51 protein-coding genes (1 of these 51 running past the window's edge) are annotated in these 57,671 nt (G+C 46.0%); 28 read left to right on the forward strand and 23 right to left on the reverse strand.

The features are described from left to right. Positions 1-102: 102 nt before the first annotated feature. Both ACRBG0_RS11590 and ACRBG0_RS11595 read right to left on the reverse strand, forming a co-directional pair. Positions 103-999, reverse strand: coding sequence for a nucleotidyltransferase family protein (locus tag ACRBG0_RS11590; protein WP_431487050.1), 897 nt, complete (start codon positions 997-999; stop codon positions 103-105). 62 nt (positions 1,000-1,061) lie between these two features. After that, positions 1,062-1,355: a TIGR03643 family protein gene (locus ACRBG0_RS11595; RefSeq protein ID WP_431487051.1), complete on the reverse strand. Its 294-nt coding sequence runs from the start codon at positions 1,353-1,355 to the stop codon at positions 1,062-1,064. Between the two features lie 80 nt (positions 1,356-1,435). Here ACRBG0_RS11595 and ACRBG0_RS11600 point away from each other — a divergent pair, with 80 nt between their 5' ends. The 3 genes from ACRBG0_RS11600 (at position 1,436) to ACRBG0_RS11610 (ending at position 3,850) form a co-directional block, all read left to right on the forward strand. Next, positions 1,436-1,957, forward strand: coding sequence for a ferritin (locus ACRBG0_RS11600; RefSeq protein ID WP_431487052.1), 522 nt, complete (start codon positions 1,436-1,438; stop codon positions 1,955-1,957). Next, a complete protein-coding gene (locus tag ACRBG0_RS11605) occupies positions 1,957-2,313 on the forward strand; it encodes a hypothetical protein (protein ID WP_431487053.1) in 357 nt (118 codons plus the stop codon). Before ACRBG0_RS11600 ends, ACRBG0_RS11605 begins: the two co-directional genes overlap by 1 nt. A gap of 76 nt (positions 2,314-2,389) precedes the next feature. Next, positions 2,390-3,850 (forward strand): hypothetical protein, encoded by a 1,461-nt coding sequence (locus tag ACRBG0_RS11610; RefSeq protein ID WP_431487054.1) that lies wholly within the window; start codon positions 2,390-2,392, stop codon positions 3,848-3,850. A 204-nt stretch (positions 3,851-4,054) separates the two neighbouring features. Here the strand turns inward: ACRBG0_RS11610 and ACRBG0_RS11615 are convergent, their stop codons facing one another. Beyond that, positions 4,055-5,689: an Ig-like domain-containing protein gene (locus ACRBG0_RS11615; protein WP_431487055.1), complete on the reverse strand. Its 1,635-nt coding sequence runs from the start codon at positions 5,687-5,689 to the stop codon at positions 4,055-4,057. 95 nt (positions 5,690-5,784) lie between these two features. Continuing rightward, positions 5,785-6,333, reverse strand: a complete 549-nt coding sequence (locus ACRBG0_RS11620; protein ID WP_431487056.1) for a hypothetical protein — start codon at positions 6,331-6,333, stop codon at positions 5,785-5,787. A gap of 199 nt (positions 6,334-6,532) precedes the next feature. Here ACRBG0_RS11620 and ACRBG0_RS11625 point away from each other — a divergent pair, with 199 nt between their 5' ends. Then, complete coding sequence (locus tag ACRBG0_RS11625; protein ID WP_431487057.1) at positions 6,533-6,916, forward strand: LysM peptidoglycan-binding domain-containing protein; 384 nt, start codon at positions 6,533-6,535, stop codon at positions 6,914-6,916. A gap of 102 nt (positions 6,917-7,018) precedes the next feature. Then, positions 7,019-7,360, forward strand: coding sequence for a MerR family transcriptional regulator (locus ACRBG0_RS11630; protein WP_020536824.1), 342 nt, complete (start codon positions 7,019-7,021; stop codon positions 7,358-7,360). An 88-nt stretch (positions 7,361-7,448) separates the two neighbouring features. Here the strand turns inward: ACRBG0_RS11630 and gatB are convergent, their stop codons facing one another. The 5 genes from gatB to ACRBG0_RS11655 form a co-directional block, all read right to left on the reverse strand. Further along, entirely contained in the window at positions 7,449-8,882 is a 1,434-nt protein-coding gene (gene gatB / locus ACRBG0_RS11635; protein WP_431487058.1) for an Asp-tRNA(Asn)/Glu-tRNA(Gln) amidotransferase subunit GatB, read from the reverse strand. A 103-nt stretch (positions 8,883-8,985) separates the two neighbouring features. Continuing rightward, positions 8,986-10,074, reverse strand: a complete 1,089-nt coding sequence (locus ACRBG0_RS11640; protein ID WP_431487059.1) for a DUF3667 domain-containing protein — start codon at positions 10,072-10,074, stop codon at positions 8,986-8,988. Continuing rightward, positions 10,064-11,068 carry an N-acetylmuramoyl-L-alanine amidase gene (locus ACRBG0_RS11645; protein WP_431487060.1) on the reverse strand — a complete coding sequence of 335 codons (1,005 nt, stop codon included), beginning with the start codon at positions 11,066-11,068 and terminating at the stop codon, positions 10,064-10,066. The genes ACRBG0_RS11640 and ACRBG0_RS11645 overlap by 11 nt, the downstream gene beginning before the upstream one ends. Positions 11,069-11,387: 319 nt before the next feature. Further along, positions 11,388-12,113 carry an inorganic pyrophosphatase gene (locus ACRBG0_RS11650; protein WP_431487061.1) on the reverse strand — a complete coding sequence of 242 codons (726 nt, stop codon included), beginning with the start codon at positions 12,111-12,113 and terminating at the stop codon, positions 11,388-11,390. Positions 12,114-12,655: 542 nt separating this feature from the next. Further along, positions 12,656-13,279, reverse strand: coding sequence for a HupE/UreJ family protein (locus tag ACRBG0_RS11655; RefSeq protein WP_431487062.1), 624 nt, complete (start codon positions 13,277-13,279; stop codon positions 12,656-12,658). Positions 13,280-13,654: 375 nt separating this feature from the next. Between ACRBG0_RS11655 and ACRBG0_RS11660 the strand changes: the two genes are divergently transcribed. The 5 genes from ACRBG0_RS11660 (at position 13,655) to ACRBG0_RS11680 (ending at position 18,943) form a co-directional block, all read left to right on the forward strand. After that, positions 13,655-14,824 (forward strand): cytochrome-c peroxidase, encoded by a 1,170-nt coding sequence (locus ACRBG0_RS11660; RefSeq protein ID WP_431487063.1) that lies wholly within the window; start codon positions 13,655-13,657, stop codon positions 14,822-14,824. Positions 14,825-14,926: 102 nt separating this feature from the next. Next, a complete protein-coding gene (locus ACRBG0_RS11665) occupies positions 14,927-15,526 on the forward strand; it encodes a riboflavin synthase (RefSeq protein WP_431487064.1) in 600 nt (199 codons plus the stop codon). A 336-nt stretch (positions 15,527-15,862) separates the two neighbouring features. Continuing rightward, positions 15,863-17,353 (forward strand): alpha,alpha-trehalase TreF, encoded by a 1,491-nt coding sequence (gene treF, locus ACRBG0_RS11670; RefSeq protein WP_431487065.1) that lies wholly within the window; start codon positions 15,863-15,865, stop codon positions 17,351-17,353. Between the two features lie 128 nt (positions 17,354-17,481). Then, the gene (locus ACRBG0_RS11675) at positions 17,482-18,420 is read left to right on the forward strand and encodes an aldose 1-epimerase (protein WP_431487066.1); all 939 of its coding nucleotides are present in this window, start codon (positions 17,482-17,484) and stop codon (positions 18,418-18,420) included. A 133-nt stretch (positions 18,421-18,553) separates the two neighbouring features. Then, complete coding sequence (locus tag ACRBG0_RS11680; protein WP_431487067.1) at positions 18,554-18,943, forward strand: YkgJ family cysteine cluster protein; 390 nt, start codon at positions 18,554-18,556, stop codon at positions 18,941-18,943. A gap of 21 nt (positions 18,944-18,964) precedes the next feature. Here the strand turns inward: ACRBG0_RS11680 and ACRBG0_RS11685 are convergent, their stop codons facing one another. The 3 genes from ACRBG0_RS11685 to ACRBG0_RS11695 all read right to left on the reverse strand — a co-directional run bounded on the left by ACRBG0_RS11685 (position 18,965) and on the right by ACRBG0_RS11695 (position 22,078). After that, entirely contained in the window at positions 18,965-19,480 is a 516-nt protein-coding gene (locus tag ACRBG0_RS11685) for an O-acetyl-ADP-ribose deacetylase (RefSeq protein ID WP_431487143.1), read from the reverse strand. Positions 19,481-19,490: 10 nt separating this feature from the next. After that, positions 19,491-21,158 (reverse strand): M1 family metallopeptidase, encoded by a 1,668-nt coding sequence (locus tag ACRBG0_RS11690; RefSeq protein WP_431487068.1) that lies wholly within the window; start codon positions 21,156-21,158, stop codon positions 19,491-19,493. Positions 21,159-21,439: 281 nt separating this feature from the next. After that, the gene (locus ACRBG0_RS11695) at positions 21,440-22,078 is read right to left on the reverse strand and encodes a hypothetical protein (protein ID WP_431487069.1); all 639 of its coding nucleotides are present in this window, start codon (positions 22,076-22,078) and stop codon (positions 21,440-21,442) included. Positions 22,079-22,447: 369 nt separating this feature from the next. Between ACRBG0_RS11695 and fabG the strand changes: the two genes are divergently transcribed. Further along, entirely contained in the window at positions 22,448-23,197 is a 750-nt protein-coding gene (gene fabG / locus ACRBG0_RS11700) for a 3-oxoacyl-[acyl-carrier-protein] reductase (protein ID WP_431487070.1), read from the forward strand. A 170-nt stretch (positions 23,198-23,367) separates the two neighbouring features. Here the strand turns inward: fabG and ACRBG0_RS11705 are convergent, their stop codons facing one another. The 6 genes from ACRBG0_RS11705 to ACRBG0_RS11730 form a co-directional block, all read right to left on the reverse strand. Continuing rightward, entirely contained in the window at positions 23,368-23,820 is a 453-nt protein-coding gene (locus ACRBG0_RS11705) for a hypothetical protein (RefSeq protein ID WP_431487071.1), read from the reverse strand. Between the two features lie 167 nt (positions 23,821-23,987). Continuing rightward, positions 23,988-25,457 (reverse strand): sensor histidine kinase, encoded by a 1,470-nt coding sequence (locus tag ACRBG0_RS11710; protein ID WP_431487072.1) that lies wholly within the window; start codon positions 25,455-25,457, stop codon positions 23,988-23,990. Between the two features lie 3 nt (positions 25,458-25,460). Next, entirely contained in the window at positions 25,461-26,162 is a 702-nt protein-coding gene (locus ACRBG0_RS11715; protein ID WP_431487073.1) for a response regulator transcription factor, read from the reverse strand. 66 nt (positions 26,163-26,228) lie between these two features. Next, the gene (locus ACRBG0_RS11720; protein ID WP_431487074.1) at positions 26,229-27,506 is read right to left on the reverse strand and encodes a sigma-54-dependent transcriptional regulator; all 1,278 of its coding nucleotides are present in this window, start codon (positions 27,504-27,506) and stop codon (positions 26,229-26,231) included. 235 nt (positions 27,507-27,741) lie between these two features. Continuing rightward, entirely contained in the window at positions 27,742-28,266 is a 525-nt protein-coding gene (locus ACRBG0_RS11725) for a flavodoxin family protein (protein ID WP_431487075.1), read from the reverse strand. Between the two features lie 75 nt (positions 28,267-28,341). Continuing rightward, the gene (locus ACRBG0_RS11730; protein ID WP_431487076.1) at positions 28,342-29,145 is read right to left on the reverse strand and encodes an enoyl-ACP reductase FabI; all 804 of its coding nucleotides are present in this window, start codon (positions 29,143-29,145) and stop codon (positions 28,342-28,344) included. Between the two features lie 239 nt (positions 29,146-29,384). On the opposite strand from ACRBG0_RS11730, the gene ACRBG0_RS11735 reads away from it, so the two are divergent. After that, a complete protein-coding gene (locus tag ACRBG0_RS11735; protein ID WP_431487077.1) occupies positions 29,385-31,673 on the forward strand; it encodes a glycoside hydrolase family 2 protein in 2,289 nt (762 codons plus the stop codon). A 103-nt stretch (positions 31,674-31,776) separates the two neighbouring features. Here ACRBG0_RS11735 and ACRBG0_RS11740 read toward each other — a convergent pair whose 3' ends face one another. After that, positions 31,777-32,157, reverse strand: coding sequence for an START-like domain-containing protein (locus ACRBG0_RS11740; RefSeq protein WP_431487078.1), 381 nt, complete (start codon positions 32,155-32,157; stop codon positions 31,777-31,779). A 426-nt stretch (positions 32,158-32,583) separates the two neighbouring features. Between ACRBG0_RS11740 and ACRBG0_RS11745 the strand changes: the two genes are divergently transcribed. Further along, on the forward strand, positions 32,584-33,453 hold the full coding sequence (locus tag ACRBG0_RS11745) for a sigma-70 family RNA polymerase sigma factor (RefSeq protein ID WP_020536853.1): 870 nt from the start codon (positions 32,584-32,586) through the stop codon (positions 33,451-33,453). Between the two features lie 98 nt (positions 33,454-33,551). Here the strand turns inward: ACRBG0_RS11745 and ACRBG0_RS11750 are convergent, their stop codons facing one another. Beyond that, the gene (locus ACRBG0_RS11750) at positions 33,552-34,829 is read right to left on the reverse strand and encodes a glucose-1-phosphate adenylyltransferase (RefSeq protein WP_431487079.1); all 1,278 of its coding nucleotides are present in this window, start codon (positions 34,827-34,829) and stop codon (positions 33,552-33,554) included. A gap of 231 nt (positions 34,830-35,060) precedes the next feature. Here ACRBG0_RS11750 and ACRBG0_RS11755 point away from each other — a divergent pair, with 231 nt between their 5' ends. The 13 genes from ACRBG0_RS11755 to ACRBG0_RS11815 all read left to right on the forward strand — a co-directional run bounded on the left by ACRBG0_RS11755 (position 35,061) and on the right by ACRBG0_RS11815 (position 50,681). Further along, complete coding sequence (locus ACRBG0_RS11755; RefSeq protein ID WP_431487080.1) at positions 35,061-36,017, forward strand: bifunctional helix-turn-helix transcriptional regulator/GNAT family N-acetyltransferase; 957 nt, start codon at positions 35,061-35,063, stop codon at positions 36,015-36,017. Between the two features lie 150 nt (positions 36,018-36,167). Next, positions 36,168-37,865, forward strand: a complete 1,698-nt coding sequence (locus ACRBG0_RS11760; RefSeq protein ID WP_431487081.1) for a DUF6909 family protein — start codon at positions 36,168-36,170, stop codon at positions 37,863-37,865. 16 nt (positions 37,866-37,881) lie between these two features. Then, positions 37,882-38,457 carry a GNAT family N-acetyltransferase gene (locus ACRBG0_RS11765; RefSeq protein ID WP_431487082.1) on the forward strand — a complete coding sequence of 192 codons (576 nt, stop codon included), beginning with the start codon at positions 37,882-37,884 and terminating at the stop codon, positions 38,455-38,457. A 162-nt stretch (positions 38,458-38,619) separates the two neighbouring features. Continuing rightward, on the forward strand, positions 38,620-39,000 hold the full coding sequence (locus ACRBG0_RS11770) for a hypothetical protein (RefSeq protein ID WP_431487083.1): 381 nt from the start codon (positions 38,620-38,622) through the stop codon (positions 38,998-39,000). A 449-nt stretch (positions 39,001-39,449) separates the two neighbouring features. Beyond that, on the forward strand, positions 39,450-40,385 hold the full coding sequence (locus ACRBG0_RS11775; RefSeq protein WP_431487084.1) for a hypothetical protein: 936 nt from the start codon (positions 39,450-39,452) through the stop codon (positions 40,383-40,385). 185 nt (positions 40,386-40,570) lie between these two features. Next, a complete protein-coding gene (locus ACRBG0_RS11780; RefSeq protein WP_431487085.1) occupies positions 40,571-40,966 on the forward strand; it encodes a hypothetical protein in 396 nt (131 codons plus the stop codon). A gap of 38 nt (positions 40,967-41,004) precedes the next feature. Beyond that, positions 41,005-41,745, forward strand: coding sequence for an MbnP family protein (locus ACRBG0_RS11785; protein WP_431487086.1), 741 nt, complete (start codon positions 41,005-41,007; stop codon positions 41,743-41,745). Positions 41,746-41,893: 148 nt separating this feature from the next. Beyond that, complete coding sequence (locus ACRBG0_RS11790; RefSeq protein WP_431487087.1) at positions 41,894-42,940, forward strand: cytochrome-c peroxidase; 1,047 nt, start codon at positions 41,894-41,896, stop codon at positions 42,938-42,940. Positions 42,941-43,058: 118 nt separating this feature from the next. Then, positions 43,059-43,598, forward strand: coding sequence for a transposase (locus tag ACRBG0_RS11795; RefSeq protein WP_431487088.1), 540 nt, complete (start codon positions 43,059-43,061; stop codon positions 43,596-43,598). 128 nt (positions 43,599-43,726) lie between these two features. Further along, positions 43,727-47,908: a hypothetical protein gene (locus ACRBG0_RS11800; RefSeq protein ID WP_431487089.1), complete on the forward strand. Its 4,182-nt coding sequence runs from the start codon at positions 43,727-43,729 to the stop codon at positions 47,906-47,908. A 586-nt stretch (positions 47,909-48,494) separates the two neighbouring features. Further along, a complete protein-coding gene (locus ACRBG0_RS11805) occupies positions 48,495-48,890 on the forward strand; it encodes a hypothetical protein (RefSeq protein WP_431487090.1) in 396 nt (131 codons plus the stop codon). Positions 48,891-49,165: 275 nt separating this feature from the next. Beyond that, on the forward strand, positions 49,166-49,687 hold the full coding sequence (locus tag ACRBG0_RS11810; protein ID WP_431487091.1) for a hypothetical protein: 522 nt from the start codon (positions 49,166-49,168) through the stop codon (positions 49,685-49,687). A 58-nt stretch (positions 49,688-49,745) separates the two neighbouring features. Then, positions 49,746-50,681: a hypothetical protein gene (locus tag ACRBG0_RS11815; RefSeq protein WP_431487092.1), complete on the forward strand. Its 936-nt coding sequence runs from the start codon at positions 49,746-49,748 to the stop codon at positions 50,679-50,681. Positions 50,682-50,690: 9 nt separating this feature from the next. On the opposite strand, the gene ACRBG0_RS11820 is transcribed toward ACRBG0_RS11815, so the two are convergent. The 3 genes from ACRBG0_RS11820 to ACRBG0_RS11830 all read right to left on the reverse strand — a co-directional run bounded on the left by ACRBG0_RS11820 (position 50,691) and on the right by ACRBG0_RS11830 (position 54,184). Continuing rightward, a complete protein-coding gene (locus ACRBG0_RS11820; protein ID WP_431487093.1) occupies positions 50,691-51,821 on the reverse strand; it encodes a fatty acid desaturase family protein in 1,131 nt (376 codons plus the stop codon). Positions 51,822-51,962: 141 nt separating this feature from the next. Continuing rightward, the gene (locus tag ACRBG0_RS11825; RefSeq protein ID WP_431487094.1) at positions 51,963-52,682 is read right to left on the reverse strand and encodes a LytR/AlgR family response regulator transcription factor; all 720 of its coding nucleotides are present in this window, start codon (positions 52,680-52,682) and stop codon (positions 51,963-51,965) included. Continuing rightward, positions 52,679-54,184, reverse strand: a complete 1,506-nt coding sequence (locus ACRBG0_RS11830; protein WP_431487095.1) for a sensor histidine kinase — start codon at positions 54,182-54,184, stop codon at positions 52,679-52,681. The genes ACRBG0_RS11825 and ACRBG0_RS11830 overlap by 4 nt, the downstream gene beginning before the upstream one ends. A 420-nt stretch (positions 54,185-54,604) precedes the next feature. On the opposite strand from ACRBG0_RS11830, the gene ACRBG0_RS11835 reads away from it, so the two are divergent. Together ACRBG0_RS11835 and ACRBG0_RS11840 are read left to right on the forward strand one after the other, a co-directional pair. After that, positions 54,605-55,495, forward strand: a complete 891-nt coding sequence (locus ACRBG0_RS11835) for an ABC transporter ATP-binding protein (protein ID WP_431487096.1) — start codon at positions 54,605-54,607, stop codon at positions 55,493-55,495. 152 nt (positions 55,496-55,647) lie between these two features. Further along, the coding region annotated (locus tag ACRBG0_RS11840) for an ABC transporter permease (RefSeq protein ID WP_431487097.1) crosses the window boundary (this coding region is incomplete at its 3' end): on the forward strand, positions 55,648-57,671 show 2,024 of its 2,153 nt. Its footprint extends 129 nt past the window's final position.

The following is a 57,671-nucleotide window of genomic DNA, read 5'->3' on the forward strand; positions in this document are numbered from 1 at the left end:
GGAGATGGCACGGCCCAAAATAAAAAAAGGGCTCCATAGATGATGGGGCCCTCTTTTTTTTGGAAGAATTTAGCTGGTTTAGCAACTAGCTAATCTGATTTTTTACCAAAGGTTTGTCGGGTACACGCCTCGTTCCAATAGCCCTTTGAAGGCTTCCACAACTTTGGGTTTGTCTTCTTGGTAGGTAACGCCATACCAGCGTTCATCACTGGTGAGGACGCTCATTTTTGCTTCACCTGCTTGAATGAGGGTGTCGATGACTTTGGGAATCAAGAATTCTGCGCGAGGTTGCCCTGCTGTTTCGGCTACGAATTCATGGAACATCTTCTCCGATTGCTCAAAAATGGCGGGATGGAAGCCAAAGAAGTTCATGCTTACGACGCTGTCGATACTGAGTTCGTGAGCTTGCTCTTCTTCCAGGTAAGAAACACTGTCGCCACGTTGGCCAATTTTCAAGCGTTCTTCGATCCCGTCAAGGTAGCCATCGGGAGTCGTTGTTGCAACACCCCGGTTGACGGTGCCATGGTCAGAAAGGGTATTGCGGAGGATGTAGCCCACCATAGCATGGAGCTGAGGGGTACATTCTTGCGTAAGGAAACGATGGATGGTTTTGAAAGCATCTACGCCATAATAGTCATCTGCATTGATAACGGCAAAAGGCTCGTTGACAGCTGTTTTGGCCACCAACATTGCGTGAGCAGTACCCCAGGGTTTTTCGCGATAGTCGATGTTGGTACCAGCAGGTACGAAGCTGTCCTTTTCCTGGAAGACGTAATCGACAGCAATTTTATCTTCAAATTTTCCGGCGAATTTGGCTTTAAAAGCATCCTCTATATCCCGGCGGATAATAAAAACCACTTTGCCAAAACCGGCCCTGATGGCGTCGTAGATAGAGTATTCAATGATGGGCTCTTCGTTTGGGCCAACACCGTCAATTTGTTTCAGGCCGCCGTAGCGACTGCCCATTCCGGCTGCAAGAATTACAAGAGTTGGTTGCATTGTGAAGTAGTGGTTTTTTGGTTGTAGCGCAAAGGTAAAAAAAACTCAATAAGCTGTAATTGCTACTTTCGCTTGCTGGTTTTATTTAAAGAAATATGGCGCTGTGCCTTGGCTTTGAAACGATCTACACCATCGGTGCTTTTTTGACGGTGTTTGGTACTTCTGCCCTGGACTCTGGCTCGCCACTTGCGCCAGTTGCGAGGGTGCATTTCACGCCGCATCAATTTAATGACTTCGGCCTCACTCAAGCCGAACTGATCCTTGATGGCATCAAAAGGAGTGCGGTCTTCCCATGCCATTTCGATAATACGATCGAGGTCACGATCCGTGATGTGGTATTTTTTGTATATATTCATCACCTGTACAACTATAAATTACCATTTAGGGTTTACTTTTAGAACTTGATTTAGCGTAAGATTGAGTTAAAAATATATTTATGATTTCGAATGCGATGGTTGCTGCCTTGAATCAGCAAATTTCTTTAGAAGGTTATGCTTCTTTTCTTTATTTATCTATGGCTTCTTGGTGTGACCGTGAAGGAATGGAAGGCTGTGCTTTGTTTATGCATCGGCAGTCTGCAGAAGAGCGGATGCACATGTTGAAAATTTTTGATTATATCTCAGAGGTGGATGGTCATGCATTGACGCCTGAAATTAAGCAGCCGCCTCATGAGTTTAGTTCTGTTCAGGAGTTGTTCCAAAAAGTTTATGCTCATGAACAAAAGGTGACTGCTTCTATTAATGAGCTGGTTGCACTGTCTAATAAAGAAAATGATCATAGCACGGGCGTCTTTTTGCAGTGGTATGTGAATGAGCAACGCGAAGAAGAAGCATTAATGCGTTCTATTCTGGATAAAATAAAGTTGATTGGCAATGGCCCTCAGAGCCTCTATTTTATTGACCTGGAAATCGCTAAAATAAATGCGGCGGCTGTTCAGGCGGAAGGCGAAGAAGCATAATGTCGACGACTACGATACTTGATTATTGGGAACCAGGAGACGAGCCAACAATGGTTCTCCGCTATTTCTATTTTGATGCGGAAGCCCAATTGGCTGCGCTCTCCTTGCGCCAGGCTGGCATCCCGAGTTTTATAACAAGCTCTAATGCCCAGACCATGTTGCCTACGGGGCAAGGGTGGATAGGTCTTCATATTAGAGAACGTGATTTTGAGCATGCTGTTTCTGTTCTCAAAGAAGCAGAGATGTGGGAAGGTTCAGAAATTACTGCCGAAGGTCAAAACTGGCGTTGGGTACTCTGGGCATTGGCCATTTTGCTGGTCTTGTTTTTTGCAAGGTTTTTTCTAGCGAGTAGTTGAGTATTGTATAGTTGGTGCGCTATTGTTGTTTTAAAAGTTAATTGTTTAAATTGCATGAAAATGTCTTTTTCGTGTAATGAATACACCCACATCACATTTATGGGACCTGATAAAGGGATTGACGCCAGCCGAAAAGCGGTATTTTAAAACCCATTTTGGCTCGTCAGGTAGTCAACTTACCCTCCTTTTTGATGTGCTCAATAACCAAGAGGTTTATGATGAATTGGCCGCGCGAGAAAGCCTTGGTGTAAAAGCTACTCAATTCAAGGTCTTGAAGCATCAGTTGCAAGAGCTTGTTATGAAAAGCTGGGTGGCCAATAGTAGTAAACGCAGTGTGAAGTCTAGGATTAGGATAGGATTAGAGGAAGTAGACTTGCTGCTAGAACGGGAGCATTTTGGAGAAGCAAGCAAAAAATTAGGGCAGTTGGAACGCCTTTGTAGCCGCTATGGCTTCACCTTGTATCATTATGAAGTAAGAGAGCGGCTGCATGAGATTCAACACTTGGAACTTGATTTTTCAGACCCTGAAGCCAACGATCATTATGAAGAGTTGGTTCATTTACAAAGGGTTCTTTACCAAAAGCAGCAGTTGTCTGCTATTCAGCAAAAGTTAGAAGATTGGAACTCCTTTACCCCCGCCAGACATAAGGTTCTTCAGGAGTTGAAAAAGACATTGGAAGGGCTAGATGCGGAGTACATGGATGTTAGCAGCAGAATGGCCTGGATGCAGAACATGACCATTTGTGCAGAACTATTGGGGGATGAGACGACTGCCACCAGCTATAGAGAACAAGTACTGGAAGTGTACAAGCAGGAACCGTCCTTAAAGGAGAATTTGCCGCTAGGATATTTAACAGCTTTAAAGCATGCCGCTAGCCCTGCTCGGCGCTTATTATCAATAAATTACGTTGAAAAGATTGCTTTGCAAGCCAGGCGTGTTATTGCTCGTTATCCGCAGTATTCTCCCCATTATATCTATTTTTTGTGGGCCCGAATCAGGGTTAATTATCAGCATAAGCAGTGGGATCGAATCATTGGGGCTTTGGCCAGTGAGAGCGAACAGCATTTGGCTATTTATCAATTAGGTGCCTTTCGTACGGCGTTGAAAATTTATGTGGTTCTGGCTGTCGCCTATTTGTTGAAAGGTCAGTATATACCGGCAGAAAGTTATATCGTTGCTTACCGGAAGAGTAAGGTGACTAAAGATGAATCATTGAACCGCTGTGTAGATTTGTTGGAACTCATTATGTGGGTAGAGTCAGGTAATCATGAGAAATTAAAGCAACGAATTAACTATTTCAAAAGACAGTTGAAAAAAAAGGGCAAGGGAGATTTTTCGTTACTCTATAATTTTCACTTGGGCTTGTTTGCCAATATTAGTAAGGAACCCTTTTCTAAAGATGAGTTAACCGCGAATGCGCTGTTGGAGGTGGCAAATTATCCTTTTGATCCTATTTTGTACTATTACTCGTTCTTTCATATTGAACGGTGGCTGAAGGCAAGGGCTACTCGGCAACCTTGGTTGGCTATCATATAATCACGATCAGAGTAGGCAAAAAAAAGGCACCCAGCTAAGAAGCTGGGTGCAAAAAGTAGTCTGTAATACCGTGCTTATTTGTATAGTTCCTCTCATCATAAATGATGATTGGATTGTATGTTTTTTGTGAGTGTCTGTCCTTATGATTCAAAGATAAGGGGCTAAGTCTCAGAAAAAATACCTCAATGTTTAAAAGTTAATGCTTTAATCCTGGAAAAGGTCGGCTAAATCCACGGTTGCTTCTAAGTCCCAATTAGCTCTTAAGGCTTCCAGTGGGCGGATCACAATCCGTTCTGGTTGTTGTTTATTTGAATAGTTACCTGTATCCCATTGCTGGTTTTGGTTGGTATCCTCAATGACCTCTACAACGTATTCGCCTGGGGGAAGCGCCTTGAATTGGCGATTGTAGGCCCGTTCTCCATTCAAGCTAAAAAGGGCAACAGGAGGTTTTCCTTTGATCAGCAATCGGACGAAATAGGTTGCGGTACTATCATTGGTTGAAAAAGAAATACTGAGGTTGCCAAGCCTTTTAGGATCACCACCAATCCATTTTTTAGAGAGGGTATCGGTGTTGGTTACTCCCCAGTAATCAGTAACAGCACCTGGATATAGCGAAAGTTCGTAGTTGGCTCTCGGTTGCCAATTGTTTTGCAGCAAAAACTGTCGATGTTTGGTTGTGTCTACTTCCCAGCGAAACGGTATCTTATCTAGTAGTGTATCCTGCCGGAGGAATACCAAGGCGGTGTCAATGCTTTGGACAGGACGATTAAAACTTAAGGTGACGGACTGTGTGGCTGCACCAGGCAAAGGTTTTAAGGCCAAAGGAGGAAGCTTTCGAGAAGCAGCATCGACGGATGCCGCAGGTACCCGAATGGTATCGGACAGCAGGGTGTCGCTGTTGGCGTACAAGTTCCAAGGGCTGTCAGTCTGATACCAAAACAGCATGGAATCTACTTCCATCGCTTGAAGGTAGGACACGTCACTTCGTAAAGTCAAGTCTTGCAAGGGTTTTCGATTGAAAACCAACTTTAACCGCCCCCAAACAGAAGAATCTACGTCGGCTATTTTTAAAGGTATGGTCTCTTGAAAGAGGCGTAAACTGATTGGAGAGACAGAATCAGTCGTAACATTGATCGGTTCCGAGAAGAAAGCAATAGCTTCTGAAGCCTGATTATAGCGGTAGTTGGCGTCACCATCCTTAAGGGCTGTAAGTTTGTAATTACCTGCTCTGAGGTTGGATATAAGAAATAGCCCCTCCTCATTGGTGCGTCCGAAGTAGAACGGTTTTTCGGTACGGAATACAGAATCCGCCAAGTTATCATACAGCATTACCAACGCGCCTTCAACGGGTTCTGAAGTATATGCATCAATGACTTGCCCCTGAACTTCGAGAGAGTCAATGTAAGGCCCCGTGGAAAAAACGAAACGGAGGTTTTCTGCGGGGTTGCTTTCTGTCAGATCTTTTACGGCTTCACCGAACTGGATAACGTAGGTTACATTCTCGCGGAGTGTATCCTGGTCACCAAAATCGACGATAACACTTTTTCCTTTGAGGCTCACTTTGTACCCTTGTAAAGGAGGCGAGATAACGACCTGCTGATTGGCTTGCTCTAGTTTGATCCATTCATCAAAGGTGAGTTGGATGGTGGCTGGATAAAAGTTTGTTTGAAGGTTGGGGGTAGAGCGTAGAGAATCAACCCGAGGAGGTTGTTCGTCGCGAGGGCCACCTGTTGGTGCAATAGGGTTGGCACACTGCCAGCAGGCAAATGTTACGAGGAGCAGTAGTAGTATTGTTTGGTACCGACCCAGCCGGCGCAAAAAATGGGATAAACTATTCATGCTGCAAAAATAGCACAAGCTTTACGCAAAGACCGTCAAAAGTTTAATGGTAAATTTTCTTTAACGCTAAATCATTCAAAAAGAAGGATAAATGGTTACCAATTCCAGGTCCATCCGAGTTGGAAATTGCCCAGAATATTAGTGTCGGGGAGGTCATCGAGGTGTAGGTACCGGAGGTTTAAACTGCCAGATTCGTTGAAGTTATAACCAATTGCTAGCATTAGGGTAGCGGCCGGGCTAAGGCTGCGGTTGATTGTACCACCAGCGGTTTCAGGGTTTGCAAACCAGAAGCTTTCCTGTGGCCGGGACATATTTACCCCAAAGAAGCCACCAGCCTCAAGGGTGCAATTGCCCAACCGGTAACCCGCTAATAAAGGTAGACCAATTCGGTATTGCTTTTCAATGGTTAGTGCAGATGGGTCAGCCAGGGTTGTTGCACGTTTGTATTCGAGACCCAAGGAAAGAAAAGTCTTTTCCTTGGCACTGATCATGCGTCGCTTGGATTTATTCTTGATGAGTGTGTTCCCTTCTGTACAGTTGAAGGACAAACTTGCCAAACGGGAACTCATTTGCTGGGCTACGGAGGGGCACCGAACCAGCATCATCAACATAAGTACAGCACAAATTTTTATAATTACCGGCATTTTGTCGTTTTAGCTAATTATTAATAAGTGTGACCGGTAGGCGATTTTTCGTCAGAAGTTTTGTAAAGTTTCAGATAACTTTATTATCATTGAGACGAGTAGAACGAAGAAGGTAACGATGCCTTGTTACTTTTATTACTTGGTTCCGTCTCAATCAATAATTAAGAAAATATTTTTTTACCTAAAAAATCAATTAAATATGTCTATTCAAGACAAATATCGTTCCGTTTTAAACCTTGGAGAAGAATTAGGTATCCAGGATGGCTTTGTTGAAGAAACTGATGGCCGTCTGAAGATGGGGGGTGTTGCTGCAAATCAGTACCACAAAAACCTTCTTTGGGACAAGATCAAAGAGATTGGCGGAGACAGCCCTAGTGATTTGATGGCAGACATTAAAGTTGCTCAAACTGATCACTTCGCTAAGCATACTGTGAAAAGTGGCGATACACTAGGTAAAATTTCAAAGCAGTACTACGGTAAGGCAGGTGATTACATGCGTATCTTCAATGCCAATACGGATATCCTGAAGAATCCTGATGTGATTCACCCTGATCAGGAGTTGACGATTCCTTTTCCTGCTTAGGATTATGTAATCTTAACCCGGAGGGCTTAGTGGTTAAAAACTGCTAAGCCCTTTTTTATTAGTAACAGCCCTTTATTTTCTGCGCAATACTTATCTTGCACTATGCCTGATCTACCCCTCAATAAGCGTTACTATACTATCGGCGAAGTTGCCGAGATGTTCGAGGTCTCTAAATCGCTCATCCGATTTTGGGAAAACGAATTTGATTTTCTGCGCCCACACAAAAACAGTAAAGGAGATCGCCGGTTTACACCGAAAAACATTGAACAATTTTCGCTGATCCACAGCCTGGTAAAGGAGCGTGGCTTTACCCTAGATGGTGCCAAGCACGAAATTGTTCGCCAGCAACAATTCGATAAAGAAAAGGCTGATACGCTTTCTTCCTTGCGTAATTTGCGCTCTTTCCTCTTGGAGATTAAACAAGATTTGGACGAGAATGCTTAGCAGAGAGATGCGCCGCAATTTTATTGCGTTTTGAGGCACAGGGAGAGAAGGTTTTTGTTTCTCTACTCAAAGGCGCCCAGGCGCACCGTTAGCCCAATCGATTTCGCAGCAATTGATTGACTTTCTTAGGGTCTGCTTTACCTTTGGATACCTTCATGACTTCTCCCATAAAAAAGCCAATGAGGCCTTTCTTGCCACTTTGGTAGGCTTTTACCTTGTCAGGAAAAGCGGTAATTGCTGTTTCTACCCAACTGTTCATTTCGTCTTCATCATCCGATTGGAGCCAGTTGTTGACTTGAGCCAAGCTTGCTGCCGATTGTTCCGGTGCGTTAAGCATTGCTGGAAATAATTCCTGATAAGCGATAGAGTTACTAACTTTCCCTTCTTCAATCAAGGCAATGAATTCCGCTAGCTGGGTGTAAGAAAGGGGTAGGGCAGTCAGTGGTTTCCCTTCCTCTTTTGACCAAGGCAAAATTTTGTTAATCATCAGGTTGGCGGCAGCATCGTAGCTGGTAGTGGCTTTGGCTAAAGCCAGAAAAAAGCGAGCAGGTTCCGGTTCTGCGGTCAGTAGATCGGTGTTGTATTCGGAAAGCTGATATTCGGTAATCAACTGCTGACGGACCTCTTTGGGTAGGGCCGGCATTTCTTTTTTGATGGCAGCTACTTGCTCTTCTGTTAAAACGATGGGAGGCAGGTCGGGCTCCGGAAAGTAACGATAATCGTGGGCGTCCTCCTTAGAGCGTAGCGGGGTAGTGACGCCAGTAGATGGGTCAAAATTGAGTGTTTGTTGCGCTACAGTGCCTCCAGCTTCTACGATCTTTATTTGCCGCTGGACTTCATATTGGATAGCCTTGCGCGCGTAGCGCATGGAGTTGAGGTTTTTGACTTCACAGCGGTTACCATAGTAATCAGCTCCCAAAGGACGGATAGAAACATTACAATCGCAACGCATACTCCCTTCTTGCATGTTTCCGTCAGAAATGTTGAGATAGCGCACCAATTGCCGCATGGTGGTCATCAGCGCATCAACTTCCGCTGCGGAACGCAGGTCGGGTTCTGTTACGATTTCCAGTAGGGGGGTGCCTGCTCGGTTTAAGTCAATATAACTGTACGGATCATCGCTGTCGTGCATTGATTTACCTGCATCTTCCTCCATGTGGATATGGTGAATACGAATCTTTTTGGGTTTACCTTCAACAATAACTTCAATTTCGCCGCCTACACAAATGGGTTGCGCATCCTGGGTGATTTGATAGCCTTTGGGGAGGTCGGCATAGAAGTAGTTTTTCCGATCAAAGGTATTCCTGAGATTGATCTTGCTACCAAGAGCCAATGCCAACCGAACCGCATAATCTAGTTGCTGCTTGTTGAGGCGAGGCAGCGTGCCAGGGTGGCCCAAGGAGATGGCACTGACCTGGGTGTTGGGAGCACTCCCAAATTGAATGCTATCGCTACAAAATGCTTTGCTTTGTGTACTAAGCTGAACGTGTATTTCTAATCCGATAACCGTTTCGTAGGTCATGATATGCAGGGGTATGATCGTGAAGGGGCCAAAGGTAATTGGGAAATTGGTTCTGCCCAAAAAAGGGACTTATATATAGCAGCTTTTTTACGGTGGCAGAGTACTAGTAAAGCAGTGCTGCCAGTAGAATAGTAATAAGCAAAGCGATAAAGAAAGTGGCTAGATACAGCATATTGAGCAAGCTAAACTTGAGGAAAGTCTTGAATCGAGACTGCTTGTAAACCCGCCGAAGGGCTATAAAGAAGTAAACCTGCATACTTAAAAGGCCAAAGACCCAAATAGCATCCATCTGGTTTACGAGTGCGCTTACATTGTCGAGCAACATTATAATGACCAGTAGCAAGAACAAAAAGGCATGGGTGTGAAAAGAAAATATGAGATGTTCTACGTAATAAAAGGAGCGTCTTACGTAAAAGAGCTTAAGAAAAAGGGCCAAAATGGGCATCATCAAGAGCATCATCCATACCGTCTGGTTGAGGATGTAGTTGCCCAGCTTTTCCCCTTGCTCTTGAAGGCGTATACTTTGACGCAGAATTAACCTGTCCCAGAAGGTCTCTACTTCGTAATAGTTGAAGAGAGAATCTATAGACAATTCTCCGATATCTTTTTTATCAACTTTAAAACCGGTAATAAAGTCTCCATCAGGTTCATCCCAATTAATATGCACGCCAATATCCAAGGAGTCTTTCTGATTCTTGTTCATCAGTACCTCAAGACTATCGAGTGGAGAGTGGTCATCTGAAGGGAATTGGGTTTTTAGTAGCAGTGTATTGGAATCCAGCTTTTCTAAAAACTGCCGGTAGTGGATATCGGAGCTAAAATTATCGTCGATATCCAGGAATAAATCTTCGGTAAACGCAGATTCCAAGAAACTAATAGCCGCAATAGCCATTAGTGCAAAAGTAAAAAATAGCCTTAACGGGCGAATGAACCGCTGTTGGTGGCCCTTGAAAAAAGCTATGGTTAGTTTTCCTGGTACGAATAAGGCGAGGAGGGTACGCCAAATTTTGGTGTCTAGGTTGAGTGTGTTGGAAATAAAATCACCGATCAGTTCTTTAATAGTGATCTTACCGTCGGTGTATTTCTGTCCACAATGCGAGCAATATTGCCCAAAGCGGGGCAATGGGTAATAGCAGTTGGGGCAGGTACGAAAATCCTGCCCCGGCTGTTTTTTATTTGGCTTAGATGCCATTTTCCTCGACCTCAATGATCGCAGCTACATGGGCATCGGCAATTTGCTGACGCACACTGTCTTTCATGAGTTCCAGGGCTTCTTTTTTGTTGTTGTAAAAACCGTTCTCGGTCAGCACTGCCGTCATCATTGTTTTACGTAAAACGTAGAACTGGCTATCGGGGCGCGACTTGAGGTGGCGATTAGAAAAACCGGTGGCCTCTACGATATGGCGCTGAAAGACACTGGCAAGGCGCTGGCCTTTTTTGCTGCCGTGATAAAACCAGGTTTCGATACCTTTAATGCTATCTGCAGCCCAGTGCTTGCTACTCTGCGCAGGCCCGGCATTGGAGTGTATGGAAACAAATATTTTTGGCAAATCAGATGCCTTGCTATTGGCACGATCTACGCGGCCTTGCAGAAAGTTATCCGTATTTACTTCAGGTACAACATTGAAAGATTTTATGCCTTCAGCGTCCAGCTTGGCAATAATTCTCTTGACGATATCCCTGTTGAATTCGTATTCAAAAAATTGCGTTTCGCCATCGTCAAAAATAGGGCTACGCTTGCCGGCGGTCTTGCTGCCGTGTCCATTGTCCAAGCACCACAAGTAGCGAGGCTGCCGGCCTGTAGGCGGTGCTGGTGTGGGAGTAGGCTCTGGTTCCGGCTCTGGCGTTGGTTCTGGTTCTGGCTCCGGTTCTGGCGCTACGGGTTCATTACCTGCGGGATTGTCCTCGAAGATGTTTTCGTCAAAATCTTTATCTGGTTCTCCGGGAAGTATGACTACTTCTTCCATCTCGTGGGCCACAATAATAACGGTGTCTGGCTGTAGTTCGGAGGCATCCTGTGGTTGCCCCACGACGGGCGGCGGCAAGGTTGGTTGCGTTGTAGATGGCCGTGTGCTTCCGGTTGTAGATCCTGTACTTCCAGAAGAAGAGGTTGCACCATCGGACTTATTAGTGCCGAAAAGAGAAGAGAAAAAGCGCCCCAGGGCGGCAAACAATTTTCCGAGCATGATTGGGCTTATTAGTTATACTCCAAAGGTAATAAAATTAGTCTGAGGTAGGTATAAAACAATTTTGTAGTCTGTTAGAATTACTTTCTGCTTGTTTTGGGGCCATGCCGGCAGTGGTGGTGTTGCACAAACACTACTGTGGCAGAGCGGCTGCCCATTCTTGTCCTGCTCTCCTGATGAATCGCATCTGCCGAGTTTCAGGCACTGTCTTACGCAAAGGTTTTAGCTTTAACCTTCATTTGAGGGTATATAAAAAGCTCCTAGGTCACAAAGAGACTTAGGAGCTTTACAAAGCTGTTGCTTTCCTATAGCTTTACGGTTACAAATCTTTCAACAGTCCTTGCTGGCGCTGGCTAAAGTTGAAAGCTTCGAAAAGGGTGAGCGATAGTGCACTTTCCAAGTCACCATACTTGTTTTCGTAATCTAGTTTGCTACGTCGAATGACCTCGTGAGCTTCTTCCGCACCGTAGATGTCGGTGATCTCACATTTTGGGGCCTCACCAGGGAGCTGCTTGTAGGTAAGGAAGTAGTGCTTGAGGCGATCTAAAACCGTGGCTGGCAGGTCAGAAATGTCACGCCATTCAGAGTATACCTCATCCTTGGCCATGACGGCAATGATTTTATCATCGGCTTCGCCGCCGTCGATCATCCGGAAGCCACCGATAGGGACGGCGTTGACGATGATGTTACCGTGGGTCACCTCCCGCTCGGTTAATACACAGATATCAAGCGGGTCATCATCTCCAACGATATTTTCTTTGCCTGTTTTCTCCATGCAGTATGCGGCCACTTCGTCCTTACAGTAGGTTTGGGGAATAAAACCGTAGAGAGCAGGAACGATGTTGGAAAACTTCTGTGGCCGGTCGATCATCAAAAAGCCCGACTTTTTGTCTACTTCGTACTTTACCGTGTCTGAAGGAATCACTTCAATAAAGGAAGTTACGGTTTCCGGGGAATTGGGGTGAGTATCAATACCGTGCCAAGGATGCGAAGTATAACGCAGCCCGATCATTTGCCAGATTTTGTCGAAAGATTGTTGGCTCATTGGGGATATATTATGTCGTGAGAGTTACTTTTAGTATTCCTAGATAATAGCAAGTATATATCAAGCCATTCTCACAGTACTAGGTATTTAGTATAGGCTGTAAGGGCTTTGATAAACCTAGGTTCAACGCTATACTAATATTTTATTAATCTGTAAGGTTTGAAGTATTCTGATTGCTAACAACAAGACACTTAATACTAAGTAGGTAGTAGCCGCGCAAGCCGATGCAAAGTGAAACCTCCCTTTACCTGCTGCAAAGGTACGGAATTTGCAAGGTATTTGAGCATTGTATAAGGGCTGGCCACAAGGCACAAAGGGATTAGAGAAAATGGTAATAGTACAATATTCTATAGATCATTTATGAGCTTCCTCAATATTTGGAAATGGTGAGCTGCGGATTGGTAAAAGATTGGCTGGGGTAGTCAGTAGACATGAAAATCTATGAAAAAAACCTGTGTCATTCTGTGTTTTTTGTGTTCCTGTTACTGGAAAAAATGGTGTGTCTTAATATCTCTGTGGCTGTTTTTAGGGGGGGCTTATTGCTAAATCATGGTGAGTAAGCGCTCAAAGAACAAGTAACTCGCTACCAGGAAAGCGCCACCCGAGAGCAGCCAATTCCATTTTTTAGTAGAGAAATTAAATTGTTCAATAAACAAGTAAGCAAGTCCCAAGATGATGATGACGATCAAAATCTGTCCAAGTTCAATACCAAGGTTGAAACCAAGCAGTTGTGTGACCAACTGTTGCTCTTCACCAGGGAAGAGCATGGAACGGAAGGTATTGGAGAACCCTAGTCCGTGGATCAAACCAAAAATTAGCGTAAAGAGATAAACGAACCCAAGACGAGTACGAAACTTAGGGGGAGCATCTACATTGGATGATGCTCGTTCTGATGTGCTCAGGTTGTAGATGGCGGTAAGCATAATGGTGGCAGGAATGAGCATCTCTACCCAGTCTGCCGGAAGGCGTAAAATATCCATACCCGCTAGTACCAAGGTAAGGCAATGACCAAGGGTGAAGGCCGTCACCAATAGCAAAACCCTCCGCCAATCGGCCAAGGTGTAGAGCGCACAAAGAGCAGCCAAAAATAGGATGTGGTCGAGTGCCGCCCAGTCGACAATGTGCTGCCAACCCATCTGGAAGTAAAAAAGAAAAGTGCTTTCCATGAGGCAAAATTAATGAATTATGATTTTCTCACAAGTTTCGGTTTTGATTTTGATGGCGGTGTGTCCCAACCGTAGATCGCACTGGTACGATTGGCGCAAAATTAGTGCGCAGGCCAGCAGGCCGGAGCGCGGGGCGCGGAGCGACCAAGGACAAAAGATAGTAGCATCTCCGCAGGAGATGCGGATAGCTTGGTGCCGATCCCGACCCGACTTTTCTAGTCGGGACGGGAGATGGCATGGCCCCAAAAGAAGCACGTGCTATGCCGACCCAACCCTTTTTAGGGGCTATAGGGTCTATGCTGTTAAATCCGTGAATTGTCATACTACGGTAAATTGGTGCCTGTTATTACTAAACAACCTCAACTACCTCTTAAAATGAAAAATACCGCACTACGCTCTTTTTGTTTGCTAATACTGGCTTTTGGTTTTACCGCTTGTCTAAATGATGAGGTGAAGATAGACGTTCAACACTATTCTGAAGAGGAGCTACAGGAAATTCAACAGTACCTGAACCTGCCTGCTTATAGGGATGCTTACCAAGTAGATTTAGCACCTCATATCCTGAATACCGGCCAGATACTACCCTCTATTAATAATGCGAAAGCTACTTTAGGAAGGGTGTTGTTTTATGACAATAAACTTTCTGCAACGGGAGAGACTTCTTGTGAGAGCTGCCATCATCAGGAATTAGCGTTTTCTGACGACAAAGCTTTTAGTGACGGGATCAACGGGCAAAAGACCAAGCGCAACTCGCTGCCTTTAGCGGCAGTAGCCAATTTTACCAATTCGTATGATAGTGGTCCCAATTCTTTTGGGCAGATAGGTTTTTTCTGGGATGAACGTGCCGGTACTATCCAAAATCAAAGTGAACAGACGATTTCTGATGATATCGAGATGGGGACAGATTTCAATGACCTGGAAGTGAAGCTAGCCAACGAAAATTATTATCGGATACTATTCCGTAAAGCTTATGGTGATGAAGCAGTTACGAAAGACCGTATCTTGGAAGCGATTCAGGAGTTTGTCAACTCCTTTGTGGCTACGAATACGCGTTTTGATGAAGGGATGAATGCAATGGGTACACCAGGGCTTGATTTTCCAAACTTCACCATTGAAGAAAACAGAGGAAAGGCCATTTTTGTGGATGCCTGTGGTAGCTGTCACGCTGCGAATATGAGTACGCCTTCCAATATCCACGTTGCCAATAATGGATTGGACGTAGCATACACCGATCAGGGGGTTGGTGGAATATCTCAGCAGCCCAACCAGTTTGGTGTTTTCAAGGTGCCTTTTTTGCGAAATATTGAACTGACGGCTCCATACATGCACGATGGCCGTTTTGCGACTTTGGAAGAAGTGATCGATCATTACAGTAACGGAATTCAGGACCATGATAACCTCTCTGAAGCGTTGAGGAATCCAGATGGTAGCCCTCGCCGTTTCAACTTTACGGAAGAAGAGAAGGCTGATCTGGTGGCATTTTTTAAGACGCTTACGGATGAAACCTTCATTCAGGAAGAGCGTTTTTCGGACCCGTTTCAGTAAAGGAAAGGGAACACTAATGAGTCTTAGTGTTTTTGTACTGTTCCTTCATTACAACCATCTGGCTTTTAATTCCGTTATTGGTAAAGAGTTAAATATCCAACTATGTTTACCGGAATTATCGAGGCCGAAGGCCATGTAGAGGAGATCAAGCAAGAGGGCTCCAATTTTCATTTTACCATCGCTAGTGCTATCAGCGACGAGCTCAAAATTGACCAGAGTATTGCCCACGATGGCGTATGCCTCACGGTCGTAGCACTAGCCCCCGGCAAGCATACCGTAACGGCGATTGAAGAAACCATGAAGAGGACTCGCCTAGGCCAGTGGAAGCCAGGGACGGTGGTGAACCTGGAGCGCGCTATGCGCCCGGATGGCCGCCTGGACGGGCACATGGTGCAAGGCCATGTAGATAAAGTGGGCGAATGTATTTCGGTGGAGGACGTAGATGGGAGTTGGTATTTTCGCTTTCGCTATGAAACGGCCCCGGAGCACCTCCTGGTAGACAAGGGCTCTGTTTGTGTAAATGGTGTGAGCCTTACCGTTGTGGACCCTACAGACGATGAATTTAGCGTAGCGATCATTCCATACACGTATGAGCACACGAATTTTCATCAGTTGAAGCCAGGGTCACAGGTCAACCTGGAGTTTGATATTATTGGTAAATACATTGCGCGGCATTTGGCGCTGTATCAGGAGCGTGGATAGTTTGCCTCTGGTGGGTAACCTATGTACCTGTGTGATGAAAAAAGTTGGGTTTTCGTTTTTATCACATAGACACATAGGAAGTTCATTTTATCACATAGTCACATAGAATAGGGGCTTAGGTACCGTGTTTTATCAAGCCCTTAGACCTCTCAGAGTACAAAATTTATGTGTCTATATAATGAATTTATTGGGCTCCCTTTAAACAATCCAAATCCCGCAAAGCCAATCTATGTGGCTATGTGATGAAAAAAACTTAAGTGCCTTTGGTGGTTCAAAAAGGAAGTAGTTAGTTTGTTTTGAATATCTTAGCCGTCCTGTTCATTCAACGACCGAACGATGTTATCACCAGAAGAACAATGGGGCGAGCTTTTCGAAGCCGTTCAGTTAGCGCAAGTTTTCCCCGACGGAAAAACCTTTGTGGATTGCGAACCCAAATACCCTGCTGAGCAAATTCTACTTAACTACGTTGGGGCTAAAAATCAACAAGAGTTTCATCTTCGGGCATTTGTATTGGAACACTTTTCGCTTCCTCCTGCATACGGTTCTGACTTTGTTGCGGATTCCAGCCGTTCTATGAGTGAGCATATCCGCAGTTTATGGCCTGTACTTACTCGCCAGCCTGACGAAAAAGGGGAGGGGAGCCTACTATCGTTGCCTTACCCTTACATCGTTCCGGGCGGGCGTTTTCGAGAAATCTATTATTGGGATAGTTACTTCACTATGTTGGGGCTTGCTGCCGACGGGGAGTTGGAGATGATGGAGTCTATGGTGAATAATTTTGCTTACCTAATTGACCAGGTGGGTTTTATTCCCAATGGCAACCGCACTTATTTTATGACCCGTTCACAGCCGCCGTTCTTTTCGAGTATGGTGGGGTTATTAGCGGAGCAGATGGGGCAGGATACCTACGTGAAATACCTGCCACAGTTACTTCGCGAGTACCGTTTTTGGATGCAGGGAGAAGAGAAGGTTAGTGCTGATTTATCGACTTTTGAACACGTGGTGCGTATGCCTGATGGGCAGCTGTTGAATCGCTATTACGACCGCAGTGCCACCCCCCGCCCCGAGAGTTACCGCGAAGATGTAGAAACCGCTGAGGAGCAGGGGGGCGATGCAGCCCAACTCTTCCTGGACCTCCGGGCCGCCTGCGAATCCGGCTGGGACTTTAGTGGCCGCTGGTTTGCGGATACCAAATCGTTATCCACGATTCACACGACCGAAATTATTCCCGTTGACTTAAATGCACTACTCTACCATTTAGAACAGTGTATCGCCCGCGGCTATCAAGAAAAACTGGATGAAGGACAAGCCGCCCTGTTTCAGGAGAAGGCAAACAAGCGAAAGGCGGCCGTGCAGCAGTATTGTTGGGACGAAGCCAATGGTTTTTATCGTGACTATGATTTTAAAGCCGGGCGTTTTACACCTGTATTAAGTATGGCAGGCGTCTATCCTTTGTTCTTTCAAATGGCCAGTGATCAACAAGCCATCCGAGTGGCTGATAAGCTGGCTGCTGATTTTCTGCGGCCTGGTGGCTATACCTCTACCCTTATTAATACCGGACAGCAGTGGGATGCCCCCAACGGATGGGCACCACTCCAATGGATGGCCTACCGAGGGTTACTCAACTACGGGCATCAAGAGCTAGCCCAAAAAGGCCGTGACCAATGGTTGGTTAATAACCGCCGTGTTTATGAAAATACGACCAAAATGGTGGAAAAGTACGATGTGGAAAACATCGAAGCAGAAGCCGGAGGCGGAGAATACCCGTTGCAGGATGGTTTTGGTTGGAGCAATGGTGTTGCGCAGGCCCTGCTGAAAACTGTTTGATTTGTTTAACTTCGCAAAGAGGTGTTCTCAATTAAAAAAATAGCCACTGTAGATTTGACTTTTCCAGAGGGGATTTAAAAATAAAACCTCTGTGTCTCCGCGCCTCTGTGGCTAGAAAATAATGTCTCATGTTTGAAATATCTACCGATGCTTTTGGTCGCTTTAAACGGTACACTTTAGAACATTCTATTGTACCCCTTAAAATACAGTTTGTCCCAGAAAAGGGAGGTGCCTTGTTGAGCTTGATCATGGAAGGAGAAGAGGTACTAGATGGTTGCCAAACACCTGAGGAGCTCGATTTTAATAACTGGTATAAAAGCGGTGTGCTGTATCCTTTCCCCAACCGCCTGAAGGATGGTCGTTTTGAATGGCAGGGCAAAACCTATGAGTTTCCTACCAATGATGCGACCCACCAGCATGCGTTGCACGGATTTGGGGCGCAACGCCCCTTGGAGGTGATGGAGGTAGAAGTCGAAGACGATCATGCACGTATTCGCCTGGAAGGCAAATACAGTGGTGATCACGCTCATTATCCCTGGCCTTTTACCTTTGGCCTGACGTATGAGCTGCACGCCCCCAACCAGTTATGGGTGAAGCTTTCGTTGCGTAATGATAGCGATGTAGATATCCCTGCCGGTTTGGGATGGCACTCTTACTTTCAGCTTGCTGAAATCACTGCGGCGCATACACTACGTTTGCCTCAGGTAGAGATGGTGGGCGTAGATGCTCGGATGATTCCTACAGGTAAACGCTATGATTACCCAGGTTTTTTGACGCCCAAACTCATTGGTGCAACCGTGCTTGATAATTGTTTTGCAGTACCTACTACTTCATTGGAAGTAAGTGCCCACTTGAGTGGCCCCCGAGGCACTATCCGCTATTGGCAAGAAACAGGCAAGGACAAGTTTAACTTCCTCCAAGTGTTCACGCCGCCGTATGGTACTTCCGTAGCGCTGGAGCCGATGACTTGTAACGTTGATGCGTTCAATAACGGCGAAGGCTTGGTGACACTGGCACCGGGGGCAACTTTAGAGGCAAAGGCTGGGGTTGTGTATGAGGTGGAGTGATGCTTGACTAAAAATGTAAATAACCGATGGAAAAGATAATCGCAGATTGGGAGGAAAATGCAACAAAAACCAAAAGAATACCTTCTCTTTTATTACTTCGCTGAAGTTTAAAAGCTCAAGTAAAGTAGATAGGTTGGCACGTGAATCGCACGATGAAGCATTTGAAAAAATAGATTGTTTAAAATGCGGAAACTGCTGTAAGGTGGCTAAACCCGTTTTAAGTACGACTGATATTTCCAGGATTGCTAAACATTTGCACGAACCTCCTCGAATAATAAAGGAAAAATATTTAAAGCAAGACGAAGATGGAAATTGGACGATAAATGCTTCACCATGCCCCTTTCTTGGAGAAGCAAATGAATGCCAGGTTTATAGTGCACGGCCATCCAATTGTAAAGGTTTTCCATTCACGCATAAGCCAGGATTTACTTCAAGGCGATATCAGCATACGTCAAACACGGTTGTCTGCCCAGCCGCGTATTATGTTGTGGAAAGAATGAAAATGTTATTCCATTATAGATAGAATAGTGGGCAATGACACTGTTCAATGCTCTTGCCCCAAAGTCTCAAAATACAACCGATAGTTTTCCTCGTCAAAGCAGATAAAGTAGACCGTCTCTACAAACGCTAGCGTAGCGTTTCTTACCGCATCAATAGCAATGGCCGCCGCCGCGGCTTTAGGATAGCGATAAACGCCGGTGCTGATATTAGGAAAAGCGATAGACTTGAGCTTATTATCCTCTGCTAGCTTGAGGCTGTTGAGGTAGCAATTCTTTAGTTTTTGTTTTTCATTTGATTGCCCCTCATTCCAGTGTGGCCCCACGGTATGGATGACGAATTTTGCGGGGAGTTCTCCAGCAGTGGTGATCACAGCCTCTCCTACATCACAGCCACCTTGTCGATTTCTGATTTGGATGCACTCGTCTAAGATAGCCTTGCCTCCGGCGCGGTGGATAGCGCCATCTACACCGCCACCGCCAAGCAGAGATGTATTTGCAGCATTGACAATGGCGTCTACTTCCAGTTTGGTAATATCGCCTTTAAGGAGTTTTATTTGCATCATTTTTGAATTACTCTATTTCTTTGGTCTTCACCAAGAAGCGATCTACCGCTACGGTGAAATCAGCAGCAGTGGTGTTGAAAAGAGTGGTTTCTTGCCATTTAGTGGTATTAGGGGTAACCCGAATCATCTTTTCTTGGTTCCCCAGCAAGATTGGCATATTGAACCCCTCCGCATCAGCAGCCCACCGGTAGTTTACTTGCAGTTTTTTGCCCTGCTGCGCTAGCTTATATTCCAAAACAGGCGGCTGCGGATAATGGAGGTATTGCTGAAAGAAGGACTGCCAGTCTTCTCCGGTCGCCTCGTTGACGTAATCAATAAAATCTTGCGTACTCACGAGGCTGAGGCTATGTTTTTGGTAGAATCCCTTGAAGATGGCCCACCATTTTTCGTCATCACCAATAGCATTACGGAGGGTGTGCAGTACCCAGGCACCTTTGAAATAATGGTCACTACCGCCCCAGTCTTCCCAGTTCACACCTGCGGGGCCAATGATGGGTTCCTGGTTGTAGATGTACAGTTTTTGCTTGACGAGATAGCGAATAGCATCTTCATAGCTCATCGTATATTCTACGTAAACCGCTTCCAGGTAGGTGGTAAAAGACTCTTGCACCCACATCTCTGCCAGGTCGGCTACACCAATACTATTGCCAAAATATTCGTGACCGGTTTCGTGTACAATAATGTAGTCCCAGTTCATATCTCTGGGGATCATGCCTCCCAGGTAGCCTCGCATGTATTGGTTGCCATAAGCAATGGCACTCTGATGTTCCATACCCAAGTAAGGCGTCTCTACTAAAGCAAAACCATCTTCCCAGAAAGGGTATTTGTCCAGGTACTTTTCGTAGCAGGCCAGCACCGAGTGTACTTGCTGAAAGTGTTCCTGTGCCCTGTCTTCGTTATAGTCGATCACATAATAATCCAAGGCCAATGTGTCGCCGTCTGCCGCGTAGTATTCGTCAGAAGAATGGGTGTAATGACCAATATTGAGGGTCACGTTGTAGTTGTCGATAGGGTAGGAGACGAACCAGTCGTAACGGGTATATTTATCATCTTCTTCTACTTCGCGCAGATTACCATTGGCTACTGCCATGAGGTCACTAGGCACCGTAAGGCTGATGAGCATGCTGTCTGGTTCGTCCGAAAGGTGATCCTTGTTGGGCCACCAAAGGCTGGCGCCGTCACCTTCACAAGCGACCGCAATCCAATCGCGGCCACGCTTATCTTCCGACCATACAAAACCACCATCCCAGGGAGCATTGCTAGCAATAGTGGGTTTGCCGTAATAGTGGACAGTAAAACTTCCCGTACTCCCTGCTTGCTGCACCGTTGGAAAATCTACAAAAACAGCATTGTATTCCCGAGTAAAAGAGAGTTCTTGCTTGCCGAGTAAAATACGATCAATGGTCATATTCTCGAACAAGTCGATTTGCAAACGCTGGAAATCTGTCACTGCTGTAAACGCGATTTCTACTTCGCCGCGAATCATTTTTTTGCGAGTATCCACTTTGAGTTGCAGGCCGTAGTAGTGAACATCGTAGCAAGTTCGTTCGGGCCGTAGACTACCCCGTAGCGTGTCAGCTTTGGTGAAAGTGTGGTGCTGATAAAAGTCGGTAGACTGGCCCAGAAGGCCAAGGCTTGCCAAGAGCAGAAAGAATAGAATAAACAATGGTCGCATTTCAATAGAATTTTACACTTGCAAAGATAAGAACGTTTACGAACGTAGAGGCCTTGCATTGCAACGTCTGCAAACCACACAAGAGCACTACAATGCGTTTATATGCCATTTTAATTAAAGTACACGTTAAGTTTGTATTTTTTTATTTAGAAACAAATCCGTATGTTTGTTGCGGATTCAATCCCAATCAGAGGTAATTAGCCCCAATTTCGGGGAGTTCAGAGGAATAAGTTTGGAAATTGCTGGGCACTTGGTTCTCCAAGTGTATAAATGAACTATGGCTACTGCCAAGGTTTTGGGAGTGGTCGACGGCGTTCGAGGCCTGGGTGGGAAGACCCGCCAGGGTCTGCTGATAACTGTGCCTCTGGCTCAAAATCATCCAAAATCACCTCCTTGTTTATATCATTTGAGGGCTCCTTAAAGGCATAATAAATCACCATTGTAAGGAGAACCGTATTCACTATCACTGTATAATAAAAGGCATAGCCTTCCAGCTCGTCAAGCCTGAATAGTAAATAGTACTTCTGGCCATAGAGGTCGTCCAATATTGGTAAAAATCGCTGACTATAGCGTTGATCAGCTGGTATTATTGTTTGAGTTCCCTCCAACAACAGCATGGGGGCTATCAATAAAAGATAATTTAGTAAGCGGTGAATTTTATACCACCGTTTTTGCCGTCGGTGAGTTGCCAATCTTTTAGATAAATAGATGACAAATAGAAGATAACCACCAATGGTTACCAAGATGATGGGAAGGCTGAATTCCACTGAGGTAGCTGCCTGTAAAACACCTTTTAAAAAGGGCAATATCTCGGTGTCATACTCAATTCCCTTACCAAATATTTTTACCCTTCCTCCTGCTACAAAAGGAATGACTACAGCACAAGCAGCCGCCAAGAAACAATCAAATTTTGGGTTCATTTTTTTTAAACGACTGGAGCAGAAGTTGAGTATTGTTAGCAATTAGAATGAGTGCTGGAAAGAGATTCTTATATGTCATGGCTCAATAACATAAAACTAACTATTCCGGATGGGAACGCTACTTTGTGAGGAAACCTTTTTAAGGGATTTTGGGGTCCGTGCCATCGTTCCTCGGCACCGGGCTATCCCTCGTACTTGCGCCCTCCGGGCCCCGCCCTCACCTATACGGCTCGGGCTTTGTTGGGATAGGCAGATGTTTTACTACAGCACCTCTGCGGTGATTTTTCTTGGTATTCTCTTCTTTCATCCCCGGTCATTTGTACCTTTGCGGCTGAATATTCCTATTTACCTTCATTCTAATTTAAAAACATGGCTCTACTACAGGATAAAGTTGCCCTCATCACCGGCGGATCACGTGGCATTGGCGCCAGCATTGTTAGTCGTTTTGCCCAAGCGGGCGCCCAGGTAGCCTTTACCTATCATTCTTCTAAAGAAAAAGCAGATGCATTGGCACAAGCTGTTTCAGCAGAGCACGGCGTTACCGTTAAGGCATACCAGTCGGATGCGGCTTCTTTTTCTGCTGCCGAAGAATTGGCTAAGCAGGTGCTGGAGGATTTTGGTACGATCGATGTACTGGTCAATAATGCTGGTATCACTCGTGACAACCTCATCTTGCGAATGAACGAAGAGCAGTGGGATCAGGTAATGGACAATAACCTCAAGTCGGTCTTTAACCTTACCAAGCAGGTGGTCCGCCCGATGATGAAAAGTCGTGCTGGCTCTATCATCAACGTATCCTCGATTGTAGGGATTACCGGCAACGCTGGACAATCAAACTATGCCGCTTCTAAAGCAGGTATCATTGGTTTCTCCAAATCTATTGCCAAAGAGTTGGGGTCGCGTAATGTGCGTTGTAATGTCATCGCTCCCGGTTTCATCGCCACGGATATGACCGATGAACTGGATGAGAAAACCCGTGATGCTTACTTGTCAAACATCCCACTACGCCGCTTTGGTGAAGGAACAGAGATAGCAGACGCCTGTGTATTCCTGGCTTCAGATATGAGCTCCTATATTTCGGGCCAAGTCCTGAGTGTTTGTGGCGCCTTGAACTGCTAAATAGGCTGTTATAAACGACATCTTTTTAAAATCACATAAGGCATTTTAGGGAAATCTCTAAAATGCCTTATGTCGTTCAAAATAGGTCTTGTTTTTAAAAACTAGAGCTCTGAGTGATTTGATGTTTCTAGGAACCACCTAACCAACAACAATCAACCAGCAACCTACACTTACGCTTTATTATTCACTACCTTTTTTAGGAAAATCCGCCCGCGCTCACGTTTGGAATCAAATATTTCTAACCGTATTTCTTGCCAGTAGCCATTTAGCGAGCTACCGTTGATAGAGCGATTCCACATTAGTTGGTATTTGCGTAAAAAGGGAGGAACGTAGTTGTCACCATTACGGTTAACGTATTCTACTTCGTCAATGTATACCGAGAGGTCGTCATAAAGGCGACCCGAGAGATTCATCTCAATAATGCGGGTTTCGCTAAGGTAAACGTAAGACCTGCCGGTCACTGTCTTTCCTTGCCGTTCCAGGTAAACCTGCACAGGATACCCCTTGGTGGATTGTATTCCTCCAACGGTAATGGTTCCTTCCCAAAGTCCTTCAAATTGGAGTTGAGCTGCCAACGATAGCGAAAATAATAGGCAACTGCCAAGTACAAGAGAACGCAACATGATCTTGGTGTTTTTTGTGGCTTGCGAAGATAAGGGTTTTTGAGAAAAGGTGTTGGGTTAGCCACTAGAGGGTGCCGCTGACCTAGTAAGTCTGGTAATTAAGCAAGTGAAATCAATGAAAGGGAGGCAAAAATACCGCAGCGCATTCTGAATGCTCCGCCAATAATTTACCCCACAGCCAATGGCAACTGGAACCAAAATTCAGCACCATTTTGCTCACGGTTGCGTACATGAATAGTAGCTTGATGAATTTCAAGAATCTTTTTCACAATGGCTAATCCCAGGCCACTGCCAGTAGCTTTTTTCGTTTCCAGTTGACGGTAACGTTCAAAAATATGAGCTTGTTGGGCTTCTGGAATACCGGGGCCAGTATCTGCCACCATGATACGAACTCCTTCTGGGGTATTGTTCAGTTGAATACTCACTTCACCTCCGGCTGGAGTATGCCGAAGGGCATTGTCTAGCAGGTTTTGTAGTACGCGCTCTACCAAGCCAATGTCTGCAAACACCATCGGTAAATCATGTGGTGCGTTCCAGCCAAGGGCAATGTTCTTTTCCTGGGCGAGTACCTGGTATTTAAATATGATATCCTGGCAAAGTTCCTGGATAGGGAAGGGTTCTTTTTGTGGGACAATTTGCTGCGCTTCCAATTTTGAATATTCAAACAGTTGAGCAATCAGTCGGGAGAGTTTTTCGGAACTGGCCATCACCGTTTCCAGGTATTGCTTTCTTTCCTCTGAGGTGATTTTCCCCTCCTTCATCTGTAGTGTTTCTATATAGCCCTGTATTATCGCCAGTGGCGTTCGCAAATCGTGAGAAACATTAGCAATAAGCTCCTGCCGTAGCCTGTCTACAGATTTTAGTTGCTCAATGCTTTCCGTTACCTTTTCGGCCATCTCATTAAAAGTATCGCCCAAAATAGCGAGGCTACCCTGGTCTCGCTTGGAAATACGAGCCTCGTAGTCGCCTTCTTGAAACCGCTTTAAGACACTGATTATTCGTCGTAAGTTGCGTGTAAGCCACCAAAAGGCCAGTAAACCAATGAGTAATGCTGCCACCAGAATAAGATAAAATAAACGACCACCGAGACACAGAATATAGTGCATACTCAAAGTGCTGGTGATACTGTTCCTTGCTTCACCCGCCAGTATAACGTAAGCGTAGCCACGGAGTTGCTCGTTCTCGTAAATGGGGGCGGCAGAAAAAATATTGGCAGTACCAGGTTGTTTGGGGTCATCACCAAGAATGAGGTGGGGAGTCTTACTGGTTAGGAAAGTTGTGATAGGCTCCATATCAACCCTATCCAGTTTTACCTTGCTATAAGGGACGACGTAATCAATAATCTCACCTTCGGTATCCAGGAGGTAAACCTCCAAGCTGGGGTTGATGACCATCATAGAATGCATGATGTCATGGGTGGCAGAGGTGTCTGGCTGGCCGTCCTTTAACGGTTGGGTTTCTTTGACAATATGTTTTGCTACATCACCGTATAGCTGTTGATTGATTTCCTGTACGTAAGTACGTGCTGCGATGGAGGTGACAAAGATGTACCCGGCCCCCAGCCCAAGCAGCAATAGGAGAAGGGTGAAGGCAATATTCCAGTAAAGAGAAAAATGATCGTTGGCCTTTTTGTTCATGTTTTACAATTCTTCATTGAAGCGATAACCTATGCCCCAGGTGGTAAGGATGTAGCGGGGTTGATCAGCCTGAGGCTCAATCTTTCGCCGCAGGCGATTGATATGGGAATTGACGGTATGCTCAAACCCATTAAAATCATAACCCCATACCAAGGTAAGTAACCGCTGGCGGTCATAACTTTTACCAGGATGTGCAGCCATCAGCGCCAGTAATTCAAACTCTTTAGGCGAAAGCTCTACTCTTTTTTGCTGAATGGTCACTTTACGTTTTTCCAGATCAATGACCAAGTCGCCAAAATTGAGGATACTTGGTGGTTCCTTTTGTTGCTTCTGCTGGGCCAAGTTGCTACGTCGGAAAATGGCTTTCACTCTGGCAATAAGCTCCCGGACACTGAATGGTTTAGTCAAGTAGTCATCTGCCCCGGTTTCTAATCCCAGTACCTTATCGATCTCTTCCGATTTCGCGGTAAGCATTAAAATGGGAGTATTGATCTGCTGCATTCGCAAACGCCGGCACACTTCTAGTCCATCAACATGAGGCAACATTAGGTCTAGTATGATCAAGTCAAAGGTACTCCCTTCTGCGGCAGCAAGGCCTCGGAGGCCATCACTCGCTCGAACCAGGCTACAGCCTAAGTCGTTCAGATGAATCTCTATAAGATCAACAATGTGGGGATCATCTTCAATGATCAAAACCCTTTTCATAAGCTCTTTTTTGTAATCATCGGCAAATTCGCCAATAAGTATCACAAAATCATCACGAAGAGCAGATTAAACGGGTTGATGCTCCTGATATTCCTGTTGGATGTAAACCTGAAGGTCTTCAAGCGTGTCGAATTGTTGGAATAATTGCTGTAGGCTATCAGCCTTTGCAGGCGCTGCTGCACTGGGAAGTACAAATTGTTGAACATCGGCGAGGGTCACGCTGTCATTGCTCAAGATCAATAAACGCTCAACAACATTGCGCAGCTCCCGAATATTACCGGTCCAGTTGAGTTCTTGTAACTGAGCGATAACTTTGTCTTCCCACTTTTTGGGTACAACGCCGTATTCTTTGCAAATCTGCCGGTTGAAATGGTCAATGAGCAAAGGAATATCATCACGGCGGTCATTTAAAGCAGGAACTTCAATGAGGATAACAGAAAGCCGATGGTAGAGATCTTCCCGAAAACGACCTGCAGCAATTTCTACCCTCAAATCCTTATTGGTCGCTGCGAGCACCCGTACATCTACATTGAGGTCTTTGGTTCCTCCAACACGGGTGATCTGGTTTTCCTGAAGGGCTCGTAGCACCTTGGCCTGAGCACTCAAGCTCATGTCTCCTATCTCGTCTAGAAAAAGAGTGCCTTTGTCGGCCTGTTCAAATTTTCCTGACTTTTGCTGGGCAGCACCGGTAAAAGAGCCTTTTTCGTGGCCAAATAGTTCACTTTCGATTAACTCTGTGGGAATAGCAGCGCAGTTGACCTCAATAAGAGCCTTTTTGGCTCTGCTGCTCTGCTTGTGAACTTGGCGAGCAACCAGCTCTTTACCCGTTCCATTGGGACCTGTAATGAGTATGCGGGCTTCGGTAGGCGCCACTTTCTCAATGGTCGCCAATATTTTGGTTAAGCCTTCCGACTTACCAATCATCTTGGGAGCTTCTTTGCGGTTTACTTTCTTTTGTAGGGCCTTTTTTTCACCTATCAAAGTAGATTTGTCCAAGGCGTTACGCAGTGTGATCAGCAGCCGGTTGAGGTCTAGTGGCTTGCTGATAAAATCAAATGCTCCTTTCCTGACCGATTCTACTGCGGTATCAATATCAGCATGCCCCGAAATCATAATAACCGGTGTTTCCGGAGATAGAATGCCAATACGGTCGAGGGCGTCCATGCCATCCATCTGCGGCATCTTTATGTCTAAAACAATGACATCAAATTTGCCTTGTTTTAACTTCACAAGGCATTCAGTACCGTTGGTGGCTTCAACAACGTCGTATTTTTCAAATTCCAGAATGTCACGAAGGGCTCTCCGGATAGCGGCTTCATCGTCTACTACTAATACGCGTGGCATATCAAAAATCGATTGGGGGTGAAGGAATGACTTTATAATTTTTCTTTATACGAAGAAGGTGGTTGAATGTTTCACGGCGCTAAGCTAACTATGAGGTAAGCTGGCTCTGTCTTTATTTCAACACATAGACACAGAGGTTTTTAATAGCTGCTCCTAATCTTCGAACTAAAACTCTGTGTCTATGTGATAAGCCCTGTTTATCCTCATTTTAACACATATACACAGAGGAAATGAATTACTTGACGACTCTTTCCAAGATACGTTCACTAAACCGATCCAGAAGTATTTGCACTTCAGGCTTCATTGCAGGAGTTCTGCCCAACCAGGAATGGAGATCACCTCCATAATACATGGCCAGGTATTCAGCCGAAAGGCGAAAAGGAGTAAAAAAATGAGGAACGGACTCCGGGTCACTACCCACAGCAACAGTCCAGAGATATTTACCTGTAAGAGCAGGGAGCAATTCTTCGCGGTAACGCATAAGGTCCGAGAATCGATCAAGGAAGGTCTTCATTTGTGCACTCATGGTGTACCAATAGATTGGTGTGACCAGTACCCAGTGATCGGCTTCAATAGTTTGATCAATAATATCCTTGAAATCGTCGGTAGCAGGATAATTGTCTTCGTAGGAGAAGGGAGCAATCTCGTGGGCGCTTAGATTTACAGCTGTAGCTGAAAGTTGGCCACTTAGGTAATTCGCAATGGTACTGGTGTTGCCGTGCGAACGAGAGCTGGCGTGGAAGACAACGATGGAAGACATAAAAAAGGCACTTTAAATTAGAGGTGTGGGACAAAATTAGCGTGTAGGTTGTTTTGTTCCCACACCTCCTTTGGGCTAGCCTTCCAGCAGTGCTGGATTCATTCCCATATTAGAGAACCCTCCATCATGGAAGAGGTTCTGCATCGTAACATAGCGACTCAAGTCACTAAATAACTGTATACAATAGTCAGCACATGACTCGGCGGGCGCATTGCCCAGTGGAGACATTTTGTCAGCGTAGTTGAAAAACTCTCCAAAACCTTTTACGCCCTGCCCGGCAGTCGTCATGGTTGGAGATTGGCTGATGGTATTCACACGCACCTTGTTGCGGGTACCGAAGTGATAACCGAAACTACGTGCAAAACTTTCCAAAAGCGCTTTGCTTTCCGCCATTTCGCTGTAATCAGGGAAGGTTCGCTGTGCTGCAATGTAGGTTAGGGCCAAAACGGAGCCCCAGTCGTTCATCGCATCCTTTTGCCAGAGTACCTGCATCATTTTATGGAAAGAGATGGCAGAAACATCAAAGGTCTTCATCATCCAGTCGTGCTTCAGGTCAGTATACTCACGACCTTTACGAACGTTCACAGACATGCCAATAGAGTGAAGGACAAAGTCGAGCTTGCCACCCAAGTGTTCCTGACTTTTGGTGACGAGGTTCTCCAAGTCTTCCATACTAGTTGCATCGGCAGGAATGATTTCAGCATTGAGTTTCTCCGCCAATTCATTGATTTTGCCAAAACGCATAGCGACAGGGGCATTGGTAAGGACAATTTGTGCTCCTTCTTCTACACAACGCTCTGCGACTTTCCAGGCGATAGATTGCTCATCGAGCGCTCCGGAAATGATACCACGCTTGCCGGCTAACAGATTATTTGCCATAGGTTACCCAATTTTGAGTTGAGAATTTAGCTAAGAGCTTTTAAAAGGATTGTATCTGGAGGGAATCCAGATTTTCTTATTAGCTCTAAAATTCAAAATATTTTATCTAAGAATCTGATTTCTTGTCTGGCAAAGATAATTAATCTTAGGACTTGTATCTTGTTGCCATGAACCGACTATCCTTTCTTTTACGATCAGCAGGACTTTTTTTTTCGCTCCTGCTAATAAGCCAAATCCTTATGGGGCAAGAAGTATTACGCGAGCCATTGAGTACGGGTTGGACTATCAAATCTACCGACTTTTCGACGGCGGAGGAGCTTTCAACGCCAGTGCCAGGCACTGTGCAGGAGGTGCTGAGCCGGTCGGGGTTGCTGCCTGACCCTTATTATGGTACCAATGAAACAGAGGTACAGTGGGTAGGAGAACGCAATTGGGAGTACAATCTTATTTTTACGCCAGAAGCGTTTGATCCCCAGCGGGTATACCGACTAAACTTCAGAGGGTTGGATACTTACGCAAAAGTTTACCTAAACGATAGCTTGATTCTCACAGCGGACAATATGTTTCGTTCCTGGCAGGTGCCCGTTACGTCTTTGTTGAAAGCAGGAACCAACCACTTGCGGGTAGCTTTTACGGCACCATTGGAAGCACTAGCAGAAACTATTCAAAACCTTTCTTATGCACTCAATAAAACTTCTGTCAATGATACTGGCGACCCTCGGATGGCTAATTTTGCCCGCAAGGCGCAGTTTCAATTTGGCTGGGATTGGGGCCTTCGTCTGGTTACACAAGGGATTTGGCGACCTGTTTATCTCGAAAGTTGGGAGCATGCCCGACTAGAAGAGGTTCAGTATTTTCAGGAAGAGGTAGAAACAGCCCGGGCGCGAATGGGCATTCGTGCTGCCATTGATCGCCGCAGCCCGGGCGCTTATGAGCTGCGATTGCGCGACCTGAACACCGGTCGTCTTTTAGCCAAACGCGGGTTGACGAAGACCGAGCAAGAGGTCTACTTCAACTTCCATATTGATCAGCCTCGCTTGTGGTGGCCTAATGGTCATGGCGAAGCTCACCGTTACCACCTAAGTTTGGAGCTATGGAAAGATGGTGAGAAACTGGATGAACAGGAAAAGAAAATTGGTATCCGCACTGTTGAGTTGGTTCAACGCCCTGATAGCTACGGTACCAGCTTTTATTTTAAAATCAATGGCAGGCCCATTTTTACAAAAGGAGCCAGCTATATTCCACAGGATGCGATACTGACACGGATTACTGCACAGCAGAAGACGGATTTACTCGTGCAGGCACAAAATGCCCATTTTAACCTTATCCGCGTTTGGGGCGGAGGTATTTATGAAGACGAACATTTTTATGACCAGTGTGATTCGCTTGGGTTAATGGTGTGGCAAGATTTTATGTTTGCCTGTGCAGCATATCCGGCAGACCCTTCGTTTTTGGCCAACGTAGAAGCCGAGGTCAGGGAAAACGTTCGCCGTTTGCGCAATCATCCCTGTATCATCACCTGGTGTGGTAACAATGAAGTAGATTTAGCGATGCGCAACTGGGGCTGGCAAAAAAAATACGATATCAAAGGGGAGGATGAACAGGATATGTATCGCAATTACACCAAAATATTCCAGGAACTGATCCCAGAGGTATTAGCAAAGGAAGACCCCGAACGACCTTATTCGCATACAACTCCCTTGAGTTCTTCTTATAAAATAGCGGAACGCGGGCACAATACCTTGCATTATTGGGGCGTATGGCACGGACCAGATGACTTTACGGGCTACGAAACCAAAGTTGGGCGCTATATGAACGAGTATGGCTTTCAGTCGTTTCCTGATATGGAAACTATCGCTAGCTTCGCGGATAGTAGCCAGTGGTCACTAGATAGTCCGGTGATGGCACACCACCAGAAGAGCTACATCGGCAATGGCCTGATAGGGAAGTTTACAGAACAATACGGCGAGCCTGCTTCTGATTTTCCGGCATTTGTAGAACAATCACAACAGGTGCAATATGAAGGTATACGTCGGGCGATACTGGCACACCGCCTGCGTTATGGCTACTGCATGGGTACAACCTTCTGGCAATTGAACGATTGCTGGCCAGCGCCTTCCTGGTCTGCGATTGACTATTATGGCCGACCGAAAGTCTTATTCGATGAGCTACCCAACCTTTATGCCCCCATTGTGGCAGCAGCAGTGGGAGATGAAAAAGCCCCACAGTTGGCTGTGATTTCAGATTACCCGGGCGGTACAGAAGTTAGTTTACGTTGGGCAAAACGTAAAGTAGGAAGTACGACAGTATTGGAAAGTGGCGAAAAGAAAGTACTGGTACTACGTGCTGGAACTCAACTGATGATACCACCAGCAGGAATGGTTCCTGGAAAGAAAGAAGAAACCGAAATTCAGTTGTTTGTTGGGGACGAAAGAATGTCTGTTTTCAAATGGTCAGGCCGACAATTGCCTATCCGTCTGCCAGAGGAAGAAGACTGGCAAAAATTTCCTGAATTACTTAAGGGATAGGAAAATAAACATGAGTCACCCCTAAAGAGGATTAAAAAAAAAATTGATGTCTAGGGAAGCATGATGCTTCCATTGCAAAACAATTGCCGAGAATAGCAATAGCCTAACCTCCAGTAACTCCTCGTAGGGCTTTCATTTGAGTCTCCCAGAGTTGTTTTTGGTCCTCTACTTCATCGTCATCACAATAATCAGTGATTACGAGGATTGTTTCTCCTGTTACCGGAGAGCGAGCCATGTTGAATTCCAGGTACTCTCTTTCATCATCGGCATCCTCCCAATGGAAACGAAGTAGTTCGTTCTCGAGGTCTTCAATAAGTTCAGCTTCTTCTTCTGTACCGTTCCATTCGAATGTATACATACGTCCATTTATATGGACCTGGTCACAAAACCAACGGATCAGGCAGTCAGGGGTGCTAAGAAACTGATATAAAATGGCCGGAGATGCGCGAAAGATAAATTCTTTCGAAAATTTTACTCTCTCCATAGTTAAGGCATGGTTTAGTGAGAAAAGTTTTCTCACAAATAATTAATGCGAATCTGTGAATCGATTCGGCACAATAAAAGAGAAAGCGGCCATTTTTCCAAATCTTTACCGGCATTAAGTGGAAAAATTCGACATAGAGGTACTTACACAACTATTCTATTAATCAGTTTGTTACTAAAAAGCAAACAATAATATCGGCTAGAAGCTTGACAATTAGCTGTTTTGCACGTATTTTTGCGTTTGGATTTCATAAAAATATTATTTTCTATAATTTATATGACGGTTACTCAAATATTCCAAATCTCTTCCTGCATGATGGGGATAAGTGAAGTTGCCATAGTCAAATAAGTGAATCCGAGCGTAAATCCGGCTTGTAATCAGCACAAGGCGGGTTTTTTATTTTCGACAATCAAAGAGGCTAAATAAATGAGACAGCTTAAGATCACAAAATCCATTACGAACCGCGAAAGTCAGTCACTGGAGAAGTACCTCCAGGAGATCGGTAAGGTGGATTTGTTGACACCAGAAGAAGAGGTGGAATTAGCTAAGCGGATCAAGCAAGGTGATCAAGCCGCTTTGGAAAAATTGACCAAAGCCAACTTGCGTTTTGTGGTCTCGGTAGCTAAGCAATACCAAAACCAAGGTTTATCATTAAGTGACTTGATCAACGAAGGAAACTTGGGTTTAATCAAAGCGGCTCAACGTTTTGATGAAACGCGTGGTTTCAAGTTTATCTCCTACGCCGTTTGGTGGATTCGTCAGTCGATCCTGCAAGCACTTGCTGAGCAATCGCGGATCGTTCGTTTACCACTAAACAAGGTAGGCTCTCTTAATAAGATTAATAAAGCGTTTTCCGAACTCGAGCAAGAGTACGAGCGTGAGCCATCTCCTGAAGAATTGGCAGATCAATTGGAAATTTCTACAGAAGAAGTAGAAACGACACTTGGTGTCGCTGCTCGTCACGTATCTATGGATGCTCCTTTCGTAGAAGGCGAAGACAACAGCTTGTTGGACGTACTTGAAAATACAGCGACCCCAGGCACTGACGCTGCATTGGAGTACCGGGAATCATTGCGCCGTGAAATTGAACGTTCTTTATCAACGCTGACTGATCGTCAGTGTGATGTCATCAAGTTGTACTTCGGTATTGGTGTTGAGCACCCAATGTCGTTGGAGGATATTGGCGACAAGTTTGGTCTTACCCGTGAGCGGGTTCGCCAAATTAAGGACAAGGCAATCAATAAGCTTCGTTCTGCTAATCGTAGCAAGCTCCTCAAGCACTATTTGGGCGCTTAATTTGATTAAAACCAAAGGTTTTAAATGAAAAATCCCGTCGATGTGAACATTGACGGGATTTTTTACGTGGTATAGCTTGAAATTTTATTTTACAAGCACTAACTCTGCAAGCCTATCCTTGTACCAGATGGTATGGTCGATCCTTTGCGAGTAACGATAATACCTCCCCGGATCATATAAGTTGGGGTTTCTGTATCTTCAAGGGAAGTGCTTCCATGAATTCGGACATTATCACCAATACGGCAATCTTTGTCGATGATCGCATTTCGGATGTAACAATTTGCACCAATACCCATTGCTGGCGTATCACCAAGCTCCTCAATCTCCGCTATCGTTTCATAGTAGTCATTACCCATGATGATAGCGTTGGATATTTCTGTATCCGTTCCAATACGAGAACGCAAGCCTATGATGGCATGATCTATCTGCCTGGCATTAACGATACACCCTTCGGCGATAATGGCCTGATTGAAAAAGGTGCCGAATATTTTGGAAGGTGCCAGCATCCGCGGGCGGGTATAAATTTGCTCTTCGTTATCGAACATATTGAAAGCCGGAACGGGGTCCGTCAGCGCAATATTAGCATCGAAGAAAGAACGAATCGTACCAATATCTTCCCAGTAGCCATCATAAGAATAGCTAGCTACCCGAAATTTGTTATTAATGGCATAAGGAATAATTTCCTTGCCAAAATCTGTAGCATCAGGGTTTTCATCGAAGAGCCGCTCTAGGAAGGTCTTGGAGAATATATAAATTCCCATGGAAGCCATCCAGTTTTTTCCTTGTGAGGTATATCTATCGGGCAAAGGAGAAGTCCAGTCTGAAAGAATATCCGCAGATGGTTTCTCTACAAAGCTTTCGATCATTTGGTTGTCATCCTGTTTGAGGATACCAAAACCAGGCGCGTCTTTATCATTAACGGGAATAGTAGCAATGGTTAAATCCGCTTTCTTGTCAAGGTGGTACTGAGCAAATTCAGCCAAATCCATCTGATAAAGCTGATCCCCTGAAAGAATCATTACGTAATCGTGATCATGATTACGTAAGTGGTGCATGCTTTGGCGCACTGCATCAGCCGTTCCTTGAAACCAGCTATCACTGTTTTGTGTCTGTTCAGCCGCCAGGATATCTACAAAGCCATGACTGAAAGAGTCAAAGTTATAGGTATTCTTAATGTGCTGATTAAGCGAGGCACTATTGTACTGCGTAAGGACAAACATCCGACGGATACCGGAATTGAGGCAGTTGGATATTGGAATGTCAATAAGGCGGTATTTACCGCCGATGGGTACTGCTGGTTTAGAACGTTGTTCTGTAAGTGGAAATAAGCGAGTACCGGCACCACCGCCGAGGATAAGACTGATTACTTTGATCATATACTAATGAATAGTGTAATTTTTATACCCCTCTGTTTTGGGGAAGAATAAAGGGATTTACGGTTTAGGGCTAAAAGTTAAAAAAAATGTGGTGTATTCTCCCCTTGCAGTCTTATTATTTTGCCAAATACTCCAGTTTCTTAAGTTTGTTTTAATGTTTGGCTGGCAGTTATTGCTGGGTAGAGATAAAAAGAATATATTTACGTAAGTACTTACGTAAATTATTTTGCAATGGAACCAGAATTTTATCAAATAGCAGGAGTAATGGCTATTGGTAGCCGCTTGCGTCGACTTAGTGAAATGGTCACCTTGGAGGGAGCTGCGATTTTTCGTTTACAGCAAATGAATTTTGAGCCACGCTGGTTTCCTGTGTTTTACATGCTAAGTCAGGGTGGCCCTATGCACGTAACAGATTTGGCTCAGCGGATTGGCCAGTCGCACGCCTCGGTGAGCCAGGTGGCCAAAGAGATGAAAAAAAATGATTTGCTTACCAAGGTTCGCGATAAGCAAGATGGCCGAAAAAGCCTCCTTTCGCTCTCTGAAGCAGGGGAGGCTATCGCCGGAAAGATGGCCGATTTTTACGATGATGTCTATCAAAGTGTAGCCGACCTACTTAAGGAAACGGATCACAATTTTTGGGCTGCAATGCAGGATCTAGAACTCGCACTAGAAAACAAAAGTATCACACGAAGAGTACAGGAGCGGCGCAAATCCCGCCTCTCGGCAGCCATTGAGGTTGTACCTTATTTACCGGCTTACCAGCAAGCTTTTCGAGATATTAATGTGGCTTGGATCGAGCAGTACTTTACGATGGAAGCCGCTGATTTCGCAGCACTTGATCATCCTCAGGCTTATATTCTGGATAAAGGAGGCTTCATTTTTGTCGCCCTTTTTGAAGGGGAACCAGTAGGTGTCGTAGCAATGCTTAAAATGCCGAATGCTTCCTACGAGTTGGCCAAAATGGGCGTAAGCCCTCTGGCACAAGGGATGGGGGTAGGTTATTTGTTGGGAAAAAAGGTGATTGAAAAAGCCAGGGCGCTTGGGGCCAGTCGCCTGTACCTAGAAAGTAATACGGTATTACAGCCTGCCATTCATCTTTATTATAAATTAGGGTTTACCCGTTTAGTGAATAAGATTCCTAGTCCTTATGCTCGTTCTAATATTCAAATGGAGTTACTACTCGATTGATTGAGATTTGATTATTATTGCAGTAATAGTATACGTGTTTTGCATGAGAAAACTTTAGACAGTTTCGTAGTCTTTGTATATAATAGAAAGATAGTATGCTACCCTTTTACATAGAAGGGTTAATTTTGTGAAATAATTTCAATACTTCATATGTCATTGCCCATCCCCAACCGCAACCGTGCCCAGATTAGTCGGGCAGCTATTGAACGCCTTTATATTGCGATGCGCCATCTTTTTATCCGAGGGAGTTATAAACCGTTGGGGGTATCAGGAGAGGCTATGATTGAAGCGTTGACAGAACTACGCCCAGAAATTTATGGCAGTGTTAACGAGCCAGAGCGAGTAGAATTGAATGGTTTGTTTTACATCTTCCAGCGTTTACCTAAAGGCATTGAAGAGTGCCGGTTTGTAAAGCTGATCTCTCGTGAAGGGTACGAACAGACAGACTTCACGCCTATTGTTCCTCCTGCTCGTCGACGGAATGCTTACCGGATCGATAAAGAAGAAATGTATATTGAAATGACGCGAGGTCGTAGTGACATTTACGATATTCTCACGCATCTCACCTTTATGTATATTGAATCTGAAAAAATTCGCAGAAACAGCGAAAACCACCGAGGAGCAAAGCGACGGGAGTGGAATATGTTGGAAGAAATTGTCAAACGCGAAGAGGCTGGCGAAGAATATAACCGAGAGGTAGCTTACACTTATTTGAGTACTTTGCTGGGGAGAACCTACCAAGAGACGATAACTGCTTGTGAGCGCTTTGATAATGACCCCAACGTAAATAGTATTTTCCATATTACTTACTGGCTAGGCTGTCTATCTTCCCAAGAAGATCAGGAGAAAAAAGATCGCGAGATCAGTTTCTCCAGTACTTTGCGGGACATGATTGGTCACCATTTGCATGGTAGCCGCTGGGCACATGCCATAAAGGAGGCTCTGCATGAACACAACATGAATGGCCGTCCGCTACACATTATCAGTGCAAACTTGCACAGTGTGATGAATTGCCTGTATGCCGAAGCAGCACTGCCCAAGGAAGCAGCAAAATACCCAACCAAGGAGTTGTTTCAGCTTTTGAGTTTGCCCGAAAACGGTAAGCTGCGGCAGCGTGTCACGGATTATGCCCGACAGCACGGAATGGTACAGTTGGATGATACCAGTGGAACCAATATTTCGGTACAGTTTTTTGATTTGTCTAAAATAAAAAAAGCACCTCGTTCACTGGAGTGGAAGCTGCCAGAAAAGAAAGAGGAGGTGCCGGTGGTTTTTGTGATGGACTACGCCTTTGGCGAGCAAGCCTACGAAACGATGGATGAACTCCTTCGGCCTCATGAGACGGTTGATTATCACCATGATCTTCCAGTAGCGTCCGTCAACATAATGGGCAAAGCGGGCATATTGGAAGGAGGGAAAGGCGATATTATGGTACCTTCCGCTCACGTTTTTGAAGGTACTGCTGACAACTACCCCTTTAAGAATGACCTTTGTAAGGAAGATTTTGAAAACGACCTGGGCATAGGCGTTTTGGAGGGGTTGATGATTACCGTTTTAGGGACGAGTCTCCAGAACCGAGATATATTGCGTTACTTTCGGAAATCGTCATGGCAAGCGATTGGTTTGGAAATGGAAGGAGCCCATTATCAAAAAGCGATCCAGGCAGCCAGTAAAATTCGCCATAGTGTGAATGAAGATGTAGTTTTACGTTACGCCTACTACGCATCTGACAATCCCTTGGAAACGGGGTCAACACTGGCTAGTGGTAGCTTGGGCTTGAGCGGAGTAGCTCCAACATATATGATTACCCGTGTATTCTTAAACAAAATTCTGGCTACCAGCCGCTAGTATAAAATCATTATTCATGCGCCCTGATCTTTTTGGTATTGACACCGCTATAATTACTACTCGAACGTTGACGCGCCGCTTGCGTGAAGGGGATGGGCTGGAACTTTATGATTTGATTCAAGAGAATTCCAGTTATATAGAAGATCATTTTCCCATTCTCGTAGAGCTGATCCGCACACCCGAAGAAGGGGAGGAGTTTGCAAGGCGTTCATTGGCCAAGTGGCTGCTTCAGGAAGAATTCACCTTTGGGATATGGCGCGTCGATGAGGCCGATATGATAGGTTATCTGCACTTTCGCAACATCGACTGGCAGACCCCGCGTGCTGAAATCAGCTACTTCCTCCATCAGGACCAGGCAGGGAAGGGACTGATGACGGAGGTCATGTCGCGTATGATACAGTTTGCGTTTAAGCAACTTCAGCTCAATAAATTGGTCCTTAAAACCTTGGTAGATAATTACAATAGCCAACGCTTGGCCCGTAAGGTAGGCTTCCGCCGCGAGGGCGATCTGCGCCACGAATACCGCAAAGCCTCCGGCGCCCTGCTGGATGTGATGTTGTTTGGATTGACGCGGGAGGAGTATGGGTTGTAGGGCAACAAGGCAACAAGGCAAATTCATGAATTTGCCTTGTTGCCTTGTTGCCTTGTTGCCTTACGAGAAGAGATTGTATCCTGACCGACGCTATCCAAATATTAACACTGATTTTCATCATCCTCTAAGGTTTTTGACCACGCTATTCTTTACCTTTACGATGTGAGACAGCTAATTGTCATATTAACCTTACTCTGCCTTATGGCGCAGGTGCTTACGGTACCTTTTCTGGCTTTTCAATTGGAAAGCCAGCGGGAGGAGGTGGCTGTGCCCATGTGTGTCAACAAGGATGCACCTGAGTTGGCTTGTTTTGGTAGCTGTTTTATTAGTCAACAATTAACGGAAGCTTTTGAGCAGCAGCAACAACCTGGTGCTACGCCAGAAGCTGCCAGCCTTTGGCAAATTCCTCCCTTTTCTACTCCTGTGCAAGAACATTGGCTACTGAATGTACCAGCTATGTTCACCCCTGTTGTTGTGTCTTCTGACGACGACTGGCAGGAGCGTCAATATGTACACCCTCAGTGGCATCCACCCCGGGCGTAATTCCTTTCTTGTCCTTCTATTGAATTAAGAGCATTTTTGGTACTTACTAAGCTTGAAAAACAATTCTTTTAGGAGCGCTGTCGGCGCTCAAAATAGTTTACGTAGCCCATCAAGCGTACAATTTTGAGTTCAGCGAGAATTCTGAATTATTGATTTTCAAATCAAATCTGTCTCAAATAAGCTCTAACACAATTCGGTATCATCTGACTTATGTGTTCAGCCTGAAATAACTTCGTCAATACCTTGGTATTGGTGATGTCTCAGACCGTAAGTCTTGTTGGAAAGCAAATAATCAACTCAATTAAGTTTCTTATTCTGAGGAGCTAGTGTTCGCTTTTTTTCATAGGAAAAGGAGGCACTAGGCCGAGGACAGTTAGTGGAAATGTTCGCAAAACATAGGGTAAGACCTTTGTCTCAACGAGTATTTTAGCTATTAGATCAGTATCATTATGCGGACGATTATCCTTTTGCTGCTCTTATTGGGAGTGGGCAACCTACCTCAGCTTTCAGCCTGTGAGGCCTGTGGGTGTAGTATTATGTTTTGGGAAATGGGGCTTACCCCTCGTTTTCAGTCGCACCAGCTTAGTATAGGGTGGAACCATCAGCGGTTTACGTCCTATAGTAGTCTGGAGGCTAAAGCCCTTGGGCAGATTGGGAGCGAAGAATATTTTCAACAGATGGACCTGCAACTACAGTTGCGGCTGCACGATCGTTGGCGGCTGAGTGTGGCCTTGCCTTATGCTTTTCTGCAACGTGAGATAGCAGGCGAAACTTGGAACCTCAATGGCTGGAGTGACCCTAGTGTACTGCTACAATACGTAGTGCTGGATCAGGAGAACAAGAAGCGTACGGAATGGCGTCATCGGCTGAGTGCTGGTGTGGGAGCTAAGCTACCGTGGGGCCAGCAAGCCAAACTACCAGAAGAGGACAACACCCAAGTCAACTTTCGTTTGGGAACGGGTAGCCTCGATGGTATGGCCTACCTACAGTATGTGTTGCGCCGTGGAGATTGGGGTCTGAGTGCCGATGTGCTGGCCAGCCGTAACGGAGAAAATGAGGAAGACTACCGCTATGGCCATCGCTGGAGTGGACACCTGACAGTGTTTAACGTGATCGCCAGTGGCAAACTGGGAATTATGCCTAGTCTGGGATTGTACAGGGAGACGGCAGCCGAAGATGTGCAGCGCGGTTATTACCGGAGTCATACTGGGGGGCAATACACCTTTGGGCAGCTTGGACTACAGGTGTTTTTTCCTGCATTCAGTACTACGCTTCGTTATCAGCATCCGCTAGAGCAAAAATGGGCGGAAGGACTGACGGAAGCTGGTGGTAGGATGACTGTACAGTTTACTTACTTTTTTGGAGGAAAGCCGCTTGGAAGTTAAGGTGCAAATACTTGACTTACTTGGGGAATGCCCGGCCTAGTGCTGTGCAAGGGTGGCCCCGCCCAAAGCGGGGACAGACAGCGACCCGATTAAATCGGGGTCGCTGGCCAAGCGACTAGCGCGCCCTGGAACATAACGCCCGACCGAAGGGAGGGAGGCCCCAAAAGGTGCTAAAAACAAAACAAATGAAGAATCACTATAATTTTTATGTATTGCTGGTAATGGCCCTGGTGTTGGCTAATTGTCAAAAAGAGGAGGGGCCACAGGTGGATGTTTCGCCCCCTTTGATCGACATTGTTGAACCAACCAATATTGCCAACTATGTGGCGGGGAGCAACCTGGAACTGATTGTAAATATTGACGAAAATCAGGAGTTACACGAATTCAGTGTAGTGCTTAGGAATGCCGACCGGACTTATGCACAGACGTTGGCGGGAGGGCACTTGCACGCTACGACTTACCGTATTGATGAAACTTTTACGTTGCCGGATTTAACTGACCAGGTGTATACCCTGACGGTGAAAGCCAGTGACCACAACGAAAACCTGGCTTCTGCAAGTGTAGAGCTGGTGGTAGAATAATTTCAATCCATTTTTAAAATTTAAAACAAAAAATCAAGATGAACTTTAACAAATTAATGCTGGCATTACTGGTGCTATCGGTGAGCCTTTACAGCTGTGATGATGACGATGTAAGCCGTTTGGACTCGGATGTAGCTTTTGAATTTGATTATTCTTTTGCGGGTAGTGACTTTGATTACGATCAGGTATATGACCTCAATGGGACGGCAGTGAGTTTTCAGACCGTACAGTTTTATGTAGGCGGGATCACGCTGCACCCGGAAGAAGGTGATGCGGTGACCGCTGATGGCAAGTACCTTTTGGTGAAGCCCAAAAGCGGTGCGCAGGAAGTGATGAACGTAGATAAGAAGCACTACCACATGGCGGAGTTTTTTGTGGGTGTAGCACCTGCTGAAAATGACCAGACGGCGGATGATTTTGATACTCGTGACACGGAGACGGACCCATTGGCTCGCCAAAGTGATCCACCAATGAACTGGAACTGGAATGCCGGTTACATCTTTGTGCGCATTGACGGAATGGTAGATCTGGATGGCGATGGTACGCCTGAAACCGTGATGGAATACCACTTGGGCAAGGAGGCTTTCCGCCGGACAGTTGCCAAAGATCTGCATACCGATATCGAGGATGATAGCCAGACGCTAGCCTTTGGTTTGGATGTAGCGGCCCTTTTTAATGATATTGATATATCCCAGACGTACAGTGTGCATACGGGAGATGACTTAGCAACTTCAGCCATTTTTGCGGACAATATTGCGGATGCGATTACGAAGAAGTAGGAGATTGACCCATCTCAGCCCCTGCCCTTGAAAGGGTAGGGGCTTTGGGAGGGTTGGGCGGACTATGGACTGGGCACTGGGCACTGGGCAAATTCATGAATTTGCCTTGTTGCGCCTTGTTGGCCTGCTTTCCTACTAAAAGATAACAATGAAACGGAGTATGCCTATGAGGTGTTTGAAGATGCTGGCCGGGAGCCTTCTGCTACTGCTGTTGCTGGCTTGTGAGCCTGAGGTAGCAGTGCCAGACGTAGATGATACGCCTTATGGTTACGAGGTGCCAGCGGGTTTCCCGATACCCGTGGAGCCAACTGAAAACCCCTTGACGGTAGCAAAGGTAGCCTTGGGGAAGCGTCTTTTTTACGACCCCATCTTATCGGCAGATGAGACGATTTCTTGCAATAGCTGCCATCGGCAGGAGTTTGCCTTTGCGGATAATGTGGCCATCTCGCCGGGAGTAGCTGGCCGACTGGGGATGCGCAACGCCCCATCTTTGGCGAACCTGGCTTACGTGACCGTTTTTCATAAAGACGGTGGTGTGCCGAAGCTGGAGATACAAGCGGGTTCCCCTATTGAAGATGCGAATGAGATGGATCTTTCGATCTTTGTGGCCGCTGATCGGATCAATGCCTTGCCGGAGTATCGCGAGCAGTTTTTGCGGGCCTTTGGCCGCGAGGCAGATGCCTTTACGATTACGCGCGCCCTAGCGGCTTTTCAGCGGACGATGATCAGCGGTAACTCGGCCTACGATCAATACACTTATCAAGGGGTGAGTACGGCTTTGAGCCTTGCTCAGTTACGTGGCCGCGATTTGTTTTTTAATGACGAACTGGCCTGTAGCGCTTGTCATTCAGGTTTCAATTTTACCAATGACGGATTCTTTAATAATGGATTAGAACTGGATCATAGTGATGACTTGGGCCGCCGGAGGGTGTCGTTGGATACCTTGGATATTGGCAAGTTTAGGGTGCCTGGTTTACGAAATATTGCGCTCACGGCACCATATATGCACGCGGGTAATTTACCGACGTTGGAAGCCGTAGTTGATCACTACAACAGGGGCGGGGTAGGGCACCCTTTGCAAGATGAACGTATCCGCCCCTTGGGGTTGACGGATATCGAAAAGGCAGACCTGATTGCCTTTTTGGAGAGCCTGACGGATGAGACGTTTATTGCAGATGAACGGTTTAGGGAGTAGACATAAGGCAAAAGCAAGGCGCAACAAGGCGCAACAAGGCAAATTCATGAATTTGCCTTGTTGCGTTTTTGTATAAAATCCATTATTTTCCTTCTTTTATCTCTCTGAATTTTACGAAATGAAAACCAATCACGAGTATGATCGGCCTTTCCACCGACAGCCATGGTGGGATTATTCGGCACCGGGTAGCTATTTTATAACGATCTGCATTCAAAACCGAGAACGTTTGTTGGGGCATATTGAAGATGGCGAGATGCATTTGTCGCCTTACGGTGAAATTGTTCGTGCTGAGATTTTAAAGATTCCCGATTATCATGATCGCGCCGAACTAGGCGAATGGGTAATCATGCCCGATCACATTCATCTCATTATCACCTTGACGGAATGGAAAGGGTTTGATATTGAACGTCCTGCATTTCGCTGGCAATCACTGACTACCAAAGAATACATAGCACTGCGCCGCCGTATGTTGATTCCCAAAATCATCGGTAAATTCAAAATGCTGACCTCCAAACAGATAAATATCCTACGCGGCACATCAGGGCAGAAAACGTGGCTGCATAATTACCACGGTCATATCATTAATACGAATACCAAAGGGGAATACGAACGGATTGCGCGCTACATCAGAAAGAATCCTGAAAACTGGGAAGGGTGATCGCAAATCTCCACCATAGGGCAATAAGGCAGCATAATAAGGCAANNTTGCCTTATTATGCTGCCTTATGCTGCCTTTTTTCCTAAATTGCAAACCTACCCAATAACCGTAAAAACCCACCCATCCCTATGGCTATGACTGCTGAGGCGATTGTATTCGCCATTAACTCCGCCATTCGACTTGGGCGCAACGCCCAACGGGCTTACGCTAAAAGTCTTACCTCTAAAAGTATCGTACTGCCCCTGCCCAAATTTAGCGGCACCCCTAATGCTTTTACTGCCCAGAATTTCTTCGATAATGACGATGAAGTCACTGGTGGAGCGACCTACCTGAAAAAAATGGAACGCCTGGCGGATATCCATGACCGCTTCAAAAATGGAGTAGGGGATGCTGTGCCCACCAACCAGGAGTTGGATATGTACGTGGCGGCCTACGCGCAACTGAGTACACTTGTAGCGCAAGAAGCAAGTTCTACCTTTCAGGATGGCTTGGATGATGACCGCATCAATGCCGACGAGCTAGTAGCCCTTCTTAGCATCCGGCAGTATACACACGACAGCGCCAAGCATACCAATCCATTACAAATGGTGGCGGGGACTTTGGTAGAGATTGGTATCGACTACTTCAACCGCATCCCTGGCGCATTGAATGAGCAATCGGCTACGGGCCGTACGCTCAAGCATTTCCTCAAAGCTTTTGATGAACTAAAACTGAGTGACAATGTCGCTCTTCACAGGCAGTCGCGCAAGATCGTCCCACAATTGTTTATCGCTGCTGCGGAAAGTATCAGCGACTTGGGACAGGATGCCACTAACGATCCCAAGGTTCAGGGTTTCATAAAGGTGGCGGGTAAAGGAATTGCAGAAGATTTGTTTCGCCGCCTCGAACACATCAGTGATAGCGACAACCAGGAAGAGGCCGTCAATTGGGGGCGTTTCTTGCTCCGCAGTACCGTCTCCAATGCCGGGAGCTACGTCTTTGCGTCGCCACGTGAATTTTTTGATACCAATAGCGGTGCCAGCGAACTCATCAAGGCTACCAGCACCGTCTTGCTCGATGCTATCCTGCAAGACCCTGATAAAATTAATATAAAGGATGGTCTGAATGCGCATACCCTCGACCGCCTGCTCAAAAGCAGCTTTGGCGTACTGGCCGAACACCCACAGCTGATTCATCATAAAAATGGCTTTCAGGAAATTGTAAGTGGCGTAAGCAGTGCCCTCAAAGATTACGACTACCGCCGCCCGGACCTTTTCCCGGAATTGGTGCGACTAGTACTAGAACAAACGGGCCAAAACCTTCGCCTGTTTCGCCAACCTCATGACGACCACGGTCCCGGAGCAGGTAACGGACACGACCTACTGATCAGCGCAGTGCAGTTGATCCTCGCAGAATTGTCGCGCCCTGTCAGCGATGGCCAGTGGCGCCCCCGACTGAGTAAGTCTCAATTGCTGTTCATCACCGAACAGCTTCTCGATAAAGTGGTGCGCAACCCCAATTGGATGATTCACCAAGCGGATGGAAAGCCCCTCCTGGCTGCCGTCATCAGAGCTACGATGGACGGACTTGCTCGGATACCCGCTACCGAACGCCTGAGTGCTGCCACCTTTGAATGGCTCCTACAGCGGAACCTGCGCGTAGTAGCCGCCAATGAGCTAGTGTTGCAAAAGATAAAATGGAGCAATGACGGTGAAGAAGAAGCCGTTTTGCAACAAGCGCTCAACCTTGTTTTCGCTTTCGTCTTCGAACGAGAGCATACCACATCGGGCGACCGTAATGTCTTGCTGTTCGAACTGCTGGATTATATCTTTGATGTCATTATCAGCCGTCATCCTGATAAGCGTGGTTTGCTGCTTACCGACCTGATCCTCTTCTCGCAACCCAGTGTCAATTACCAGGGAGGTTTCAACCGTAAGCTGGCCAATCAGCTGGTGGATGCCGCTTTGGCTACCCTTGCTGCTCACCCTGAGTTGATCAGCCGACAAGCTGCGCTAGGGGAAATCGTCGCTGGTATCGCCGGGGCATTGGATGCTTCCAGCTTTAAGCAAGAGGATATTTTGCTAGAATTGGTGCGCCTGAGTTTGGAAAACACAGCACTCAATGCCCACCTCATTGTCAATGCCGAATCGGACGAGCCGGAATATCTACTGGTGGTCTTCATCCGCGAGCTACTGTTGGCGCTTTCTACCAAGGAAGCTGGCGAAGAAGTATGGCAACCGCAGCTGACACCGACCGAGGCCATGATGATTGTAGACAACTTGGTCAATGAGTTGATCTTGCACCCCGAATGGGTGGTGCGTGGTCCTGATGGGCAGGTCATCTTCCGCGATGTACTACAAGCCGTGCTGGCCGCCTTGCACAATATGCCTCCAGGCGTGAAACTATCGCCCGAACAGCTAGAATACTTGATAGCGCTGGCGCTCACGGCAGCAGTTACCAGCGAGGCCGTGATGGATAAAATCCCTTGGGGCACCGATACTGAAAAACGATCTGTGCTGGAACGGGCTTTGTCGCTCATCAGTACCTTCATCTTCCACGAGATGAAAGTGAGTGGTGGCGAACGTACGGCCCGCTTTGCGGAATTGGTAGAATATGTATTGGACGTCATTCTGGCCTACCACCCCGACCGGCGTGGCTTGCTATTGGTGCAGCTCATCCTCTTTAGTGAAGACGACATTGATTACAGCCGTGGCTTTGATGAAGACCTATTGACGGACCTGATCGAGTCTGCACTGCGGGTAATGGAACAACAGCCCGAATTGGTGAGTAGTGAAATGGCGTTACAAGCTATCGTTCGCGATTTGGCCAAAGACCTTGATGCAGGCGACTTCCGACAGAAAGGAATTTTACCGGAACTGTTGCGCATGAGTCTCGAAGCCAGCGCCCTGAATGCCCACCTCATCGTTGATGCTGATGCCGACGAACCTCGCTTCCTTATCGTCATTGCGCTGCGGGAATTTTTAGGCCGTTTAGCCAGTACTGGCACGGATGGTAAATGGCGCCCACAACTGACAGGGGATGACATGCTCGGTCTCGCGGAAGAATTACTCGATGCAATCGTTGATAATCCGGCCTGGGTGGTGCCTGTTGGCAAAACCAAGCCCAGCATTTGGCAGGAGGTATTGCAAGCCATCATGGATGCGCTGGCCTTGTTGCCCGCCGATGCGCGCCTTTCACCTACGGTTTTAGAAAACCTCATACTGCTCAGTATGCATACCGCGGCGACGAGCCCACAAGTATTGCAAAAACTAAAATGGGGCAGCGACGAGCAAGAAAAAGCCATTCTGGAACGTGCCTTGCAGATGTTGGTGAACTACGTTTACCCGCCCGATTCTACTGCTGATAGCGAACGTCTGGAGCGGTTCCTGGAGTTGCTGGACTTTGTATTGGAAACGATTATCAGTCAGCACCCCAATAAACGCAGCTTGATTTTGCTTGACCTGTTGCTCTTTGAGTCGGAGGTAGACCTTACCCAGGGCTTCCAGCCTGATTTGGCCGAAGAGCTGGTGCAGGCCGGTCTGGCTATCATGGATGCGCACCCAGAACTCATTGCAAAAGAAGCGGTATTCCAAAAAATTCTCAGCGATACGGCGGGAGCCTTACGGGCCTCTAAGACGGACATCAAGCACCTTTTGCCTGAGTTTATTCGCCTTATTTTGCTATACAGTAGTGGTCATTTGGAGCGCCTGATGCGGATCAGTCCCAATAGCCCACGTATTTTGGTGGCGGTAGCCCTGGAGCAGGTTTTGCGGGTTGTCACGCAACCACCGAGCCGTGGCAGCTGGTCGCCGAAGTTGACGGATCAGCAATTATTGGAGATCATCGAACTGGTGCTAGAGCGCGTCATCGAACGCCCGGAATGGGTGGGCAGCGACCGCCTCATTCAGCTCACATTAGAGGCCATTTACACTGCTATTGGCGAACTGAAACGAGACCAACATCTACCTTTCGAGACCATCAGTTTCCTCGTAGGTGCCGCCCTCGACGCCGTAGGTCAACGCCGCCAGCTTGTACTTGAAGTGGTGAAACCCGACGGAGGTAAAGAACAAATGGTGCTGCAATATGCGCTGGGTGAAATTTTTATAGAACTCTACGACGAGCAAACCGGCACCTCTGCCTCTTGGACCCTGACGGAAGCCGAAACTTTACAGACCATCCTCGAAAGTTGCCTGGTCGTACTGGCTACTGGCCCCGCCGATCAGGAAACGGTGGACGAGCTACTCGCCGAAATTCGCAAAGCCGCCGAAGACATCAACAACAACCTCACCTTCGCACTGGAAGACTTGACGGAAGGGTTGGAGAATGTGTAGGAACAGCACGGAAACAAATCGAGTTTTGTTTTCTGCGCAATACTTAGTCGTTTTTGGGCGCATCCCTGGCGGGTCGCTCCCTTCCGGGGTTCGCTTTGCTCCGTACCGACCTACTGGCNNGCCAGTAGGTCGGTACGGAGCACCAAAGGTTCACACCCTCCAGGCAGCTTGCGCGGGGGCATATTTTGTGGATTGGAGTGCCTAGATTTAATTGCTCTACGCTCATTGTAGTCTGGAGACTAACATGAGCGTAGGATAGTATTTGGAGTAATAAAGAACAGGATGGACAGGGAAGAAGCAATAAATAAACTAGCCAGAATTAAGCTGAAAGAACTATCTGAAGAAGAAAGAGCTTATCAACTTGAAACATTGCTTAGTGAAAATGGACACTCCCCCTGTTAATATATACCCTATTGGTCGGACTTTTGAACTCAAAGCTGGTCTTGTCCTAGAGCGTGAAAAGAATTGGAAAGGTGAAATAGTACCGAAAATGTGATAGTGTATTCTACCTAAATAAGAAGGAGTATTTTGAATAACACCTTGGGCAAAATCGTGTTGCATAACGAACTACATATATCTCTAAAAAATGAGAAAAGAGCATCAAGTAATAATTGAATTAATCACATCATATTTAGAAAAGAATCCAAGCCAAAGGTTTGGACAAGCTCTTTTCAATCTAAGAGTAAATGAATTTCAAAATACGCTAGACCCAAAGTATCCCAATTATACCTTAAGAGATATTTATAATGATGACGACCAAGAGATCGCCAGTCGAATTCAAAGGCAATTAGACTGGTTTAACCTTCAAAAGGAGGTTAATTCTAAAATTTCAAAGGCTAGTGGACTGGAAGGAATGACCGTAAATGAAAGACTTGATGCAACAGGCTTAATTGAGGTATTTAATCAAGTGAAAGAATTGAATGTTGAATACGCAAAGTACATTTTACGAGCATTGAAAGTTGATGATGAATCAATCACGTAGATATGTCCCAACCGTATGATCGCACTGGTACGATTAGCGCGATATTCAGCCATAGCAGAAGGTAAGAGCAAGCCATGATCTTTCCTCCTCCAAATTTGTGTAAATGCATAAACGTATTTATACAAATGGGGCCCATTCTTCCACGATATCTGCCGAGAACCTCACGATCTTCGTCGAGAAAAGAAAATTTATGGCTTTTTGTTTTGCACCTTAAATAAAGAGCTGGTAGCAATACCGATGCTGAATATCTGAACACCTTTTAAAATTATCGCAATATGAAAAAGTATCTCATTAGTGCTGTTTTGCTTCTTTTTTCACTTGGTGTTTTTGGGGTCAGAATCTCTAAAGGCGTGACCTTTAAGCAGAATGTAAGCGGTTACCTGAAACGGGCTGCTGATGCGAATACCATTGATATGGCCAATGCAGAGCTCACCAAAGTCATCAACTACTTGGAGGCCAATAATCTTACCAGCGGCTACACCTCGGTGATGTGGGAAACTCCCGACGAGGACATCGGATTTTGGTACCAAAACCTGAAGGCCAGCCAGCAGGAATTGGAAACCCTCAATTCAGACAGCGCCCTCGAGCGTACCAATGTTTTGATGAAGTTGCGCGAAACCCTGCTCGATACTGGTGAGAAAACCAAAGTAACCATACCGAAAGGACTGAGTGTTTACCCCGATAACTTGTTTTGGGGCATACTTACCCTTAGCGCTTTTATAGCCATGATGGCTGGTTTTATTGTACTTATCCCAAATGAGGAAAAGAACAATGCTGAAAAAGTCGCAGGAGAGTAATAATTTAGCGAGTCATTCTGAAAATGGGTGACTCACTTTTTTAATAAAAATACTCCAAATGAGACTTGCCAATATCTATACCTTATTCCTTTTTCTAGCTGTACTGAGCTTTAGTAGTTGCGAAGCGACCAAAGCTTACCAGGAAGCTCAAACGGCCTTCAGTCAGGGAGCAACGGTGGAAATGCAGGAGCGTTTTGCGGATGCTGCCGACCAACTACCGAGCAACTTTGTCTACTTCGATGATTTGTATAAAAGCAATGCGCCCATTGACGAAGGTGTGACAGCAGCCGGGTATTATGAATCGGCTATGGGAGGGATTCTCAAAGCACTTAAGGGAGAAGGCCAGCTTAAGAAAGCTAAAGCCCTCGACAACGCTTATGCCATCAAAGCACTTACGCATTGGCGGCAAGGTGAGTACGACGCAGCTCGGGAAGCTGCTGAAAAAGCAGTACCACTACTACAGCACAATGCTGGTGAAGAGAATGATATTCGAGACCTGGCCATGATGCAGGCAATGCCTGGTCTTATCAATATGGATGAATCTTTTGGCGCCCTCAATGAAATTAAAGAACTGGGAGAAGAACTAGCCAATACACGCGCGATTTCGAAAAAAGCAGCGCTCTACGATGAGATAAAGGTGATCTACTTGGCTGCTGTGGCTAGTGATGAAGACGGTGCAAGCTCTGTTACCCGCGGTTTGTCGTTGATTGAACGAGCTATTGAAGGAATAGATGGAGAGAGTGCTATAAAACTCTACCTACTTAATGCTCAGTTGGCGGGTATGGATAACTGGGGGGATATTCTGGAAGTTGTCTTCCTGAGCGCTCGCCGTCTCAACGCCAGCCCAGAGGAAGTCAATTGGGTGATGGAGGAACGCAGCACTTATAATACCAACGTGAAGTCTTATCTCAGTAAGCTGGAAGCAGCCCTGCCCAACGGCAAAGACAATAAACTGTATGCTTATTGGGCACGGCTGCTAGCTGGAAATATTTAGCAAGGGAGATTAAGTCGTCGGTACTTGGTACAGCGATTTTTTTTCTTCTCCAAGTTTTTTCAAAGTGTAAAAATGAGACCTTAGGGCCGCCCCAACGGTAGGGTAAGCCTTGTAAGGTACATCGAATTCAACTGCGGTCGCTTTGACGATTTTAGTCAATGCTGGCAAGTGAATTTGTGAAATATCCGGAAATAAATGGTGGGCTACATGATTGTTGAGTCCACCAGCAATCCAGGTGACTACACGATTGTAGGGGCAAAAGTCAGAAGTGGTTTCCATGATATGGCGAGCAAAAGAGTTATTGATGATGCCATTATTATCTGGCTCTGGCCAGCGGGTGTAATCACACAGGTGAGTGACTTGGAAGATGACACCCAACGCAATGCCAGCGATGAAGTTTCCGCATAGAAAACCCGCGATGATCTGCCAAGCTGGGGCGTCAAGAATCGTAAGTGGTAATACCAGCATGTAGGTGATGACCACCAACTTTGTAGTCACTAGCCACAGTATTTCCTTTCGGGAATGCTCCTCCATTTTGATGAAGCCGATCCTGTTTCTGCTAAAGGAAAAAAAATCCAGGAAGAAAATTTTGAAGAGCGTAGCAAAAGCATAGATGGCCAGTATGTAGTACTGTTGGTATCGATGAAACTTAAAATATGCAGCGCGCGGATGGAACCGAAATAGCTTAAAAGAATCAATTGCAGAGTCGTACAACGGGATATTGGGCACGTTATGGTGAGACTTGATGTGATTGAAATCCCACATGTAGGAATTGATGCCGATGAAATCAAATACCCGGTTCATTGCCCCGTTTACCTTAGGGTTTGCCGAGAAGGCATTGTGACTGCCGTCATGAGCGATCCCTACAGAGACCAAGAAGACGGTAAAGTAAAATGCCAGCTGTAAAAAGAAGAGGCTCCAACCTTGAAATTGGTTCGAGATGATAAGGGCGTATAAGCCTGTCCAAAGAAAAAATTGGAAGAATGCTTTACCAACCATCGGAGGGTTTGCAAACTTGGATAAATGTTGATCTCGGAAATAAGCATTTACGCGTTCGCGCATAATGCGAGCAAAGGGCTCTTCTTTTTTAGAATACCGTATAAGCGGCAATTCGGGTGCTTCGTAGACAGAAGTACTCATGGTGTTGGGTTTAAGGTGTATAGGTGTGAAGACAGTATTAGCGAAGATCTCGATTTTAGTCAAAAGCTTCGCTAATATTCAATTTACTGATTTTTAACTGAATATGGAATAGTTGTGAGTTTTTGGCCTACAAATTATCACTTAAGTCGTCCATGCTTTGACTGTAGACCGGTAACTCTTACCGATGGGAACGGTCATTCCATTGGTCATGAAAATCTGGTTGCCTTCCAGGTAGTTGATGCGTGTTTTTTGAAGGATAAAAGATTTGTGGACGCGTGCAAACTGCTCTGAAGGCAGTTCTTCCTCAAAGCTGGTGAGCGTTCTGGGGGTGAGCAGAAAATTGTCGCCGGTCCATACTTTGACGTAGTTGCCATAGCTTTCCAGGCAAATGATATCACGGAGGTTGATTTGCAAAAAACGCTTGTCTACTTTTAGAAACAGCTGGTCTGGCGCTTCCTCAGCAGGTGGCATTGTAGGCAGAGGGGAAATAGGGGAGGCTGGCTGACTCCGTTTCTGGGCCTGATGGACCGCCTTGAGGAACCGTTCAAAGCGGAAAGGTTTCAGCAGGTAGTCGCAGACTTGAAGTTCGTAACCTTCCAGTGCATACTCTTCGTAAGCAGAGGTGATGATTACCAGTGGCTTGCGGTCGAGGGTGCGGAGAAAATCCAACCCTTTTAATTTAGGCATCTGGATATCCAGAAAAAGCAAATCGATGCTATGCTGTTGCAAAAGTGCATAAGCATCCGTAGCCTGATACACCTGCCCTACAATATTGAGGAAGGGGACATCTTCTGCGTACTTGAGGATGACTTTGTGCGCCAGTGGCTCGTCGTCGATGATGAGGGCGTTGAGGGTATTCATAATTCAAGGCTTAGACTTAGTTCCGCAAGGTAATCGTGGTCGCTGCTTTGGAGGTGTAGTTCATGTCGGTCGGGGAAAAGAACGCTAAGGCGGCGGCGTAGATTAGGCAGCCCTAGGCCACCAGCTTCAGCAGCAGGGCTGTTTTTTTCAAGAGAGTTATGACAACGGAAATGAACTGTTTGACCTTGCTGGCTTAAGTGCAAGTGTAAAAAAGAATCCTCTCCAGCGGGTTCGATGCCGTGTTTGAAGGCATTCTCTACCAAAATAATAAAGAGAAGCGGGGGAACGAGGATATCCTCATCTGCAATGTCGGTGGTGAAGGTTAAATCCAGCGGTTTATGCAAGCGTAGCTTTTGCAAATCAAGATAGCCCTGCAAGTACTTTACCTCTAATTTTAAGGGCACAACTTCTTCCTGGCCTTTGTAAATAACGTAGCGCATCAACTCCGATAATTGCAGGATGGTTTCAGGGGTTGCTTTGTCCTGCGTCAGGCTCATGGCGTAGAGGTTGTTGAGCGTGTTGAAGAAGAAATGCGGATTGATCTGCTGCTTCAGTAGTTGTAATTCGGTGACTGTTTTCTCTTGTTCCAGTGTGCTGATGGCATTGGCCTGGCGGTACCATTCAACCATGATGATGAACGGTAAGCTAAGGAGGAAAAAAGCAATAGCAAGGGTGAAACTCAAGTCTGAAAATACCTGAGGAACAAGCCCCAGCGGGTGAACTTTTATTTGGTCGATTACCGGAAAAAAGCTGATGACCTGGTTTTGTATGGGAACAAAAAGGAGCAAGAAGCCCACTGTGCCGAGGAGGTAATAAAGCAGCCCTTTCTTGCGCAATAATTTATTGAAAAGAAAGTGATGGTGGACGTAATAAATAGGATAGTAGCTCAGGTAAACCAGAAAGGTTTGCAGTACCGCAATTAGGTAGTAAAGGAGTGTTTGAGTACGGCTAAATTCCTTGATGTAAGCGTGGAAATAGTTATTGGCGAGTACAATCGATAGCGAGAAAACCGCCACAATGACAACTGCTAGTCGGGGGATGTTCCAACTTAATAACCAATTGACCGTACGTGCGGTCTTGCGCCGTTGGCCCCACTGCAAGAGGCCTTCCAAAACCAGCAGCGCGAGCCAAAGAAACAACAAACCAAAGCGATTGACCTTTGCGGTAAACGCTAAACCTTCTGCAATGCCAGGGAGGTCTGTCAGGTAACAAGGCCAAGCGATGGTAACAGCAGCAGGTATCAGTATAAACACCACTACCCAGCCCACTCGTTTTGTATTAGTTGTAAGCCATGATTGTTGGCGGAGGCCTACCCACAAAAGCAAAGGCAGGAAAAACAGGCTAAGCCCAAGCGTAATGCCGATAAAATGGTGCCACACCAGTTGGTGGCTCATTTGCATAAAGACATAACTAAATAACAAGATGACAGCCAGAAACAACCATATTTCCTGCTGGAGGAAAAAGGTGGTAGTTATTCTGTTTTTGCTTTGGGCTCCTTTCATTTTGCGAATTAAAGCTATTCAAGTTTAAGGTACTAAAAGTAATGATGAAAGGCGAAATAGACGTGATGAAGGGGGGGCATCATGAAGGGAAAAATCCATTGAAAAAGGATAGGCCACGAATTGAACAGATCAGACGGATTTGCACAGATTTAAATGAGGCTCCTTGTAGTCTAGGGACTAACATGAGCGGGTTTAGTGTTGATCTGCTGGTAAGAAGGCCAAAAAACCTCTGCGCCTTTGCTTCTCTGCGCGAAATAAAACTTTATAGATGCCTACTCCCCCTTTCATCATCCCAAACCTGCCTTTGATCACTAAAAGTAGGCATTGTGGGCACATCGCTTCACATTTGTACCATTGATTAACCTAACTCGCTGAAGAATAGCACGAAAATAAAATGCGATTTTCTGCGCAATACTAAATATGGAACTACGAATAGACAAGCTCACCAAGACTTACCCCAACGGCGTCCGTGCCCTGGATAACCTATCGTTAGAGATCGGTACCGGGATGTTTGGCTTGCTTGGCCCGAATGGCGCTGGTAAATCTACCCTCATGCGAACGATAGCTACCTTGCAGCAACCGGATAATGGTGAGATCACCTTTGATGGAGCCAATGTACTGGCACAGCCGATGGCGCTGCGTTATCAGCTGGGATACTTGCCACAAGCATTTGGGGTGTACCCCCGGATGTCTGCGGATCGCTTACTCGATTACTTGGCAAGCCTGAAGGGGATAAGCTCTCGCCAAGAACGCAAAACATTGATCGACTACTGCCTGGAAGTGACCAACCTGACGGGGGTAAGAAAAAAGCATGTCAGTGGTTATTCCGGAGGTATGAAGCAACGGTTTGGTATTGCGCAACTCTTGCTCAATAAACCCAAGTTGATCATCGTCGACGAACCCACCGCCGGCCTGGACCCAGCGGAACGGCAGCGATTTTTAAATATTCTACGGGAAATCAGTACAGAAAATATCGTCATCTTCTCCACCCATATCGTTGATGATATCAAGGACCTCTGCACAGATATGGCGATCATGAACAATGGCCGGCTCTTACAGCACACCCACCCCGAAGCTGCCATCGCCGACTTGTCCGGACAGGTTTGGACCACCAACATCCCCCGCGAGCTACTGCCCCAAACGACTGCTACTCACCTCGTGCTATCCTCTGCTTACAACCGAGACAATAGCCTCCGCGTACGCGTATGGAGCAAGCAGCAGCCCTCCCCCGATTTTGTTGCCGCACCCCCTAACCTGGAAGACGTCTACTTCGCTGCGCTCGGGCAGGAGGAGGGCGGTGTAATAGTGTAAAAGTTGGGTAGGTGTAAGGGTTGGGTGATTCCACAAGTGGCGTCAAATACCTCCCACTTCCCACTTCCGACTTCCGACTTTACCTAAAGCATCCCTTTATGTCCGATTTTTCAACCCTTACACTTTTACACGCTTACCCTTAAAAAAAACTCATGTTCCTAACCATCTTCCGTACCGAAATTAACCACTGGCTCCGCCAGCCTTACGTCTATCTTTTTGGTGGCTTGCTGTTTGTTATTTCCCTGGCCACCATGTGGGGAATGGCCGCCGAAGCTACCGGTGGTCCGGATGCCGAAATGCTGAATTCTCACTTTCGGATCAACTTTATGAGTAACTACCTTAGTTTGTTGATGTTGTTTGTGTTGCCCGCGACGCTAGGGGCGGCTGTATACCGCGATTTTAAAAGCGAGATGTACACCTTGTTGTATGCTTATCCGATTACAAAGCCTAGCTATTTGGCTGCAAAATTTCTGGCAGCATACCTTGTCACAGTAGCAGTGGTGCTAACGATTGGTTTTGGTTTCGTGTTAGGAACCTACATGCCGGGTGTCAACCAAGAGGTGCTCTTGCCGTTTGAGTTTGGGGCTTATGTGCAGTTATATGCGGTGTATATTTTGCCTAATATGCTACTGTTCGGAGTACTTGTTTTTGCTATTGTTACCCTGACACGCAATGTGTACGCTGGTTTTGTGACCATCATTTTGGTGATCGTTTTTCAGGGCCTGTTGGGTGGCTTGCTCAGCGGAGAAGACCTTGGATATTGGGCCGCCTTGCTGGACCCGGTTGGGGACACTGCGGTGAAATATTCCGTAAGATTCTGGACAACGGCTGCGCGCAATGAGCAAGCTTTACCTGTGAGTGGGGTGATTTTGCATAATCGGTTGTTGTGGATGTCGGTAGCGGTGATGGTTGGTGCTTATGTTTATTGCAAATTCAATTTTCAGCAGTTTTCTCAAAATAAGAAGAGCAAGAATAGTGATGTAGTCACTCAACGGCGAGCGATCTCCTTTTCTCCGACGCAAATGCCCGCCGTTAGCTATCAGTTTGGGTTTACCCATCGCTTGCGTACCCTTTGGCAAATTGCGAAGGCAGACTGTCGTTATATCGTACTGAGTTGGCCTTTCCTGGTGATGCTTTTTGCGGGTTTTATGTTGGTCTATTTTCAGCAGCACCAGATGAACCCCATGTATGGTTTTGATATATTGCCCACTACGGGGCGGATGCTCAAGGTGCCGATGTTTATCTTCAGTTTGGTGATCAATTTGTTGACCTTCCTGTACATAGGAGTACTCCAATTCCGAGGGCAAACCACCCGCATGGGCGCATTGGTAGATACGGTGCCGCAACCCAATTGGCTGCTAATGTTGTCAAGATTAGTGGCGGTGCTACTGATGCAGTTATTACTTTTAGGCTTGGTGATGATAGCGGGGATACTGGCACAAACGCTTCAGGGCTATTATCGCTACGAGCTATGGCATTATGTTTTTGAATTGCTGGGCCTACAGTTTATCCACTTTGTGATTTGGGCTTGCGTGGCCATGTTGGTGCAAACCCTGGTAAAGAACATGTACCTCGGATTCTTTTTGTTGCTCCTCATGCCAACGGCGGTAGCGGGATTACGCGTAATTGGTGATTACTTGAAATGGCCTTTCTTGCGCGAAAGCATTATTCAGTTCAATCAGGTGCCAGGAATCACCGTAGGTTTTAGCTATTCAGAGCTGGCGGGCTATGGGACTATCCTGCCGTTGTATTATGCCTTTAAAAGTTACTGGCTGGTGCTGGGAATTATTTTTTTAATGCTCAGTTTGCTATGGTGGCGACGTGGCATTGTATTTACCTGGCGAGAACGTTGGCAAGTGCTTCGTCAGAGGTTCAATAATGGATTGCGAACACCAATTATCCTGTCTAGTGTCTTGTTTCTTTTGATGGGCGGCTACCTTTATATGGAAGAAAATGTTTGGGCAACAGCCCAATATACCACCGCTAAGCAACAACGCATATCAGCCTTGAACGAACAGCGATACCTGCGTTTTCAAGGCTATCCCCAACCAATGATTGCCGGGGCTGATATCAAAATGGATATCTATCCGAAAGCACGTGACTTCACCGCCAGTGGGCAGTTGTATTTTGTCAATAAGCTGGAGCAAGCGATTGATACCATTCTGGTCTCTAAAAG

This window comes from Lewinella sp. (genome assembly GCF_050633125.1).
In the GTDB taxonomy this organism is placed as follows: Bacteria; Bacteroidota; Bacteroidia; order Chitinophagales; family Saprospiraceae; genus Lewinella.

Bases quoted from the DNA above. Each gene is read 5' to 3' on its own strand.
- ACRBG0_RS11785 (WP_431487086.1), top strand. From the start codon at position 41,005: ATGAACTTTAACAAATTAATGCTGGCATTACTGGTGCTATCGGTGAGC.
- ACRBG0_RS11645 (WP_431487060.1), bottom strand. From the start codon at position 11,068: ATGCTCGGAAAATTGTTTGCCGCCCTGGGGCGCTTTTTCTCTTCTCTT.
- ACRBG0_RS11655 (WP_431487062.1), bottom strand. From the start codon at position 13,279: ATGGAAAGCACTTTTCTTTTTTACTTCCAGATGGGTTGGCAGCACATT.
- ACRBG0_RS11675 (WP_431487066.1), top strand. From the start codon at position 17,482: ATGTTTGAAATATCTACCGATGCTTTTGGTCGCTTTAAACGGTACACT.
- treF (WP_431487065.1), top strand. From the start codon at position 15,863: ATGTTATCACCAGAAGAACAATGGGGCGAGCTTTTCGAAGCCGTTCAG.
- ACRBG0_RS11685 (WP_431487143.1), bottom strand. From the start codon at position 19,480: ATGCAAATAAAACTCCTTAAAGGCGATATTACCAAACTGGAAGTAGAC.
- ACRBG0_RS11665 (WP_431487064.1), top strand. From the start codon at position 14,927: ATGTTTACCGGAATTATCGAGGCCGAAGGCCATGTAGAGGAGATCAAG.
- ACRBG0_RS11745 (WP_020536853.1), top strand. From the start codon at position 32,584: ATGAGACAGCTTAAGATCACAAAATCCATTACGAACCGCGAAAGTCAG.
- ACRBG0_RS11615 (WP_431487055.1), bottom strand. From the start codon at position 5,689: ATGAATAGTTTATCCCATTTTTTGCGCCGGCTGGGTCGGTACCAAACA.
- ACRBG0_RS11815 (WP_431487092.1), top strand. From the start codon at position 49,746: ATGAGACTTGCCAATATCTATACCTTATTCCTTTTTCTAGCTGTACTG.
- ACRBG0_RS11760 (WP_431487081.1), top strand. From the start codon at position 36,168: ATGTCATTGCCCATCCCCAACCGCAACCGTGCCCAGATTAGTCGGGCA.
- ACRBG0_RS11750 (WP_431487079.1), bottom strand. From the start codon at position 34,829: ATGATCAAAGTAATCAGTCTTATCCTCGGCGGTGGTGCCGGTACTCGC.
- ACRBG0_RS11780 (WP_431487085.1), top strand. From the start codon at position 40,571: ATGAAGAATCACTATAATTTTTATGTATTGCTGGTAATGGCCCTGGTG.
- ACRBG0_RS11820 (WP_431487093.1), bottom strand. From the start codon at position 51,821: ATGAGTACTTCTGTCTACGAAGCACCCGAATTGCCGCTTATACGGTAT.
- ACRBG0_RS11755 (WP_431487080.1), top strand. From the start codon at position 35,061: ATGGAACCAGAATTTTATCAAATAGCAGGAGTAATGGCTATTGGTAGC.
- ACRBG0_RS11710 (WP_431487072.1), bottom strand. From the start codon at position 25,457: ATGAACAAAAAGGCCAACGATCATTTTTCTCTTTACTGGAATATTGCC.
- ACRBG0_RS11625 (WP_431487057.1), top strand. From the start codon at position 6,533: ATGTCTATTCAAGACAAATATCGTTCCGTTTTAAACCTTGGAGAAGAA.
- ACRBG0_RS11805 (WP_431487090.1), top strand. From the start codon at position 48,495: ATGAGAAAAGAGCATCAAGTAATAATTGAATTAATCACATCATATTTA.
- ACRBG0_RS11595 (WP_431487051.1), bottom strand. From the start codon at position 1,355: ATGAATATATACAAAAAATACCACATCACGGATCGTGACCTCGATCGT.
- ACRBG0_RS11610 (WP_431487054.1), top strand. From the start codon at position 2,390: ATGAATACACCCACATCACATTTATGGGACCTGATAAAGGGATTGACG.
- gatB (WP_431487058.1), bottom strand. From the start codon at position 8,882: ATGACCTACGAAACGGTTATCGGATTAGAAATACACGTTCAGCTTAGT.
- ACRBG0_RS11735 (WP_431487077.1), top strand. From the start codon at position 29,385: ATGGGGCAAGAAGTATTACGCGAGCCATTGAGTACGGGTTGGACTATC.
- ACRBG0_RS11705 (WP_431487071.1), bottom strand. From the start codon at position 23,820: ATGTTGCGTTCTCTTGTACTTGGCAGTTGCCTATTATTTTCGCTATCG.
- ACRBG0_RS11695 (WP_431487069.1), bottom strand. From the start codon at position 22,078: ATGAACCCAAAATTTGATTGTTTCTTGGCGGCTGCTTGTGCTGTAGTC.
- ACRBG0_RS11810 (WP_431487091.1), top strand. From the start codon at position 49,166: ATGAAAAAGTATCTCATTAGTGCTGTTTTGCTTCTTTTTTCACTTGGT.
- ACRBG0_RS11775 (WP_431487084.1), top strand. From the start codon at position 39,450: ATGCGGACGATTATCCTTTTGCTGCTCTTATTGGGAGTGGGCAACCTA.
- ACRBG0_RS11605 (WP_431487053.1), top strand. From the start codon at position 1,957: ATGTCGACGACTACGATACTTGATTATTGGGAACCAGGAGACGAGCCA.
- ACRBG0_RS11800 (WP_431487089.1), top strand. From the start codon at position 43,727: ATGGCTATGACTGCTGAGGCGATTGTATTCGCCATTAACTCCGCCATT.
- ACRBG0_RS11835 (WP_431487096.1), top strand. From the start codon at position 54,605: ATGGAACTACGAATAGACAAGCTCACCAAGACTTACCCCAACGGCGTC.
- ACRBG0_RS11650 (WP_431487061.1), bottom strand. From the start codon at position 12,113: ATGAGCCAACAATCTTTCGACAAAATCTGGCAAATGATCGGGCTGCGT.
- ACRBG0_RS11620 (WP_431487056.1), bottom strand. From the start codon at position 6,333: ATGCCGGTAATTATAAAAATTTGTGCTGTACTTATGTTGATGATGCTG.
- ACRBG0_RS11790 (WP_431487087.1), top strand. From the start codon at position 41,894: ATGAAACGGAGTATGCCTATGAGGTGTTTGAAGATGCTGGCCGGGAGC.
- ACRBG0_RS11795 (WP_431487088.1), top strand. From the start codon at position 43,059: ATGAAAACCAATCACGAGTATGATCGGCCTTTCCACCGACAGCCATGG.
- ACRBG0_RS11725 (WP_431487075.1), bottom strand. From the start codon at position 28,266: ATGTCTTCCATCGTTGTCTTCCACGCCAGCTCTCGTTCGCACGGCAAC.
- fabG (WP_431487070.1), top strand. From the start codon at position 22,448: ATGGCTCTACTACAGGATAAAGTTGCCCTCATCACCGGCGGATCACGT.
- ACRBG0_RS11630 (WP_020536824.1), top strand. From the start codon at position 7,019: ATGCCTGATCTACCCCTCAATAAGCGTTACTATACTATCGGCGAAGTT.
- ACRBG0_RS11640 (WP_431487059.1), bottom strand. From the start codon at position 10,074: ATGGCATCTAAGCCAAATAAAAAACAGCCGGGGCAGGATTTTCGTACC.
- ACRBG0_RS11730 (WP_431487076.1), bottom strand. From the start codon at position 29,145: ATGGCAAATAATCTGTTAGCCGGCAAGCGTGGTATCATTTCCGGAGCG.
- ACRBG0_RS11590 (WP_431487050.1), bottom strand. From the start codon at position 999: ATGCAACCAACTCTTGTAATTCTTGCAGCCGGAATGGGCAGTCGCTAC.
- ACRBG0_RS11600 (WP_431487052.1), top strand. From the start codon at position 1,436: ATGATTTCGAATGCGATGGTTGCTGCCTTGAATCAGCAAATTTCTTTA.
- ACRBG0_RS11715 (WP_431487073.1), bottom strand. From the start codon at position 26,162: ATGAAAAGGGTTTTGATCATTGAAGATGATCCCCACATTGTTGATCTT.
- ACRBG0_RS11765 (WP_431487082.1), top strand. From the start codon at position 37,882: ATGCGCCCTGATCTTTTTGGTATTGACACCGCTATAATTACTACTCGA.
- ACRBG0_RS11690 (WP_431487068.1), bottom strand. From the start codon at position 21,158: ATGCGACCATTGTTTATTCTATTCTTTCTGCTCTTGGCAAGCCTTGGC.
- ACRBG0_RS11660 (WP_431487063.1), top strand. From the start codon at position 13,655: ATGAAAAATACCGCACTACGCTCTTTTTGTTTGCTAATACTGGCTTTT.
- ACRBG0_RS11720 (WP_431487074.1), bottom strand. From the start codon at position 27,506: ATGCCACGCGTATTAGTAGTAGACGATGAAGCCGCTATCCGGAGAGCC.
- ACRBG0_RS11825 (WP_431487094.1), bottom strand. From the start codon at position 52,682: ATGAATACCCTCAACGCCCTCATCATCGACGACGAGCCACTGGCGCAC.
- ACRBG0_RS11740 (WP_431487078.1), bottom strand. From the start codon at position 32,157: ATGGAGAGAGTAAAATTTTCGAAAGAATTTATCTTTCGCGCATCTCCG.
- ACRBG0_RS11830 (WP_431487095.1), bottom strand. From the start codon at position 54,184: ATGAAAGGAGCCCAAAGCAAAAACAGAATAACTACCACCTTTTTCCTC.